Genomic DNA, 54,926 nt, shown 5'->3' with positions numbered 1-54,926 from the left:
CAACAGGTCCTCGAGCGGCAGCGCGGCGTGGTAGCCGTCCTGCGCGCGCAGCACGACGAGCGTGGCTGAAGCGTCGAGGCCGCGTGCCGCGAGCAGCGCATGCAGGTCGCGAAAGCGCACGCCGGACCAGTGCAGGCCCTGCCGGCTCCAGGTCGTCACGCAATGGAAGTCGCTGCGCTGCTGCTGGCGCGGCAGGCGCGACCAGGCGGCATCGTCGAGCGCCAGCGGCTCGCGCAGCGCGCCGTCGACCACGATCTCGATGCGCCGCGCCTCGCGCGGGAAACGCCGGGCCATCCCGGTTGCGCCGAAGCGCGGAAAGTGATCCAGCGCGCGCTGGCCGGGGGGCAGGGTGGTGTGCATATCGCTAACTCATGAAGGGCGCGGCCGATGATCGTGCTCAGGCGTTCCACGCGAGCTGCGCGAGGCCGAGGCCGAGCACCAGGCACAGCGGGCAGTAGAACCAGGTGTCGAAGCGGGCGAAGCGTGTCGAGCGCACGCGTTTGAACCAGCCGGCGTAGCGGGAGGGCGCGAACGCGCGCACGAGGAACACGAGCGCCAGCAGCGCGATGGCGGCGCGGGTCAGTGCCGGCGGCAGCGGCCAGCGCGTGAGCCAACCCGCCTGCGCGGCGATCAGCAGCACGATCACCATCAGCAGCGCGCCGACGAGGTGGGCTCCGACGGGCCCGGGCGTGAACACCCGCGCGCCGTTCTCGTGCTGCGGCAGTGCGGCATCGAAGCCGATGCGGCCGCCGAAGCTCCAGTAGAAGTGAAAGCCCGCCGCAAAGGCGAGGATGGCGGCACACAGCGCTGCAGTCATGAGGCGTCCGTCGAAATATACGCATGCGAATGTTATTGGCCTGCACTGCGCCCCGTCAAGTCCCCGGCCCCTAGAATCGCCGGCCTCATGGGACGCAAGCCGACGCTCAGCCGCGACGACTGGATCGACGCCGCCGCCGACTGGATCGCCGAGCACGGCGTCGGTGCGCTGGCGGTCGAGCCGCTGGCGCGTGCGCTCGGCGTCACCAAGGGCGCGTTCTACTGGCACTTCGCCAGCCGTGACGCGCTGCTGACGGCGGTGCTCGAGCGCTGGGAGGCCGAGGGCACCGAGGCGGTGATCCGTCTCGTCGACGCGATGCCCGACAGCGCGCAGCACGCGGTGCAGCTGATCCGCCTGGTGACGCGCACGGTGACCGACGAGGGGCCGACGCCGACGCGCGCGGTGCGGCTGCAGTACGCGCTGTGGTGCGCCGCCGCCGATCCGCTGGTGGCGCCGGCGGTCGAGCGGGTGACGGCGGCGCGCGTGCGCTACCTCGCACAGGTGCTCGCGCAGGCCGGCCTCGCGCCACCGGTGGCGGCCGACCGCGCCAAGCTCGGCTACGCCAGCTACGTCGGCATGGTCGTGCTGCAGGCCACGCGCGGCCAGGGCGGTGGTGCCGGGCTGAATGCGCCGGCGCTGGTCGATGTCTACCTGACGATGCTGCTGACGCCGCCGCCGGCGTGACCTGCACCGCGGGTTGGGCGCGCTGAACGCGCCCGCGCAGCGAACGCGACGCTACCGAAACGCATGAAACCGTTCGCCTGCGGGGGGCGCTGCTAGAGTGCCCGCGCATCGAGCGCCGCCTGTGGCGCGAAGCGAAGGAAAGGGCGACGACATGCTGGTGATCGTGGCGATCGTCGTGGGCGCGCTGCTCGGCGGCGCGATGGGCAACGATGGCGGCGCCGTGCTCGGCGCGCTGATCGGCTGGCTCGGCCTGCGCTCGTGGCGGCAGCAGCGGCAGCTCGACGCCTTGCAGCGGTCGATCGCGGCGCCCGCGGCGGCCGCCGCACCCGCGACGCCTTCGAACTTCGGGCCTGACGACGCGCCGACCCCGGCCGAGCCGGCACCGCACGAGAGCGCACTGCCGGCGTTCGAGACCCCGGCGGCGCTGTCGGAGGCGGCCGCGCCGACGCTGGCGGTGGAAGCCGCCCCGGCGCTGTCGGCCGAGCCGATGCCCGTCGTGACCACGGCAGCCGTGGCCAGCGAGCCGCCACCGCCGCCCCAGCCGCCGCGCCCCGATCTCTTCGCCCCGCTGCGTGCCTGGTTCTTCGGCGGCAACACCATCGTCAAGGCCGGCGTCGCGATCCTCTTCCTCGGTCTCGCCTTCCTCGCCAAGTACGCGAGCGAGCACGTCGAGCTGCCGATCGAGTTCCGCCTGGCCGGCATCGGCGCCGCGGCGATCGCGCTGCTGGTGGTCGGCTGGCGGCTGCGCACGAGCCGTCCGGGTTACGCGCAGGCGCTGCAGGGCGGCGCGATCGCGGTGCTTTACCTGACGCTGTTCGTCGCCTTCAAGTTCTACGGCGTGCTGGCGGTCGGGCCGGTGTTCGCGCTGATGGTGGTGATCGCGGCGCTCGCCGCGGCGCTGGCGGTGCTGCAGGATGCGCGCGCGCTGGCGGTGATCGGCGCGCTGGGCGGCTTCGCGACCCCGCTGCTGGTGTCGACCGGCGGCGGCAACCAGGTGGCGCTCTTCAGCTACTACCTGGTGCTCGACCTCGGCATCGCCGCGGTCGCGTGGTTCCGCACCTGGCGCGTGCTGAACCTGATCGGCTTCGTCTTCACCTTCGCCGTCGGCAGCGCCTGGGGCCTGATGCGCTACACGCCCGAGGACTACGCCAGCAGCCAGGCCTTCCTGATCGCCTACTTCCTGCTCTTCGTGCTGGTGCTGCTGCTGCCGGCGCGGCGCGCGGTCGAGAGCACGGACAAGCCCGCGCGCTGGATCAACGGCAGCCTGCTGTTCGGCCTGCCGACGGTGGCCTTTGCGCTGCAGTACGGGCTGGTGCAGGACAGCCCCTATGGCGTCGCACTGTCGGCGCTGGTGCTGGCGGGGTTCTACGTCGCGCTGGCCGCGTGGATGCGCAAGCGGCCCGGGCTCGGGTTGACCTTCGAGGCGAGCCTGGCGATCGGTACCGTCTTCCTGACGCTGGTGATCCCGTTCGCGCTCGATGCGCGCAGCACCGCCGGCGCCTGGTCGCTCGAAGGCGCCGGCCTGGTCTGGCTCGGCCTGCGCCAGCGCCGCGGCCTGCCGCGTGCCTTCGGTTATGCGCTGCTGCTGCTGGCAGGCGTGTCGATGCTGATCGGCCACGAGCACCACGGCACGCCGGCGAGCCCGTGGAATGCAGTGCTGTTCAATGCGCTGATGGCCGCCACCGGCTCACTCGTGGCCGCGTACTTCGTGCGCAAGCACACCGAGCATGCGGCAGTGCGCGAGCGCTTTGCCGAGCCGCTGCTGATCGGCTGGGCGACGCTGTGGCTGCTGTCGGCAGCGCTGCTGGAGATCGAAGGATTCGTGCCCTGGCGCTGGTCGCTCGCCGCCTGGCTGCTGACGCTGGCCGGCATCGGCGCGGTGTACACGGCGATCGGCGCGCGCTGGCGCTGGCCCGGCATCGCAGGGCCGGTGCTCGGCTTCACGCCGCTGCTGCTGCTGGCCGCGGCCGTCAGCGCCGTGACGCAGGACAACCCGCTGAACGATGGCGGCTGGCTCGGCTGGCCGGCGGCGCTGCTGGTGCATGCGCTGTCGCTGAAGCTGGCCGCGCCGCTGTGGCCGGCCGGCGGGCGCAAGCTCGCGCATGCGCTCGGCGCGCTGCTGGTCGCGGCGCTGGCCGCGCTGCTCGGCCGCGCGCTGACCTCCGACTGGGGCGACGGCGGCAGCGCCTGGCCGTGGCTGGGCTGGTTGGTCGGCCCGGCACTGCTGTTGCTGCTGCTGCCGCGGCCGGGGCACTGGTGGCCGCTGCGCGAGGAGCCGGCCGCCTACCGCAGCGTCGCGGCCGGCGTGCTGAGCCTCGGGTTGCTGCTGTGGGTGGTGCTCGCCAACATCGGCTCGACCGGCTCGGCGCGGCCGCTGCCGCACGTGCCGCTGCTCAATCCGCTCGACATCGGCATCGCGCTCGCGCTGGCCGCCGTGGCGCTGTGGGCGCGCAGCGAGGGCGCCGAGGCGCTGCGGCGCACGCAGCCGGCGGCGATGCCGGCGCTGCTCGGTGCGGTCGGCTTCCTGTGGCTCAATGCGATGCTGGTGCGCGCCTTCCACCACGGCATCGGCGTGCCGTACCGCTTCGACGCGTGGAGCGAATCGCTGCCGGTGCAGACGGGCCTGACGCTGCTGTGGAGCAGCCTCGCGCTGGCGCTGATGTGGTGGAGCGCACGGCGGGCGCAGCGCGCGCCGTGGCTGGCCGGTGCGGTGCTGCTGGGTGCGGTGGTATTGAAGCTGATGCTGGTCGATCTGTCGGGCAGCGGCACGGTGACGCGCATCGTGTCGTTCATCGGCGTCGGCCTGCTGATGCTGGTGATCGGTTATGTTGCGCCCCTGCCGTCCGGACGCAAGGATCCGGCGCCGGCAACGGAGGGAACTCATGCGGCTTGACGGGCGACTCGGGGCGTGGATGCTGATCGGTGCGTTGGCGGTGGCCGCGCGGGCCGAGGAGCCCGGGCTGCGCTACAGCGCGCCGGTCACGGTCAGCCGGCCCGGCGCGTTCGTGCAGCTGCCGCTGCCGCCGGCGGTGTACGCGCACAGCCGCGGCGGCAGCCTGGTCGATCTGCGGGTGATCGATGCCGAGGGCGCACGCGTGCCGTTTGCGCTGCTGGCGCCGCGCGCCGAGCAGTCGACCGCCACCGAGGAGCAGCGCCCGGTGGCGCTGTACCTGTTGCCCAAGGTCGCAGCCGGCGAAGCGCTGCCGCCGACGCTGGACCTGCGCATCGAGGACGGCCGGCTGCAGGTGCGCTCGCGCGGCGGCGAGCTGCCGCGGCCGACCGGCGGCGCGCCGGCGGGCTGGTTGTTCGACCTCGGCGAGCGCACGCCGGACGCCGCGCTGCCACGCAACCTGCGCCTGCGCTGGTCGGGCCCGGCCGAGTTCAACGTCGCGTACGCGCTCGATGCCAGCGACGACCTGCGGCAATGGCGCCCGGCTGGCGGCGGCCAGCTGATGGCGCTGACGGCGTCGCCCGCCGCGTCGTCGCCCGGCGCCTCGCTGACGCAGCCGCTGGTGCCGTTGCCCGCTGAAGCGGCACGCTATGTCCGGCTGCGCTGGGCCGATCCACCGGTCGCGCCGGCGATCACCGGCGCCGACGCGCTGATCGAGCAACGCAGCAGCGTGGCGCTCGACCCGCCGACGCTGCTGCGCCTGGCGCCGAGCCCGGAGCCGCCGGCGCGGGCCTCCGACCCGGCGAGCCGGCGTGCGCTGCACGTCGACCTGGGCGGCGTGCTGCCGGTGCAGCAGGTCGACCTGGCGCTGCCGCCCGGCACGCAGGTGATTCCGCTGCGCGTGCAGCAGCGCCAGCGCGCCGACGAGCCGTGGCAAGCGCTGGCGGGCGGCGTCGTCTACCGCATCGAGCGCCCGGGCAGCACCGATGGCGCGAGCAGCGTATCGCCGCCGCTGAAGCTGCACACGCAGGCGCGTTACCTGCGCCTGGTGCCCGACGAGCGCGCGCCGGCGCTCGACGCCGCGCGCACCACGGTGCTGGTGCAGGTGCAGCTGGCATCGCTGGTGTTCCCGTCGCAGGGCACGCCGCCGTATCGCTTGCTGGCCGGCACCGTCGAGACCCCCCCGGCGGCGACCGGCAAGCGGCCGCCGCCATCGCCGACACCCGAGGCACTGCCGATCGGCACGCTGGTGCCGCAGCTCGAGCAGGAGCGCGCCCGCTTCGGCCGCGCGGAAGTGGGCACCTTCATCGAGGTGCCGGAAGCCGTGCAGCGCGCCGAGGCGCAGCAGGTGCGCGAACGCTGGCGGCCACGCTTGTTGTGGGCTGTGCTGCTGGCCGGTGTCGCGGCGCTGGGTTTCATGGTCTGGCGGCTGGCGAAGCGCTGAGCGCGCTGCGCGCGCGTACGCTCGCGCCCGCTGTCCGGATTCATCGCGTTTGGCTATCGCTGCCATAGCGACGGCGTCGCGTCCGGGCCCGCCCGGGGCTGCGTAGGTCGGTCCGCTGCTCGAAACGAACGAGCGCGACCCACACAACCTACGGAGCCGACCGATGCATTTCGAACTGACTTTCCTGCGGGCACCCGCGATCGCGGGTGCCGTTGCGCTGCTGCTCGGCGCCTGCGGCGGTGGCGGCGGCTACGACGAGCCGGCCACCCCGGCCGTGCCTGCCGAGACGCTCAACGCGACCCTCACCGCCGACCAGGAAGCACCCGCCACGGTGGCTTCGGGGGCCAAGGGCAGCGCCAGCCTGTCGCTCGACCGGGCGACGCGCACGTTGAGCGCCACGGTCAGCGTCGACGGTGCGACGCCGACACTGGCGCACATCCACGTCGGCGCGGCCGGCAAGGCCGGGGCGGTGGTGCTGCCGCTCGCGCTGTCGGCCAGCGGCGCCAGCCTGGCGGCGACGGTGCTGTCGACGGCGCAGCTGCAAAGCCTCGACGCCGGCGACCTGTACCTGAACGTGCACAGCGCCGCGCATCCGGGCGGCGAGATCCGCGGCCAGATCGGGCGCGAGGTCTACAGCGCGCGGCTGAGCGGCGCGCAGGAAACCGCGCCGGTGGCGACCACGGCGCACGGCAGCGGCCGGCTGGTGCTGAACCCGGTGACACGGGCGCTGAGCGGCGAGCTCGAAGTGCATGGCCTCGCGGCCACCGCCGCGCACATCCATGCCGGCGCGGTCGGCAGCAACGGCGCGGTGGCGATCGCGCTCGTCGATCACGGCGGCCACGGCCACTTCGAGGTGCCGGCCAACACCGTGCTGACGCCGGCGCAGGTCGATGCGCTGCGCGCCGGCGGGCTGTACTTCAATGTGCACAGCGCGGCCAACCCCGGCGGCGAGGTGCGCGGCCAGATCGGCCGCACGGTGGCGATCGCCGCCGCGTCCGGCGCGCAGGAAGTGCCCTCGAATGTCTCGGCGGCAAGCGGCCGCGGCATCGTCAGCTACGACCCGGCGACGCGGCGCATCGAAGGCACGCTCACTTTGAGCGGCATGACGGCGACCATCGCGCACATCCACATGGCAGCGGCCGGCGCCAACGGCCCGGTGATCGTCGGCCTGGCCGAGACCGCTGCCGGCAGCGGCGTCTGGGCGGTGCCGGCGAACACCGTGCTGACGGCGCCGCAGGCGCAGGCGCTGCTGTCCGGCGGCCTGTACTTCAATGCACACTCGGCGGCCTTCGCCGGCGGCGAGGTGCGCGGCCAGCTGCAGCCCTGAGCGCTCAGACGCCGAGGTACTGCGCCATCGCTGCGGGGTCGGCGGCCAGCGCCGCCGACTCACCGGCCATCACGATGCGGCCCTTCTCCATCACCAGCGCGCGGTCGGTGTGCGCCAGCACCGCCTTGACGTTGCGGTCGACCACCAGCGTGCTCAGGCCGGACGCGCGGACCAGCGCGATCACGCGCCAGATCTCGGCGACGATCAAGGGCGCCAGGCCCTCGGTCGCCTCGTCGAGGATCAAGAGCTTCGGATGCGTCATCAGCGCGCGGCCGATCGCCAGCATCTGCTGCTCGCCGCCGGAGAGCTGCTGGCCGCCGTGCGACAGGCGCTCGGCCAGCCGCGGAAAGGTCGCCAGCACCCGCTCCAGCGTCCATGGTGACACGCCGTCGGCCGCCGGCCGCGCGGCCATGATGAGGTTCTCGCGCACCGACAGGTTCGGGAAGATGCCGCGGCCCTCGGGCACGTAGCCGATGCCGCGCCGCGTGATGCGCTCGGGCGGCTGGCCGGTGATGTCCTCGCCGAACCACGCCACGCGCCCGCCGCGCGGCCGCACGTAGCCCAGCAGCGTGCGGATCAGCGTGGTCTTGCCCATGCCGTTGCGGCCGAGCAGGCCGAGCGCCGCGCCGGCCGGCAGCTCGAGCGTGACGCCGCGCAGGATGTGGCTGTCGCCGAGGTAGGTGTGCAGGTCCTGGACCGCCAGCATCGGTGCAGCCACGTCAATGTTCCCCGAGGTAGGCAACCTGCACTTCGCGGTTCGCGCGGATCGCCGCCGGCGCATCGCTCGCGATCACCTGGCCGTTGACCATCACCGTGATGCGGTCGGCGATGCGGAACACCGCGTCCATGTCGTGCTCGACCAGTGCGATCGCGTGGCCGGGCTTCAGGGCAGCCAGCAGCGTGAGCATGCGCTCGGTCTCCTCGGCGCCCATGCCGGCCAGCGGCTCGTCGAGCAGCAGCACGCGCGGCCGTGTTGCCAGGCACATCGCGATCTCGAGCTGGCGCTTGGCGCCGTGGCTCAACGCGGCGGCGCGCTGCCCGGCTTGCGCGCTCAGGCCGGCGGCGGCCAGCGCCTCGTGCGCCGCCTGGCCGCTGTCTTTGCACGCTATCGCCGGCTGCCACAGGGTCCACGGGCGCGCAAAGGCGGCCTGCGCGCACAGCCGCGTGTTCTCGAAGACGCTGAACTCGCCGAAGATGGTGGTGCGCTGGTAGCTGCGGCCGATGCCGGCGGCCGCGCGCTTCGGCTGCGGCCAGGCCGTGATGTCGTGATCGTCGAGCGTGATGCGCCCGGCCGAGGGCGGCAGCTCGCCGGTCAGCAGGTTGATCAGCGTCGACTTGCCGGCGCCATTGGTGCCGATCACCGCATGCACCTCGCCGAGGCGGAAGTCGAGTGACACGTCGTTGACCGCGGCGAGGCCGCCGAAGCGGCGCGTCAGGCCGGCACAGGCCAGCACCGTGCTCACGTGTGCCTCCGCTGCAGCAGGCCGATCAAGCCCTTCGGCAGCAGCGCGACGAAGGCGATCACCGTGAAGCCGAGCGTCAGCTGCCAGCGCTCGGCCAGCGGCCCGGCCAGCGCCGGCGTCGACAACAGCTCCTTCAGCAGCACGAAGGCGACCGCGCCCAGCACCGCGCCGCGCAGGTGGCCCAGGCCACCGAGGATGATCACCAGCAGCACCTCGCCGGAGACGTGCCAGGACAGCAGCTCGGGATTGACGACGCCGTCCTTGGTGGCGGCGAGGAAACCGGCGACACCCGCCAGCGCAGCGGCGATCACGAAGGCCGCGAGCTTGTACAGCGTGGTCGGGAAGCCGGCTGCCCGCATGCGCTGCTCGTTGACGCGGATGCCGGCCAGCGCATGGCCGAAGCGTGCGCGGCGGATCAACGCCAGCAGCGCGTAGGTGGCGATCAGCAGCGTGCAGGCCAGCCAGTACAGCGTCGGCTTGTGGTCGGTGTCCAGCAGCACGCGCTCGCCGAAGGCCAGCACCGGCCGCACGTTCAGGTAGATGCCGTCGGTGCCGCCGCCGAACTTGGTGTCGTGGAAGACGAAGTAGGCCATCTGCGCGAAGGCCAGCGTGACCATGATGAAGTAGACGCCCTTGGTGCGCAGGCTCAAGGCGCCGACGAAGACCGCGTACAGCGCCGCAGAAGCGGCGGCCGCCGGCAGCAGCAGCCCGATCGCGCCGGGGCCGTCGGGCGGCGACAGCATCACCGTCGCATACGCGCCGATGCCGTAGAAGGCCGCATGGCCCAGGCTGACCAGCCCGGTCGTGCCGACCAGCAGCTCCAGGCTCAGCGCAAAGATCGCCAGCGTGACGATGCGCAGCACCAGGTCCTGCAGGTACGAGCTCAGGAACGGCTGCGCGGCCAGCAGGACCAGCGCGGCGGCGGTCGGCATCAGCCAGGACGGGATGCGCGCCATCAGTAGCCCCGCTTCATCAGGCCCTCCGGGCGCCAGACCAGCACGATCGCCATCAGCACGTACACGCCGATGCCCGACAGCTCGGCGAAGAAGACCTTGCCGAAGGTGTCGACGAAGCCGACCAGCAGCGCCGCGACCAGCGCACCGGTGATCGAGCCGATGCCGCCGATCACGACGACGACGAAGCAGATGATCAGCACGTGCGAGCCCATGCCGGGATAGACGCTGGACATCGGCGCCGCGATCATGCCGGCCAGCGCGGCCAGCGCGACGCCGCCGGCGAAGACGATGCGGTACAGCCGCGTGATGTTGATGCCCAGCCCGCGCACCATGTCGCGGTTGCTGGCGCCGGCGCGGATCATCATGCCCAGCCGCGTGCGGTTGACGACGAAGTACAGCGCCGCGCCGATGACGATGCAGGCCGCCGACGCGAAGAGCCGGTAGACCGGGTAGGTCATCAGCTCGCCGAGCGCGATGCTGCCCGAGAGCCAGTCCGGCGCCTTGACGCCGTGCACGTCGTTGCCGACCAGCAGCGAGCGGGCTTCCTCGAACACCAGGATCAGCGCCCAGGTCATCAGCACCTGCTGCAGGTGCTCACGCTGGTAGAGGTAGCTGAAGAAGGCCCATTCGAGCAGGTAGCCGAACAGCGCCGCCAGCAGCGTGCCGCAGACCAGCATCGTGACGAAGTGCTGGCCGAAGAGGGGCGACAGCGAGAACGCCAGGTAGGCGCCCAGCATGTAGAAGCTGCCGTGCGCCAGGTTGATGACGCCCATGATGCCGAAGATCAGCGTCAGCCCCGAGGCGACGAGGAACAGCAGCAGCCCGTACTGGACGGCGTTGAGGCACTGGACGGCGAAGGTGGCGAGGTCCAAGGGCGAGCGGGCCTGGTTGCAGCGGCCGCGGATTATCGGCCGCGCACCCGGCTCGAAGGGCGCGGGTCAGCCCGAGGAGCTCAGGCCACGGCGTTCAAGCCCAGCGCCCACTTCAGCTTGTTCCATGCCCGAGCGTCGAGCACCGACTGCGCGGTCACCAGCGCAGCGTCGAAGTCGGCGGTCTTCAATTGCCGCTGCAGCTGCGCGAAGCGCCAGGCGCGCTCGATCGGCGTGATCGCCGGCACCAGCCAGCGCAGCAGCAGCGCGCGGTCGGTCGGCGTCGTCGCGTCGGCGATGCGCTGCTCGATCTCCAGCAGCTGTTCGTCGCGGTAGTGCGACCACAGCAGCGGATTCAGCTCGGTTTCCTCGGCCAGCATGTGGTCGAAGCTCTCGGCGACGAAGCGCACCAGGTGCTGGTACAGGCGCAGCGCGGCCGGCGTCGTCGGCAGGTTGGCCAGCGCCTGCGCCTCGGCGTGCAACCCGTCCATGGTCTCGATCTGCTCGACGTGCTCCTCGCCGATCGCCTGCGTCGCGCCGGGCTGGCAGGCCTCGATCGCCGCGTGCACGTACTGGTTCTCGTGCGCCAGGTGCAGCCGGGCCAGGCGCAGCAGCGCATCGACCTCGTTCAGCGCGGTGGTCAGCTCGTGGCGGTCGTTGACGTCGAGCCGGCCGACGCGCGCCAGCGTCTCGGTCATGAACAGCCGCAGCGCGCGGTGCGTGGCGGTGTAGAGGTCGTAGCGCGGCTGGCGGCGCGTGCCGGGCGGCAGGGTGGCGTTCGGGTCCATCGACTTTTTGTCCTTCTGGTGGCCGGACGGGAAGTCCGGCGCATGGAAGGCAGTGTCGGGAAACGGACGCCGCGCGGCATCGGCCGAAGGAGCCATCGCCCCCTGGCGCGCAGGGCCAGGGGGTCCGGCATCAGGACTTGCAGCCGCGGCCGGGATCGGCGAGCTGCTTGACCGCCACGCCGGTCACCACGTTGTAGTGGCCCTTGGCTTCACGGATGTAGAAGTCCTGCACCGGGTTGCGCGAGGTCGAGATTGCGAACTTGCCGCGCGGGCTGCCGACGATGGTCTTCTGCATCGCCAGCTGCAGCGCGTCGCGCTTGCTGAAGTCGCCCTTCACGGCGATCAGGCCGGCGTTGAGCATCTGCGCCGCGTCGTAGCCCTGCACGGCATAGACGTCGGCATTGGCCTTGTAGGCCAGCGCATAGGCCTTGCGGAAGGACTCGTTGCGCGGCGTCTCGATGTTGTCGGCGTAGTGCAGCGCGGTGATCAGCCCTTGCGCCGAAGCACCCTGCGCTTCGAGCGTGCCGTCGGTCAGGAAGCCCGAGCCGACCAGCGGGATCGTCTTCTTCAGGCCCGCGGCGTCGTAATCCTTGACGAACTTGACCGCGCCCCCGCCGGCGAAGAAGGCGAACACGACGTCGGGCTTCTGCGCGGCAATCTCGGTCAAGAGGGCCTGGAACTCGACGTTCGGGAACGGCAGCGACAGGTCCTTGATGACCTTGCCGCCGCCCTTCTCGAAGGCCTCGGTGAAGCCCTTGACGGTCTCGTTGCCGGCGGCGTAGTTCCAGGTGATCGTCATCGCCCGCTTGTAGCCCTTGCCGGCGGCGACCACGCCGGTGGCGTAACCCGGCTGCCAGTTCGAGAACGAGCTGCGGAAGATGTTCGGCGCGCACTGCGCACCGGTGATCGCATCGGCGCCGGCGTTCGGCACGATCAGGAGCGTATTGCTCTCCTTGGCCGCGCGCGCCATCGCCAGCGCGACGCCCGAGTGCACCGTGCCGACGATCACGTCGACCGCATCGCGCTTGATCAGCTTGTTGACGTTGTCGGTGGCCTTGGACGGATCGGATTCGTCGTCGACCTTGAAGAACTGGATCTCGCGCCCGCCGAGCTTGCCGCCCTGCTCGGCGACGTGCAGCCTGAAGCCGTTTTCGATCGCGTTGCCGAGTGCCGCGAAGGTGCCGGTGTAGGGCAGCATCAGGCCGACCTTCAGCGGCGGCTGCTGCGCGTGGGCGGTGAAGGCGGCGGCCGCTGCGATGGCGGCTGCGGTTGCGGATAGAACGAGCTTGAGCGTGCGATGCATGGCGTGTCTTCCGTTCGCTTTTGGGGGAACGGCGATGATGCCCGATCACACCATCGGCAAGCCCACGTAGTTCTCCGCCAGCGCCGTCATCGCCGCGCGCGAGCTGACCAGGTACTCGAGCTCGGCCTGCTGCATGCGCGCGCCGAAGGTCCCGCCATCGGGGAAGCGGTGCATCAGCGAGGTCAGCCACCACGAGAAGCGCTCGGCCTTCCAGACGCGGTGCAGCGCGCGGTCGGAGTAGCCATCGAGACCGCTGGCGCTGCCGCGGTAGTGCTCGTCGAAGGCCTGCCAGAGGAAGCCGACGTCGCTGGCGGCCAGGTTCAGGCCCTTGGCGCCGGTCGGCGGCACGATGTGCGCGGCGTCGCCGGCGAGAAACAGGCGCCCGAAGCGCATCGGCTCGGCGACGAAGCTGCGCAGCGGCGCGATGCTCTTTTCCAGCGACGCGCCGGTGGTCAGCTCGGCGGCGGTGGCCGCGGGCAGGCGGCGCTTGAGCTCATCCCAGAACGCGTCGTCGCTCCAGCGTTCGACGCGGTCGTCGAGCGCGCACTGCAGGTAGTAGCGGCTGCGCGAATGGCTGCGCTGGCTGCACAGCGCGAAGCCGCGCTCGTGGCTGACGTAGATCAGCTCGTGGTGCAGCGGCGGCACGTCGGCCAGCAGGCCGAGCCAGCCGAACGGGTAGACGCGTTCGTGCAGCGTGATCGCCGCGACCGGTACGCTGGCGCGGCAGACGCCGTGAAAGCCGTCGCAGCCGGCGATGAAGTCGGCCTCGATGCGCTGCTCGACGCCGTCGCGCCGGTAGCTCACGTGCGGCTGCGCGCCGTCGAAGCCGTGCACCTGCACGTCCTCGGCCTCGTAGATCGTCGGCAGGCCGGCCGCGGCGCGCGCCTCCATCAGATCGCGCGTGACCTCGGTCTGGCCATAGACCATGACCCGCTTGCCGGTCAGTGCGTGCAGGTCGATGCGGTGGCGTTCGCCGCCGAAGCACAGGTCGATGCCGTCGTGCGGCAGGCCTTCGCGGTGCGCCCGCGCCGCGACGCCGGCGGCATCGAGCAGGTCGACGGTGGTCTGCTCCAGCACGCCGGCGCGGATGCGGCCGAGCACGTAGTCGGCGCTGCGCTGCTCGATGATCACGTTGGCGATGCCCGACTTCGCGAGCAGTGCGCCGAGCAGCAGCCCGGCGGGGCCGGCGCCGACGATCGCGACCTGGGTTCTCATGGGTTTGTCTCCGTGCGTCTTGATGCACCTCAAGGGTAGGCCCGCCCGGCCCGCGCCTCAATGGACGGAAAACGCGAAGACTTGCACAATTCGAACGTCATGGTCGGCCCCAAGCTCACTTCGTTCGCTGCCCCCGAGGGGCGCTCAGCGCCCTTCGGGCGGCCGGGCGGGCGCTGATGACCCGCCCGAGCCCCGCGCCCAACCTGCCGACCTACGCGCTCTATGGCGAGCATGGCCGCACACAGGCCACCGACTGGCTGCATTGCGAGACGATCCGCGAGCGCAGCCAGCGCCACGCCTGGGAGATCAAGGCGCACCGGCACGAGTCGCTCTTTCAAATTCTGCACATCCATGGCGGCCGCGCCGAGGCGCTGCTCGAAGGCGCCACCGAACGCCTCGAGGGTCCCTGCGTACTGACGGTCGCCGCGCTCGCGCCGCATGGGTTCCGCTTCGACGAGGACATCGACGGCACGGTGATCACGGTGCTCGAGCGCCACCTGGCGCAGCTGCTGTCCGGCGCCGGCACGCTGGCCGCGCGCGTGATGCGCTCGCAGACGCTGGCCTGGCAGCGGCGCTCAGCGGGCGCGAAGGCGGTGGCGGGTGCTGTCGCCGCGGTGCGCGAGGAATTCTTCGGCACCGCGCCGTGGCGAGATCTCAAGCTCGACGCCGCGCTGCTGGCGCTGGCGGTCGAGCTCGGCCGCGCCTTGCCGATGGGCGATCAAACGGCGCCCGAGGCGGCTGGCGAACGCGCACTCAGCCACGTCAAGCGCTTTCGCGCGCTGGTCGAAGCGCAATTCCGCGAGCAGCCGACGCTCAGCGCGCTGGCGCGCCAGCTCGGCATCACCCCGACGCAGCTGAACCGCGCCTGCCACCAGGTGCTCGGCCACTCGGCGCTCGGCGTGCTGCACAGCCGGTTGATGCTCGAAGCGCAGCGCGACCTGGCCTATACGACGCTCGGCATCAAGCAGATCGCGCTCGGCCTCGGCTTCAACGATGCCGGCTACTTCACGCGTTTCTTCCAGCGCGAAGCGGGGCTGACGCCGACCGCGTGGCGCGCGCAGGCGCTGCGCTAGACCAGCCCCTAAACCAGCGCCACGCCGATCATCAGCATGCCGATCACGCCGATCGCCCAGACGGCGGTGCGCAGGAACTTCACGCCGGCCCAGTACAGCGGCGCGTAGGCCAGGCGGGCCCAGAAGAACAGCATCGCGCCGGTGGCGACGCGCGGATCGGCGCCCTTGCCGGCGGCCTGCGCGGCCAGCACCAGCAGGCCGAACAGCAGCAGGTTCTCCAGCATGTTCTTCGCCGCGCGGTCCATGCGGCCAGCGAGCGCGCTCGCCTCGCCCAGGTCGTCGCGGTTGCCGAAGGCCTTCAGCAGGCCGCGCGGCGTCCAGCCTTCGGAGCGCACCATGCTCGCGGCGATCAGCATCAGCCAGCACAGCGCGACGCTGAGCACCAGATAGGTGAGTGCAGCGCTCATCAGACGCGCTCCAGCAAGACAGCGATGCCTTGCCCGACGCCGATGCACATCGTGCACAGCGCATAACGCCCACCGCTGCGGTGCAGCTGGTTCACGGCCGTCGTCGCCAGCCGCGCGCCGCTGGCGCCCAGCGGGTGGCCGAGGGCGATCGCACCGCCGTTCGGATTGACGCGCGGGTCGTCGTCCGCAATTCCGAGCTGGCGCAGCACGGCGAGGCCTTGCGCGGCGAAGGCTTCGTTGAGCTCGATGACATCGAGCTGGGCGATCGAGACGCCGGTGCGCTCCAGCAACTTCTGCGTCGCCGGCGCCGGGCCGATGCCCATGATGCGCGGCGCGACACCGGCGGTGGCCATGCCGACGATGCGGGCGCGCGGCGTCAGCCCATGGCGCGAGGCGGCGGCACCGCTTGCCACCAGCAGCGCGCAGCTGCCGTCGTTGACGCCCGAGGCATTGCCGGCGGTCACGGTGCCGTCCGGGCGCACCACGCCCTTCAGCTTCGCCAGCGCCTCCAGCGAGGTCTCGCGCGGATGTTCGTCCTGCTTGACGACGAGGGCCTCGCCTTTCTTCTGCGGGATGGTCACCGGCACGATCTCGGCATCGAAGAAGCCGGCCTTCTGTGCCGCCACGGCCTTCAGCTGCGAGGCCAGCGCCATGCGGTCCTGCGCCTCGCGCTGGATGCCGAAGTCGGTGGCCACGTTCTCGGCCGTCTCGGGCATCGAGTCGACGCCGTAGCGTTCTTTCATCAGCTTGTTGACGAAGCGCCAGCCAATCGTCGTGTCGTAGACCGCGTTGTTGCGGCTGAACGCGCTGTCGGCTTTCGGCATCACGAACGGCGCGCGGCTCATGCTCTCGACGCCGCCGGCGATCATCAGCTGCGCCTCGCCGGCCTTGATCGCCCGCGCGGCGCTGCCCAGCGCGTCGAGGCCCGAGCCGCAGAGGCGGTTGATCGTGCCGCCCGGCACCGCCTGCGGCAGCCCGGCCAGCAGCGCGGCCATGCGCGCGACGTTGCGGTTGTCCTCGCCGGCCTGGTTGGCGCAGCCGTAGAGCACGTCGTCGAGCGCGGCCCAGTCGAGGTTCGGATGGCGGGCCATCAGCGCCTGGATCGGGATCGCCGCCAGGTCGTCGGTGCGCACCGTGGCGAGCGCGCCGCCGTAACGGCCGAAAGGCGTGCGCACGCCATCGCAGATGAAGGCTTGGGTCGTCATGACGTTGACTCCGGGGCCCGCGGCGGCGGGTGGTGATCGGTGAAGCAGTTCACGAATCGAACGATTCTAGGAGCCCGCTTCGCCGCGGGGCTGTCTCGCAGGCGCGCCTTGTTTCAAGTTTCCCCGCGCTGGTGCCGAAGTTGTTCCTGAGCGGGGAAAACCCGCAGCCGGGACCTTTGACCATGTCGTCGACCATCGATATCGACAATCTGCGCGTAGGCATGTTCATCCATCTGGATCTCGGATGGTGGGCGCACCCGTTCGCGCTGTCGAGCTTCATGCTGAGCTCGCAGGAGCAGATCGCGACGATCCGCGGCCTGGGGCTGAAGCGCCTGCGCTGGAGCCCGGAGAAGAGCCGCCAGCCCGAGGCGCCGACGACCCAGTTCACCACCTCGACGCTCGGCACCGGCACGCCGTCGGAGCTGCAGGCGGCCGAAGCGGTGGCCGATGCCGCGGCCAGCGCCGCCGCCGAGGCCGACGCCGCGCGCCGCCGCGCCGCACTGGCCGCGCAGCGTGAGGCCGACCGCCTCTGCGCCGCACAGTACGCCGAGGCCGGCCAGGCCTGGCGCATCGCCGCCGAGCAGGTGCTGGCGCTGCCGCAAGGCTCGCGCGAGACCACCGAGGCGCTGACGCGCGCGCTGCTGGACAAGATGATGATCGAGGGCGAGCTGTGCATCCGCGTGCTCGCCGAGGCGCCCGGCGACCGCAACGCCGCGCATGCACTGAACGTCGCGGTGATCTCGCTGCTGATGGGCCGGGTGTTCGGCTTCGGCGAGGCCGAGATGATGGACCTGGGCGTCGGCGCGCTGATGCACGACATCGGCAAGCTCGAGATTCCGGAACGCCTGCGCCTGCCCGATGGCCTGTTCACCGCCGCCGAGAACGCGCAGTACCGCGAGCACGTGGCGCACGGCATCACGCACGGCCAGCGCATGGGCCTGACGCCCGGCGCGATGACGGTGCTGGCGCAGCACCATGAGATGGCCGATGGCTCGGGCTTCCCGGGCAAGCTGAACACCGAGCGCATGAGCGCCGGCGCGCGCATCGTCGCGCTGGTCAACCGCTACGACAACCTGTGCAACCCGGCAGTGGCCTCGCATGCATTGACGCCGCACGAGGCGCTGTCGCTGATCTTCGCGCAGGCCAAGTCGAAGTTCGACGCGACGATGCTCAACGCCTTCATCCGCATGATGGGCGTCTACCCGCCGGGCTCGATGGTCCAGCTGACCGACGACCGCTACGCGACGGTGATCAGCGTCAACTCGTCGCGCCCGCTCAAACCGCGCGTGCTGGTCTGCGATGCGGCGGTGCCGGTCGACGAGGCGCTGCTGCTGAACCTCGAAGAGTCCACCGACTTAGGGATCCGGCGCAGCCTGAAGCCCTCGCAGCTGCCGATTGCGGTTCAGAACTACCTGTCGCCGCGCCAGCGCGTCGTCTACTTCTTCGAGCCGGCCCTGACCAACCCCACCGCCTTGCCCGCGCTGCGCGAGGAAATCGCTGCGTGACCGAAGGCTCTCCTGCCTGCGCCGCCTGGGCGCAATTGATCGACGCCCTGGGCGATGCCGCCTGGCTGGTCGACGGTGCCAGCGGCAACGTGCTGGCAGCCAATCGCGCGGCGGTCGAGCTGCTCGGGCTGGCGCGCGAGCGGCTCGTCGGCATCCCGGCCGCGCAGCTGATCGCGACGCCCGAAGACCTGGCCTTCTGGGATGGGGTGCGTGCGGGCGATGCCGGCCTGCTGCAATCGGACACCGTGCTCGTGCATGCCAGCGGGCGGCTGGTCAAGGTCAGCCGCCGCATCCAGGCCTTGACCGGCGATGAGCGCTGCCTGCTCGTCACGGTGCAGGACCGCACCGAGGCGCAGCGCCAGCAGGACGAGCGCGAGACGCTGCTCGCCGAGCTGCGCGCGACGCTCGAATCCACCGGCGACGGCATCCTGGTCACCGACCTGGCTGGCCGCATCACCGCCTTCAACCGCCGCTTCGCGCAGCTGTGGGGCGTGCCCGAGGAACTGCTGACGCAGCGCAACGACGACGCGGTCTACGACTGGATGCGGCGCAGCGTGTGCGACGGCGAAACGTATCAGCGCCGCCTCGCGGCGATCCAGGAAGCCACGCTGATGCAGGCGCACGAGCGCATCGAGCTGCTGTCCGGCCGCGTGCTCGAACGCGTGACGCAACCGCAGGCGAGCCAGGGGCGGCCGAGCGGCCGCGTCTGGGCCTTCCGCGACCGCACCGAGCTGGAGACCGCCAGCCAGCGCATCAACACGCTGTCGACGACCGACGTGCTGACGGGTCTGTTCAACCGGCGCCAGCTCGGCGAGACGCTGGCCGAATCGATGCGCCAGGCGCGCCGCGCCAACGGCACGCTGGCGCTGCTGATCCTCGACCTCGACCGCTTCAAGCAGATCAACGACAGCCTCGGCCACGAGATCGGCGACCACGTGCTGCTGGACACCGCCGAGCGGCTGAAGACCTGCCTGCGCCAGGGTGACTCGGTCGCCCGCATCGGCGGCGACCAGTTCGCGCTGGTGGTGCAGCGCGTCGACCACCGCGGCGCCGAGGCCGCCGCGCAGCGCGTGCTGGAGGCGATCTCGCGGCCCTGCGCCGTCGACGGCCTGCAGTTCACGATGACCTGCTCGGTCGGCGTCGCGCTGTTCCCGACCGATGGCGAGGACGGCGACGAGTTGGTGCGCCACGCCGAGACGGCGATGCAGCGCGCCAAGCAGGGCGGCCGTGCGGGCTTCCGCTTCCACCAGCCGCACCACGACGCCGACCTGCGCCAGCGCATGCGGCTCGACCACGCGATGCGCCAGGCGCTGGCCTCGAACCGCTTCCGGCTGAAGTACCAGCCGCAGCTGGACATGCGCACCGGCGCCGTGATCGGCGCCGAGGCGCTGATCCGCTGGCGCGACCCCGAGTTGGGCGAAGTGTCGCCGGGCGAATTCATCCCCGTCGCCGAGGACACCGGCTTCATCGTCGCGATCGGCGACTGGGTGCTGCAGCAGGCGGTGCGCCAGGCCGCGCGCTGGCGCGCCGAGGGGCTGCTGATGCCGGTGTCCATCAACGTCTCGGCGCTGCAGTTCCAGCAGGCCGATTTCATCGATCGCGTCGGCAACGTGCTGCGCGAGAACCGCCTGCCCGGCTCGCTGCTCGAGCTGGAGCTGACCGAATCGATCCTGGTGCACGATGCCGACGAGGCGCTGGCGCGCCTGTCCCAGCTGTCTCAGCTGGGCGTGCGGCTGGCGATCGACGACTTCGGCACCGGCTACTCGAGCCTCGCCTACCTGAAGCGCTTTCCGATCGAGCGGCTGAAGATCGACCGCAGCTTCATCCAGGGCGTGCCGCAGGACGACAGCGATGCCGGCATCGTGCGCGCGATCGTGCAGATGTCGGCCGCGCTCGGCATGAAGGTCATCGCCGAGGGCGTGGAGACCGAGCCGCAGCGCAACTTCCTCGTCGAGGCGGGCTGCGACCAGTTCCAGGGCTTCCTGTACGCGCCGGCGCTCGATGCGCTGAGCTTCGACGAGCGGGTGCGCGGGCGGCCGCGGACCACCAAGGGGCACTTGAGCCTGGTTGCCCGCTGAGCCGGCCGGGCGCGCCGCTTGCCGGGCGCGCAATTTGCTCGCTTCTTGCGAGGCCCGGCGAATTTTTCTAGAGTCGACCGGACCGTCACGGCTGCCGTTCGACATGCCCGCACTCGAAGCCATCCTCCGCGACAAGTTCGACAACCTCGGCGCCCCGGCGGCGCTGGTGCTGCCCGGCGGGCAACGCATCGGCAGTGCCGACGCGCGGGTGACGATCCGGCTCAACGACATGCGCTCGCTGGCGCACGTCGCGGCCGGCCAGGTCGGCAAGCTCGCCGAAGACTACGTCGAGGGCCGCGCCGACTTCGACGGCAGCATGCGCGACCTGATGAGCGCGATTGCCGCGCTGGTCGGCGGCGACCCGACGCGCGGTGTCGAGCACGGGCCGTGGCGCTGGTGGCGCGGGCTGATGCGGCGCGGCAAGTCGCTTGCCCGCCACACCGCCGAGGCCGATGCCCGCCAGGTGGAGTTCCACTACGACGTCTCGGACGATTTCTACGCGCTTTGGCTCGACCCGCGCCGCGTCTATTCGTGCGCCTACTACAGCGAGCCGACGATGACGCTGGCGCGCGCGCAGGAGGCCAAGCTCGATCACATCTGCCGCAAGCTGATGCTGCGCGAGGGCGAGCGCTTCCTCGACGTCGGCGCCGGCTGGGGCGGCCTGCTGCTGTGGGCGGCCCAGCACTACGGCGTGCGCGCCACCGGCATCACGCTGTCGCGCAACCAGCATGCCCATGTCGAGAAGCTGATCGCCGAGCGCCGCCTGACCGGCCGCGTGCACATCGAGCTGCTCGACTACCGTTCGCTGCCCGAGGACGAGCCCTGGGACAAGATCGCCTCGGTGGGCATGTTCGAGCACGTCGGCCGCCCGCTGCTGCCGACCTACTTCGAGAAGCTGCAGCGGCTGCTAAGGCCCGGCGGCCTGCTGATGAACCACGGCATCACCGCCGGCGGCACGACGAACCACCAGCTCGGCGCCGGCATGGGCAATTTCATCGAGCGCTACATCTTCCCCGGCGGCGAGTTGCTGCACCTGTCGCACGTGCTGCGCGAGCTGTCCGAGGCCGGCCTGGAGGCGCTGGACGTCGAGAACCTGCGGCCGCACTACGCGCGCACGCTGTGGGCCTGGTCCGACGGGCTCGAAGCGCAGCTGTCCCATGCGCGCGAGATCACCAGCGAGCGGGTGGTGCGGGCCTACCGGCTCTACCTCGCCGGCTGCGCGATGGCTTTCGAGCAAGGCTGGATCTCGCTGCACCAGGTGCTCGCCTCGCGGCCGAGCGGGGCGGTCGCCGACGGACCGATGCGCGGCGCACAATCGGCCTATCCCTTCCAACGCGGTCACGTCTACCGGCCATGATCTACAAGTTCAAGAGCAAAGCCGCCGGCGACGTCATCATGCTGGAGCCGAACGGCGATGCGCTGCTGCGCGCGATCGGCCGCGAGCCGGCGCCCAAGGGCATCATCGAGCCGCCCGTGATGGCCGAGGCCATCGCCGCGATCGAGCGCACGATCGCCGCCGACGAAGCCGCGCGCATCGAAGCCGAAGCCGAAGCCGCCGCCAAGGGCGAGACGCTGCCGCCGCGCGAAGGCGTCACGCCGCGCCAGCGGCTGTGGCCGATGGTCGAGATGCTGCGGCGAGCGCGCGCGGCGAAAGAGCCGATCACCTGGGGAGTCTGAACCCCGTGTCGAGGAACGAGCGATGAAACTGTGGAGCGACAGCTGGCCGAACGGCGAGGCCATTCCCGAACGCTGCGCGGCCGGCAAGCCAGGCCCCGGCGGGCCGACCTTCTCCGACAACCTGAACCCGCACCTGGCGTGGAGCGAGCTGCCCGCGGGCACGAAGTCACTGGTGCTGGTGTGCCACGACTTCGACGTACCGAGCAAGGGCGACGACGTCAACAAGAGCGATCGCGAAGTGCCGGCCGACCTGCCGCGGGTGGACTTCTTCCACTGGCTGCTGGTCGACCTGCCGACCTCGGTGGCGTCGATCGCCGAAGGTGAGTTCAGCCGCGGTTTCAGCGCGCGCGGCAAGCCCGGCCCGGCGGCGGCGCACGGCGCGCGCCAGGGCCTCAACGACTTCACCGGCTGGTTCGCCGGCGATGCGCAGATGGCCGGCTCCTATTTCGGTTATGACGGGCCGTTTCCGCCGTTCAACGATTCGTTGGTGCACCACTACGTCTTCACGCTCTACGCGGTCGATGTCGACCGGCTGGCGGTCGATGGCGCCTTCACCGGTGCCGAGCTGCGCGAGGCACTGGCCGGCCACGTGCTCGACACGGCGACCCATTCCGGCACCTACACGCTGAATCCGCGACTGCGCGGCGCCGGCCGTTGAGCCCGCACGGCCGCCCGAAGGGCGAACGCTCCCCTCGGGGGACGGCGCGCAGCGCCAAGGGGCTGCAGTGAGCCCGCACGGCCGCCCGAAGGGCGAACGCTCCCCTCGGGGGACGGCGCGCAGCGCCAAGGGGTTGCAGTGAGCGCCGCGACACGCATCGTCGCGATCCGCCATGGCGAGACGGCGTGGAACGCCGAGTCGCGGCTGCAGGGCCAGCTCGACATTCCGCTGAACGCCCGTGGCCGGCGCCAGGTCGCGCTGCTGGCCGATGCGCTGCGCGATGAAGGCTTGAGTACGGTGGTCTCGAGCGACCTGGGCCGCGCCGCGGACACCGCGCGTGCGCTGGCCGGGCCGCTCGGCCTGGCCGTCGAGACCGATGCGACGCTGCGCGAGCGCGGCTTCGGCGTGCTCGAGGGCCACACCTACGACGAGATCGGCGAGCGCTGGCCCGAGATGGCGCAGCGCTGGCGCGCGCGTGATCCGCAGTTCGGCCCGCCCGGCGGCGAACGGCTGGCCGACTTCTTCGAGCGCAGCGTCGCCGCCGCGCTGCGCGTGGCCGAGCGCCATGCCGGCCAGACCATCGCGCTGGTCACCCACGGCGGCGTGCTCGACTGCCTGTACCGCGCCGCCACGCGCATCGAGCTGCAGGCGCCGCGCACCTGGCAGCTCGGCAATGCGGCGATCAACCGGCTGCTGCACTCGGCGCAGGGCTTCGTGCTGGTCGGCTGGAACGACCACCAGCACCTCGAGGTGCTGGTGCGGGACGACGCGTCGGTCTGACGCGGATCGGACGGGTCAGCGGATGTCGCGCCAGGCGTTCTTGCGCTGGCCGAAGACCTTCACGATGGGCGGCCTCCGGTCATCGAGCTCGGGTTTGCGCGTCCAGATGATCAACTCGCCTTCCTTGAGCTGCACGATCTCCGACGCCGTCACGTTGTTGGTCGTCGACAGCACCTCGGACTTGCCCGAAACCGCGCGCACATGGATGCGGTAGCTGGATGCGCTCTGCGCGCAGTTCGAACCGCCCGCCGCGTTGGCGTTGACGAAGACGTAGCCGAGCGCGTACTTCGGATCGACGTTGACCTGCTCGCCCGCCGGGATGTCGAGGTACCAGCCGCGCTGGGTCGCCCAGTCGATGGTGCCGCTGATCACCTTGGTGCCGAGGTTGTGCGTGAGTCCGGCCATGCTGTTGCGGGCATTGGACAACGAGGCGTTGGTGTCCCTGACGGCATAGATGGTCTGTACGTTGCTGCTGCCGAAGTCGGTGATATCGAGCAGGCGCCCGGTGCCGACGACGATCACCGGCTTGCCGTTGATCTCGGTCAGCACCGGCGTGGTGGTGACCGGCTGGGTATTGCCTGCGCCGTCCTTGAAGGTCGCCACCAGTGTGGTCGTGCCCAGCTTGAGGTCGAACTTCCACAGGTTGCCGAGCAGGTCGCCGCCGTAGACATAACGCGCGGTGCCGGTGTCCTCGCGGTAGGCCGCGATCTGCCTCAGGCCGGCCTCGGCAGCCGTCGTCCCGACCGGGGTGACGAACTCGCGGATCACCGCGCCCGTGCTGGCATTGAGCATCCACATCCGGCCCTTGCCGTCGCCGATCGTCGAGCCGTTGTCGTAGCCCGAGGTGACCAGCGCGACGTAACCGTCGTCGGCGGTCTTGACGATCAGCGGCCGACCGACGGTGTAGCCGACGTAGGGCTGGTACGCCGTCTGCGTCGGCGACGGGAAAGTCCACTTGACCTGTGCCGCGGCCTGCGCCTCGGTCAGCCCCTTCGGATTCGTGACGTCGAGCGCGTAGTAGCTGCGCCCCGCGGCGCCCATGCCGCCGACCAGCAGCCTGCCGCCGGCATCGGTGTACTTGTCGACGTTCGGCGTGCCGTCGAGCTTGGTCTTGAACGCGTACGCGCGCTCCACGGTCAGGCCGATCGACGACAGCGCGCCATAAGGAACGAAGGCCCATTCCTCGGCGCCGGTGGTGGTGTTGAACGCATGCAGCATGCCTTCGCCGGAGGCGACATAGGCCACGCCGCTGTCGATCACCTGCTCGGCGTTGATCACCGCGCCCATCAGGCTCAGCCGCGTGCGGTAGGTCGAGCCTTCGCCGGTGCGCTTGCCGCGCAGGTAGTCGACGACGCCGGCGTTGGTGAAGGCGACGCTGTCGGGATTCACCGTCGCGCCGATGTTGGCTTCGGTGAACGCCCGGCCGCCGTTCACAGTGCCGTCGGCGGTGAAGACGATCCGAGTCGCCCAGTTGCGCGCGTTCAGCACCGACGCGGCGGACCAGGTCGGTGCCGTGGCGATGTTGCCGGTGGTCATGCTGACGGCGCTGGCCGTCAGGTCGCCGGTCCAGCCGGCAGGGTTGTAGCTGGCCTCGTAGGCCTGGCCATCGCCGGCCAGCAGGTTGAAGGTGCTGACGGCCACCGCGGTCTGCGCGCCGGTTTGGCTCTGGATCTCGGACAGCGCCGTCTGGATGCCGATCGTCGCCGACTGCACGTCGGTCGCCAGGTACATCTGGCCGCGGCCGTTGATCGTCGCGTGCCAGAGGTCGTCGATCATCTTCGCGCTGTCGATGACCGGCGTGGGCCAGCTCGGCGGCGTCGTGAAGGGGGTGCTGTTGGCCGGCCAGATCTCGCCCGTCATGCCGAGCGTGATCGCGTAGGTGTTGAGGTGCAGGTTGGGGTTCGAGTCGGGGTTGGTGACGGTCTGGTTGCCCAGCGGCACCTTGCCGGCGGGGAGCGCGCCGCCCCCGCTGGCACGCAGCGGTCGGATGAAGTAGGCCAGCCCCTGGTGCGCGAGCCAGCCGGATGGCGTCGTGTGGTACGGTTTCGGCGCACCGGTGGAGCCGTAGTCCGTGGCCGTCGCCGCCGGGAGGCCCGTCATCGACGGTGCGCCATCGTTCGCGAAGCCGTCGGTGACGATGAAGGCCGCGTTGCGCTGGCAGGCGTACTGGATGATGTTGGTGTCGGTGTCGAACTTGTCGTAGATGTACTTGTAGGTGCCGCGCGTGGGTGTGCTGCCGGCGACCTTCGCGCCATAGAAGATGCCGGCGACCTTGCGTGCGTTGCTCGCCGCGCTGCTGTTGTCGGCGTCGTACATCGTCGGTGTCGCCTGGTTGTTGAACGCGACGACCCCCATGCGCAGCCCTGTGATGTCCTCGAGCACGGCGCCCGCCGCACCGGCCATCAGCATCTTGCGCTTGCGGTAGTACTGGAACCAGTTGGCGAAGTTCTGCATCTCGTCGGTATAGCTGCGGCCGGACGGGAAGCTGTTGCCGGACTTGATCTCGTAGCGCTTGAGTTTCTGGCCGTCGTAGGCGGTGGTGCAGCTGATGTCGTCCACCGTGCCGCAGTCCTCCTTGCGCCAGAACGTCGCCGGGTAGTAGCTGATCGAGCCGTAGCAAGTGCTGCTGCCGGTGTAGGTGCTGTCGGCGCTTCCGCAGGCGTTGGCGACGGCGTAGGGGGTGGAGGTGGAGAGCCTCGTTGCACCCGCTGGGATCTTCATGTTGTAGGTGAAGGCGAAGCGCCACTCGTCGTCAGTCGAGCTGATGTCGGCCGTCAGGTTCATCGTCGTCGAACCGAGCACGGGATGCGACTTCGCGGCGGTCGGCGTGGCGTTGCTGAAGGTCAGCCCGCTGCTGATGTAAGCCGGCGACCAGGGCTTGTAGGTCTTGGTCGTGTCGTAGTAGATCGGGTTGTACTCGCTAGACCGTGCCCACGCGAACTGCGCGGTCGGCGGGATCGCGTGGCCGGCATTGCTGCCGTTGGCCTGCGAGTAGATCTTGATGCCGTTGTCGGTGGTGGGTGTGGTCGTCGGCGAGACGCCGTTCGGGAACAGGTAGGCGAAGGCCTTGCTGCTGGTGTTGTGCAGCGCCGTGCCGTTGAAAGGGCCCGGCGAGCTGTTCTTGCTCCAGTACCAGCCCTGGTAAGTCTTCAGCAGGACTTCGGCATCCATCGAGCCGGAGTCGTCCATCGCGAAGATCACGTTCGGCTTCGCCAGCACCGAGGCCTTCAGCGGCTGCTCGGCGAGGTTCGTGGCATGCGAGGTGGCCTGGAACAGCAGGCCGCCGAGCGCCAGGACGGCGGTGGCGAATTTGAGGGCGGATGTCATCGAGAGGTCTCCCGTTCAGGAGGTTCAGCGCCGGGCGAAGATGCCGTCAGTTGACGGTGGTGAGCGACTGGGTCCAGGTCTGCGTGCCGCGTGCGTCGGTCACGCGCACCGTGATGCGGTACTGGTGCGGCCCCTTGGCCTTGTAGTCCTTCGGGTTGTAGGTCTTGTCCTGCGGGTCGCCGCTCGTCGCATCCGGCGGCTGAACCATCACCAGGCACTCGCGCGCCGAGTCGTTCACCACGTTGACGTTGCACAGGCGATCGACGGCGTAGGTGACGGTGAAGCGGCCGACACCGCCGGCCACCACCGGCGTGCCGCCGTCGAAGTTGATCGTCGACGGTACGTTGGTCGCGGTTGTCGGCTGCATCGTGGCCCAGTACCAGCCGCCGGTATCCGCGGTCTTGTCGACCAGCGCCACCAACTGGGCATAGGCGGCCGCGCGTCCGACCTCGGCGGCATGCAGCGAGGCTTCCTTGGTCGCCACGTTGCCGCTGACCAGCGCGCCGGCCTCGGTGATGCGCGCAAAGGCGAGTGCGCCCAGCAGCATTGCGGACATCAGCAGCAGCACCATCAGCATCGTGACGCCGCGCTGGGAAGAGAAGGTCGAATGCTTCATTGCAGTACCGTGACCGGCCAGTTGATGGTGGCCGTGCCCGAGATCAGGTTGCGCAGCGGGGCGATGACAATGGCGCTGCGGTACCGGTAGCACTGCCAGTCGGCGACGTCGGGCTCGATCTCGACCGAATCGGCGCCGTCGAACAGCCGCGGCTTGGCGGTCGAGGTCAGGCACTCGCCATTGCTGCCCTCGGGCTTCTCGCGCTGCGGGCTGCGCATCACGACCCCGATGCGCACGGCACGCACGCGATCGATGTTGGCGTTGTCGATGGTGTTCCAGCTGCCTTCGGTGACGTGGACCCAGTCGTCCAGCGAGGGCGAGCCGACGTTGGACACGCCGTACTGCACGCGAAAGCCGATCACATTGCGCAATAGAGTCGCCGTCTGGCCCGTCAGCCGTCGCGTCAGCTGCAGGTCGGTGCCGTTGAGCGCATAGCGATTCCACTGCAGGTTGCCCAGCAGGACCACGGGCGACTGCTCCCTGAACGCCGGCGTGCTGGCGAACACGCCCTGGTTGTGCGTGCCGGCGTTGCCGAAGGTCACGAGCTGTCGCGGCGCGGTTGCCGTCGGCATCACGTTCGCGGTTGCCGTGCGCACCAGGCACGGATTGGCAGCGGTGACGTCGACCACCTTGCGGGCCAGCAGCACCACCGGGTCCTGGGCCACGGTCAGCGGCAGCATCGAGTTCAGCGTCGCGGTCGAGCCGTCGGACTCCGTGTTCAGCTCGGACCAGGCGCCGGCGGCGACGTTGCTCGCGTAGATGACGTCGAGCACGTCGTTGTTGCCGACGCGCGTGGCCTGCATCGGCGCGAAGGCCGTGCCGTTGGACACGAGGGTGTTGCCGACGCTCATGTTGAGGGTCGCGCAGCGGTAGCGGCCGTCGACGAAGAAGCCCATGCCGCCGATCGCGACATCGTCCTTGATCGCCGCGAGGGCTGAGGCGGCATTGGCGCTGCCGCCGCCGACGGCGACGCCCTGCCGCTGCGTCGCGGTGAAGAACTGGGCGCTGCGGGTCGCGGTGAGGCTGACGAGCAGACCGACGATCAGGCCGACCATCACCTCGATGATCGACAGCCCGCGCGCGGCGCGCCGCTGCCGGAATGAAGCTTCAGCGGATGTCACTGCTCACCTCGTGCATGCGCGTCTCCGCGCTTTCCTTGTAGTACCAGGTCAGCCGCACCGTGATGCGGCTGGTGGCTGCGTTGATCGTGCTGGTGGCGCTCGTCGCGTGCGGCAACGTGGCCAGCGCGCGCGCGGCCCAGGCATCGGTGCTCGCCCGGGCGGTGGCATTGCCGCAGCCGCCGGCAGCCGGCAGCGTGTAGCAATTGGCGTTGCCGTTGTCGACGAGCATCGCGATCAGCAGCTCGTCGGTGAGCAGCGAGGCCGTCTGGCGCTGCGTTGCCTCGTTGGCATTGCCGGCCATCCGCGTTTCCATGCGCACCAGCGCCAGCATGCCGAAGCCGAGCAGCGACAGCGCGACGAGACCGTCGAACAGGCCGAAGCCGCGTTGTGATCGGAGCGCGCGCTTCATGGGCAGCTCAGCTTGTTGCCGCACAGGCGCATGCCTCCGCCGCCGTCGATGCGCAGGCCGGGGCAGCGCATGTCCTGGGTGCAGGTGGTGTTGGTGTGGCTCAGGTCGACGGCCAATTCGGTGCCCAAGGGTTGCGGCATGCCATTGCCGGCGAAGTCGATCGTGCCGTTGTCGGCGACCAGCGAGTGCGTCAGGGTGTGGGTGCGCAGCACCGCGCCGCCGGCGACCACCGTGACCTGGGCACCACCGGGAGTGATCGTCAGCCGCACCGGCGTATTGCGCTTGAGCGCCTCGCTCTGCGCGTACAGCGCATGCGCCAGCAGCGAGTGCGCACCTTCGCGCATCCGCGAGTTGACGATGAAGTCACCGAAGTGCGGTCCGGCCACGCTGAGCAGCAAGGCGCCGATCACCAGCGCGACCATCACCTCGATCAGCGTCAGGCCGCGCGCCACGGCTGCCCGGCCGGGAAGATTCAGATGTCGCATGCCCCACCCTTCATCGTCCAGCAGGTCGCGTTGGAGCCCTTCGGGTGTGCGCTGGTGACGCGCGCGCCGATCTGATTGATCGAGTAGGTGTAGCCGGCCATCTTGCCGTGGCCCGTCATCGTGGCCGTGTAGGCTTGGCCGGTGGCGTCGGCCAGCACGCAGGTCGCGTTGAACTCGGGCACCGACGCGATGACCGCGGTGCAGCCGGTGGCCGCGGTGCCGTAGCGGCCGCTGTCCTGGTAGGCCAGCTCCATCTTGGTCGTGTAGCCGCTCAGCACGTCGAGCGCGGCGGGAACGCGCGAGCGCATCACGTAGGCCGTGTACGACGGCATGGCGATCGACGTGATGATCGCGAGGATCGCGATCGTGATCATGATCTCGATCAGCGTGAAGCCACGAAGGCGTTGAGTGGGCATCTTGCGTTTCACCGATGACCGCCATCGACCCAAGGCGGCATTGGGGCGGACATGCGTCCGTCGAGACCCATGTTCCGCTTTCTGACCTCTGGCATCGGCTGCAAAACTCACGGGCTTGAGGGCCCGCTGGCAAACAGATGTTTCCTCGCCGACGGACGGCTGCTGGCGTGCGCCGAACGGCATGGCGCGTCGCTGGCACGGGGCCGCTGGGCGCCAGTGTCCCTGTGCCGGCGGGTGGGCAAAGGAGACAATAGAACGATGAAAGACGCCCAGATCATCGTCCTGGCCACGCCGGTGTTCCTGGCGCTGATTGCCCTGGAATGGGCGGTCGGCATGGCGCGCCGGCGCAATACCTACCGCCTGCACGACGCCATGGCCAGCATCGGACTGGGCATGCTCAGCCAGGTTGTCGGCCTGTTCACCAAGCTCTTGATGATCGGGCTGTACACGCTGGCGTTCGAGCGGCTGGCCATCACGAAGCTGCCGGTGGACTCGATCTGGGTCTGGCTCGTCGGGCTGCTGCTCTACGACTTCCTCTATTACTGGAAGCACCGGCTCGGGCATACCGTCGCGCTGCTGTGGGCCGCGCATGTCGTGCACCACCAGAGCGAGGACTACAACCTGTCGACCGCGCTGCGCCAGACCTCGACCGACTGGGTCGCCGGCTGGGTGTTCTACCTGCCGATGGCGCTGCTGGGCTTCCCGCCGCTGGTCTTCGGCGTCGTCGCGCTGGTCGACCTGCTGTATCAATACTGGGTGCACACGCAGCAGATCGGCCGGCTGGGCTGGTTCGACCGCGTCTTCTGCTCGCCGTCCAACCATCGCGTGCACCACGCGGTCAACGATCCTTACGTGGACAAGAACTACGGCGGCATCCTGATCCTCTGGGACCGCCTGTTCGGCACTTTCGAGGACGAGCGTGATGACGAGCCCTGCGTCTACGGCACGCGCTCGCCGCTGCGCAGCTACAACCCGCTGTGGGCCAACCTCGAGGTCTACGCCGCGCTGGCGCTGGAGAGCTGGCGCGCGCAGCGCTGGGCCGACAAGCTCAAGCTGTGGTTCATGCCGCCGGGCTGGCGGCCGGCGGACCTGGAGCGCCGCTATCCGAAGGGGCCCTTCGACCTGCGCGCCGTGCAGCGCTTCGATCCGCCGGCCTCGGCGCTGGCCAAGGGCGTGTCGACGCTGCTGTTCGTCGCGCTGCTCGCCGCGACCGTGCTGCTGCTGTGGAACGCGCACACGCTGGCGCTGTCGACGCAGCTGCTGGCCTTTGCCGGCATCCTCGGCGGGATGAGCTTCGTCGGCTGGCTCGGCAGCGCCGCGGCCGGCGCGCCGGCCCGCACGCAGCAGCCGGCTTAGATCAGAACAGCTCGCCGCTGCCGTTGCCGCCGCTGCGCGGTGGCGGCGTCAAGCCGAGGTGGCGGTAGGCCGCCAGGGTCGCGATGCGCCCACGCGGCGTGCGCTGCAGGAAGCCCTGCATGATCAGGTAGGGCTCGATGACATCCTCGATCGTGCCCGACTCCTCGCCGATCGCCGCGGCCACGTTGTCCAGCCCGACCGGTCCGCCGTCGAAGCGGTGCACCACCGCTTCGAGCAGCTTGCGGTCCATCAGGTCGAAGCCCTCCGCGTCGACATCGAGCATCTTCAGCGCCTTGTCGGCGATGGGGCGGGTGATCACGCCTTCGCCCTTGACGTCGGCATAGTCGCGCACGCGGCGCAGCAGCCGGTTGGCGATGCGCGGCGTGCCGCGCGAGCGGCGCGCGATCTCGAACGCGCCCTCGGCCTGGATCGGCACGTTCAGCAGGCCCGCCGAGCGCTTGACGATGGTGCCGAGCTCGGCCGGCGTGTAGAACTCCAGCCGCGCGACGATGCCGAAGCGGTCGCGCAGCGGGTTGGTCAGCATGCCGGCGCGGGTGGTCGCGCCGACCAGTGTGAAGGGCTGCAGGTCGAGCTTGATCGAGCGCGCGGCCGGCCCCTCGCCGATCATGATGTCGATCTGGTAGTCCTCGAGCGCCGGGTACAGGATTTCTTCGACGACCGGCGACAGCCGGTGGATCTCGTCGATGAACAGCACGTCGTTGCGCTCGAGGTTGGTCAGCATCGCCGCCAGGTCCTTCGGCTTCTCGAGCACCGGCCCCGAGGTCTGGCGCAAGCCCACGCCGAGCTCGGCGGCGATGATGTGCGACAGCGTCGTCTTGCCCAGGCCCGGCGGGCCGAACAGCAGCACGTGGTCCATCGCTTCGCTGCGCTTCTTGGCCGCGCCGATGAAGATCTCGAGCTGTTCGCGCGCCTTGGCCTGGCCGATGTAGTCCTGCAGCAGCTTCGGGCGCAGCGCGCGTTCGAGCGCTTCTTCCTGCGGCGACTGGCGCACGGCGCCGACGACGCGCGGCAACGGGGGGGCGGCTTCGAAGTGATCGGTCTGTATGCCCATACAGCAGATTGTCGCCGTAAAGCGCTGCCGCCGGCTACTTCGACAAGGCCTTCAACGCCAGCTTGATGCCCTCGGACACGCCGACGTCCGCGGGCAAGGCCTTCAGCGCCGCGGCCGCTTCGCGCTCGTTGTAGCCGAGGGCGATCAGCGCCTGCACGATATCGGCCTGCGCATCGCTGGCCACCACGCCGCCCGGCGCGGCGAGCTCGGGGCCGAGCTTGCCCTTGAGCTCCAGCAGCAGCCGCTCGGCGGTCTTCTTGCCGATGCCGGGCACCTTGACCAGCCGGCCGGCCTGCTGCTGCGTCACTGCCTGGCTCAGCTCGGTGACCGACAGGCCCGACAGGATCGACAGCGCGGTGCGCGGGCCGACCCCGGAAATGCGGATCAGCTGCCGGAAGGTGCTGCGCTCTTCGTGCGTCAGGAAGCCGTACAGCAGCTGCGCGTCCTCGCGCACGACGAAGTGCGTCAGCAGCGTGGTGCGTTCACCGAGCGCGGGCAGGTTGAAGAAGCTCGACATCGGCACGTCGACTTCGTAGCCGACGCCGTTGACATCGATGAGCACTTGCGGCGGGGCCTTTTCCGCCAGGAGGCCAGTGAGCCGACCGATCATGGCCGGCGATTATGGGCGGTGGTCACTGGGGTACCTTCGGGCTGCGCCCTCCGGTATTCGCCCTTCGGGCGGCCGTGCGCGCTCATGGCCCCCTACGGCCCTGCGGGCCGGTCCCCCCCAGGGGGAGCGTCGCCTTGGGCGGCCCGGCGGCGACTAGCGGCGGAAGAGGCCCAGCCGCTGCGCTTCCAGCGCGGCTTCGGCACGCGAGCTGACGTTGAGCTTGCGGTAGATCTGCTTGACGTAGTCGGCGATCGTGTGGCGCGACAGGCCGAGCTGCACGCCGATCTCGGGCAGCGTGAAGCCCTTGGCGACGCGCAGCAGCACTTCGCTCTCGCGCTCGGTCAGCGAGACCTCGGGCATGGCCGAGACCACCGGTCGGGCCTGCGACGCGAAGTACTTGATGACCTTGCGCGCGATCGACGGCGACAGCGGCGGCTCACCCTGGCTGATGCGCTGCAGCTGTTCGGTGATCAGCTCGCGCGACTGCTCCTTCAGGATGTAGCCGTAGGCGCCGGCCTGCAATGCGGGGAACAGGTGCTCGTCGTCGTCGTGGATCGTCACGACCACCGACTGCGCATCGGGCTGCGCATCACGCAGCGCGGCGACGACGTCTGTGCCCGAGCCATCGGGCAGGCCGAGGTCGATCAGCGCCAGGTCGAATTTCATCGCCGCCACATGCGCCTGCGCGTCGTGCACGCGCGAGCATTCGGTGATCTGCGCGTTCGGGAACACCTGCATCACCAGGCTGCGCAGCCATGCGCGAATCTCGTGCAGGTCCTCGAGCAGCAGGATGTTGTTCATTGCGGGTGGGGGTCGGCGCCGGGATGGGCCGCGCGATCGTAGCAGTCACTTACGTCGCGGTGACATGCCGATCCAGCGGCAGCGTGAGACGTATCACGGTTCCATATCCGGGGCCCGATTCGACCAGGCACTGCCCCTGCAGTTGCTTGGCGCGGCCCTTCATGCTGGCCATGCCGTGGCCCTTGTCGAGCCGGCCGTCGAGCTCCAGCGGGATGCCGTTGCCGTTGTCCTGGATCACCAGCTGGAAGTCGCCCTCGGCGATCGCGCAGCGCACCGCGCAGTGCGAGGCGCCGCTGTGCTTGATGATGTTGCTGACCGCCTCGCGCAGGATGCGCGTCGTCTGCACATAGGCGCGCGCGGACAGCGTGCCCGGCACGTCGTCGTCCGACGGCGCGCTCCATTCGCCCTCGACGCCCGATTGCGTGAGCCGCGACACGACCTCGGCGCGCCAGTCGCCCAGCGCATCGGCCAGCTTGACCGGCTTGCCGGTGAGCCCGCGCACCGACAGCCGCATCTCCTCGAGCGCCTCGCGCGCCAGCGTCGAGATGCGCTCGTTGTCGCTGGTGTGCACGATGGTCAACAGCTTCGCGCCCAGGTCGTCGTGCAGGTCGGCGGCGATGCGCTTGCGCTCGCGGTCGGTGACCTGCTCCACCTTCAGCTCGGCCAGCTGCGCGAAATTGCGCTCGATCTGCGCGGTCGCCTCGCGGATGCGCACTTCGAGCTCGGCGCGGCCCTGCTCGGCCGACTCGAGCGCGCGGCCGTACTGCTGCACCAGCCGCAGCCCCATCGCCATGAAGATCAGCGACGGCACGAGTTGCGCGACATAGCCGATGCGCACGTCGAGCCGCGTCTGCTGCGCCATGAATTCGGTCGCCAGCGCGACGCCGACGACACCGAGCAGCGGCCCCATCAGCCACAGCTGGCGGTGGCGCCGGCGATGGGTGTCGAGCAGATAGAACGCGGCGGCCACGCCGATCTCCAGCGACAGCACGGCGAACCACACCGTGGCCACCGGGTACAGCCGCTGCGGTCCGGCCGCGATCAGGCTGGCCACCATCAGCAGGCTTTGCAGCGGCAGCCCGAAGTCGAGCCAGCGCATGCGCCGCGCGGCATAGCGCATCAGGAACTGCACCGCCGCCAGCGTCGTCAGGCTCATCAGCGCGGCCAGCAGCAGCTCGCTGGTCGCGTGGGGCCAGGGCAGGTCGGTCAGCCACAGCCGCGACAGCGCGAGCGCCCAGCCGACCATCAGCGCGCCGAAGTAGGCCAGGTAACTCTGGCGCCGGTTCAGCCAGCCCATCACGAACAACCCGAAGCCCATCAGCACCAGCGTGCCGCTGACCACCTCCGGCAGACGGATCGCGAAGGCGGTGCGCCAGCGATGGCGCGACGCCAGCGCATCGTGCGGCCCCAGCTCGACCATGGACACGCCGCCCGCGCGCTGGCGCGAGCCGACCTCTTCGAGCGCGAAGCCGCGCACGCGCAGCTCGAGCACATTGCCCTGTGCCTGCAGCAAGGCCGCCGGCAGGGGCACCAGCTGCGGCCGCAGGCAGTTGCGCGAGACCGGTTCGGTCATCCGGCCGCCCCGGTAGGCCAACTGGCCGTTGATGTGCACTTCGAGCACGCTGCAGGCGCGTTCGACGTACAGCGCGTAGAGCGCACCGCTGCCGACGGCGCTGTCGGCATCGAAAGCCAGCCGATAGGCGGCCAGGCCGCTGTAGCCGGGGCGGCTGACCGCCCAGTCGTCCGGCAATGCGATCGAACGCGCGGCGCTCCAGTCGGGCGTCTTGGCGGGCGTGAGCTCGAGCGTCTGCGCGTGACGGAAGACGAGCGTGTGGGCCCGTGCCGGCAGCCACGCGCCGAGCATGCCGATCGCCAGCACCCAGCCGAGCAGGCGGGCCGCTGCGCGGGCCCGGGTGCTCGGAGGCGGCGACGACATGGCGCGCGATTCTGCCGGAAGGGGGGCCCCCGCCGGGTGTGTCGGTGGGCTGCGGAGAGCGGACAATCCGGGCAGTTCTGCATGGGCCCCGCGTGATTCTTCGCCATCACTTCGAACCGATCGACAACATCCGCCTCGCGCATCTGTGCGGCGCGCTCGACGAGCACCTGCGCACGATCGAGATCGCGCTGGACGTGCGCATCACCCGCCGCGAGGCCGCCTTCGCCGTCGAAGGCGAACGCGGCGCCGCCGAGCGTGCGTTGACGCTGCTGCAGTCGCTGTACCAGCGTGCGGCGCGGCCGATACCTGCCGAGGCGCTGCAGCTGGCGCTGGTCGAGGCGCGCGTCGGCCCGCTGGGTGAAGCGGGCGAAGGCGGGTCGGGACGCGACATCGTGCTGCACACGCGGCGCCCCGACCTGCGCGGCCGCACGCCGAACCAGGTGCGCTACCTGCACAACATCCTCGAGCACGACATCAGCTTCGGCATCGGCCCGGCCGGCACCGGCAAGACCTACCTGGCGGTGGCTTGCGCCGTCGATGCGCTCGAACGCAGCGCGGTGCAGCGCATCGTGCTGACGCGCCCGGCGGTCGAGGCCGGCGAGCGGCTCGGTTTCCTGCCCGGCGACCTGGCGCAGAAGGTCGACCCCTACCTGCGCCCGCTGTACGACGCGCTGTACGACCTGATGGGCTTCGATCGCGTGACCACCGCGTTCGAGAAGGGCACGCTGGAGATCGCGCCGCTGGCCTTCATGCGCGGGCGCACGCTGAACCATGCCTTCGTGATCCTCGACGAGGCGCAGAACACGACGCCCGAGCAGATGAAGATGTTCCTGACGCGCATCGGCTTCGGCTCGCGCGCGGTGGTCACCGGCGACGTCAGCCAGGTCGACCTGCCGCGCGGCAGCGCCAGCGGGCTGATCGACGCCGAGCGCGTGCTCGACGGCGTGCGCGGCATCGCCTTCAGCCGCTTCACCGCGGCCGACGTCGTGCGCCATCCGCTGGTGGCGCGCATCGTCGAGGCCTACGACGCGGCGAAACAGGCCTCATGAAGGCGGGCCGAGCCGCTGCGGCGGCGCCCGGGCTGACGCTGTCGCTGCAGTTTGCCGATGCCCGCCATCGCGCGCTGCTGCCGCGCCACAAGGTCGCGCGCTGGCTGCGCGCGGCGCTCGAAGCGCCGGCCGAGCTGACGGTGCGCGTCGTCGACGCCGACGAGGGCCGTGCGCTGAACCGCGAGTACCGCGGCAAGGACTACGCGACCAACGTGCTGACCTTCGACTACGCGCGCGAGCCGGTGGTGGTGGCCGACCTGGTGCTCGCCGCGCCGGTGGTCGAGCAGGAGGCGCACGAGCTCGGCATCGACATCGCCGCGCATTACGCGCACCTGCTGGTGCACGGTGCGCTGCACGCCCAGGGCTACGACCATGAGCACGACGACGACGCTGGGGTGATGGAAGCGCGCGAGACCGAGCTGCTGGGTGCGCTCGGCCTGCACGATCCTTACGCCAGCAGGCGTTGAACAGTTCCGGCCGGCCGCGGCCGATCAGCCCTCGCGCAGCTTGCGCGCCGCGTCGAGCGCGAAGTAGCTCAGCACCCCATCCGCGCCGGCGCGCTTGAAGGCCAGCAGCGACTCCATCATCACCGCGTCGTGGTCGAGCCAGCCGTTGGCGGCGGCGGCCTTGACCATCGCGTACTCGCCGCTGACCTGGTAGGCGAAGGTCGGCACGCGGAACTCGTCCTTCACGCGGCGCACGATGTCCAGGTACGGCATCCCCGGCTTGACCATCACCATGTCGGCGCCTTCGGCGAGGTCCAGCGCCACCTCGCGCAGCGCTTCGTCGCTGTTGCCGGGGTCCATCTGGTAGACCTTCTTGTCGCTCTTGCCGAGGTTGCCCTTGGAGCCGACCGCGTCGCGGAACGGCCCATAGAACGCCGAGGCGTACTTGGCGCTGTAGGCCATGATGCGGGTATGGATCCGGCCGGCCTCCTCGAGCGCCGCACGGATCGCGCCGATCCGGCCATCCATCATGTCGCTCGGCGCGACGATGTCGACGCCGGCCTCGGCCTGCACCAGCGCCTGAGCGCGCAACACCGCCACCGTCTCGTCGTTCAGGATGTAGCCGGTGTCGTCGAGCAGGCCGTCCTGGCCGTGCGAGGTGAATGGGTCGAGCGCGACGTCGGTCAGCAGGCCGAGCGTCGGGAAGCGATCCTTCAGCGCGCGCACCGCGCGCGGCACCAGGCCTTCCGGGTTCGTGGCCTCGCGGCCGTCGGGCGTCTTCAGCGCCGGGTCGATGACCGGGAACAGCGCCATGACCGGCACGCCGAGCGCGACGCACTGCTCGGCCAGCGGCAGCAGCCGGTCGACCGACAGCCGCTGCACGCCGGGCATGCTGGCGACGTCCTGGACCTGATCGCGTCCGTCGAGCACGAAAACCGGGTAGATCAGGTCCGATGCATGCAGCCGGTGCTCGCGCACCAGCTCGCGGGTGAAGGCATCGCGGCGCAGCCGGCGTGGGCGGCTGCTGGGGAAGGGCGGTGGTGTCCGCATCGCGTCGAGACTCCTGGAGTGCGGCCCGGCGACCCCCGAAACAAGCGGTCACATAACTGTCACGAAGCGTCGGAAAAGCGAACAAATCCTCGTTTGCCCTAGCGCCCGCCCGCTTGAAAACCGGACCGATATGCTAATATTGACAGCGAATGATAGCCGCAAGGTGGTCATTCCCTGCTTTTCCTCCCTGAGCAGGTGCCTTACCGTGATGACAGCGTTAAGGCTTGCGACCCCGGCCTGTGGCCGGGGTTCTTTTTTTCCGGTCGCCGCGCGGCCCGGGATAATGCCCCAGATGAGCAGCGCCGTCCTCTGGGTCAAGGCCTTCCACATCGTCTTCGTCGCCAGCTGGTTCGCAGGCTTGTTCTACCTGCCGCGGCTGTTCGTCAACCTGGCCCAGGTGCCGTCCGACAGCCATGCCGAGCGCGAGCGCCTGCTGCTGATGGCGCGCAAGCTCTACCGCTTCTCGAACCTGCTGATGATCGTCGCGCTGGTGCTCGGCGTCGTGCTGTGGCTGGGTTACGGCATCGGGCGCGGCGGCGGCCAGTACTGGCTGCACGCCAAGCTGCTGCTGGTGGTCGGCGTCATCGGCTACCACCATGTGTGCCGTTCGCTGCTGCGCGGTTTCGAGCAGTCGGCCAACCGCCGCAGCGAACGCTGGTACCGGGTGTTCAACGAGACCAGCGTGTTGCTGTTCGCGGCGATCGTGGTGCTGGTCGTCGTCAAACCCTTCTGATGCCGGGATCGGTACGCGCCGCCGCTCGGCCGCTGGCCGGCCTGTGGCTGGCACTGGTCGTCTACGCGACCCTGTTTCCGTTCGAGGGCTGGAACTGGCCGCCGGGGGCCAGCCTGCGCGACCTGCTGACGCTGCGCTGGCCGCGCTGGTGGGGCGGCTTCGATGTGGTCGCGAACCTGCTCGGCTACCTGCCGCTCGGGCTGCTGCTGGCGCTGGCGGCTTTGCGCGAAGGGCACGGCCGCGTGGCCTCGCTGCTGCGCGCGACAGCCGGCGGCCTGCTCCTGTCTTACGTGCTCGAGGTCACGCAGCAACTGCTGCCGCAGCGCGTGCCGTCGCTGATGGACTGGGTGCTCAACAGCGCCGGCAGCGCGCTCGGGGCGCTGCTCGCACTGGGGCTGTCGGCCACCGGGCTGCCGGCGCGCTGGCACGAGTTCCACAACCGGTGGCTCGGCCGCGGCGGCACCGGCGCGGCGGTGCTGCTGCTGCTGTGGCCGGTGGCGCTGCTGTTTCCGGCGCCGATGCCGCTGGGCCTCGGCCAGATCGGCGGCTTGCTGCAGGAGTGGGCGCTGGTGGCCGTCGCCGACGTGCCGTGGGCCGAAGCGGCGCTCGCGTGGCTGCAGACGCCGTCGCCCGCGCGCCCACTGTCGCGTTTCGCCGAGGGCCTGGCGACGGCGCTCGGCCTGCTGGCGCCGTGCCTGCTGGCCTATGCCGCGTCGCCGTCGCCGTGGCGCCGCGCCGGGCTGGCGCTGGGTGCGCCGCTGGTGGCGATCGCTGCCACGACGCTGTCGACCGCGCTGAACTTCGGACCCGAACATGCGCTGGCCTGGCACACGCCGGGCGCGCTGACGGCGCTGGGCGTCGGCGCGGCGCTGGCGCTGTCGCTGGCCTGGATCGGCCCGCGGCTGGCCGCCGGTTTCGCGCTCGTCGCGCTGACCGGGGGGGTGATGCTGGTGCACCAGGCGCCGACCGATCCGTACTTCGGGCAGAGCCTGCAAGGCTGGGAGCAGGGTCGCTTCATCCGCTTCCACGGGCTCGCGCGTTGGGTCGGCTTGTTGTGGCCGTATGCGGCGATGGCCTGGCTGCTGGCGCGGCTGAGGACCGCGGACTGATGCTGTCGCGGAGTCCTGGTTAACCCGCGCTCTCTACAATTCACAGTGATGAGCTACTACCAGCACCACTTGTTCTTCTGCCTGAACAAGCGCGACAACGGTGAGGCCTGCTGCGCCGACCACGATGCGCAGGCGGCGTTCGACCACTGCAAGGCCCGGGTCAAGGCCGAAGGGTTGACCGGCCCGGGCGGCGTGCGCATCAACAAGGCCGGCTGCCTCGACCGCTGCGCCGGCGGGCCGGTGGCCGTCGTCTATCCGGAAGCGGTCTGGTACACCTACGTCGACAAGCACGACATCGACGAAATCGTCGAATCGCATCTGAAGCGCGGTCAGATCGTCGAGCGCCTGCTGCTGCCGCCGAACGTCGGCCGCTGAGTCGATGACAGCCCTGGCATGAACCGCGAGACCCGGCGCCTGCAGATCGAGGGCCCCAGCGGCGTCATCGAAGCCGCGGCCGACGAGCCGGCCGGCGCCTTGCGTGGCGTGGCCGTGCTGTGCCACCCGCATCCGCAGCATGGCGGCACGATGGACAACAAGGTCGTGCAGACGCTGGCACGCGCCTTCGTGCAGCTCGGTTATCGCGCCGTGCGTTTCAACTTCCGCGGCGTCGGCGGCTCCGCGGGCGTCTGGGATGAAGGCAGCGGCGAGATCGACGATGCGCTGGCGGTGATCGCCAGCCAACGCGAAGATCCGAACGCAGGCGGCCTGCCGCTGGCGCTCGGCGGCTTCTCGTTCGGCGGCTACGTCGCCGCGCAGGCGACCGCCCGCCTGGCCGACAGCGCGCCGGTCGAGCGCCTGGTGCTCATCGGTCCGGCTACGAGCCGTTTCGAGGTTCCCGCCGTCCCGCGCGACACTGTGGTCATCCACGGCGAAGCCGACGACGTGGTGCCGCTCGCCGCGACGCTCGATTGGGCCCGGCCGCAGGTGCTGCCGGTGATCGTGCTGCCGGGTGTCGGCCATTTCTTCCACGGGCAGCTGACGCTGCTGAAAAGCCAGGTCGTGCAGGCCTGGCACCAACCGAACTCCTGATGAAACGACTGTTTGCTTTGATGCTGGCCTGCGCCGGCATGGTCTCCGCTTGGGCCCAGCTGCCGCCGCCGCCCGAAGTCGCCGCCCGCAACTACCTGCTGCTCGACGTCGGCAGCGACCAGGTGCTCGCCGAGCGCCAGGCCGATGCGCAGGTCGACCCCGCCTCGCTGACCAAGCTGATGACCGCCTGGTTGGTGTTCGACGCGCTGAAGGCCAAGAAGCTGACGCTCGAGCAGACGCTGCCGGTCTCGGTGCGCGCCTGGTCCGAGCGCAAGGGCGGCGGCTCGCTGATGTTCATCGACCCGAAGATGACGCCCAAGGTCGACGAGCTGCTGCGCGGGATGATCGCCGTGTCGGGCAACGACGCCGCGGTGGCGCTGGCCGAAGGCGTTGGCGGCTCGCTCGACGGCTTCGTCGCGATGATGAACCGCCAGGCCCAGGCCTGGGGCCTGAAGAACACGCAGTTCAAGAACGTCACCGGGCTGACCGAGCCGGGCCACCACAGCAGCGCGCGCGACATCGGCCTGATCGCCGCGCACGTGGTGCGCGACTTCCCCGAGTACTACGCGAGCTATTACTCGCAGCGCCAGTACACCTTCAACAACATCAAGCAGGACAACCGCAACATGCTGCTCGGCCGCGATCCGTCGGTCGATGGCATGAAGACGGGTTACACCGAAACGGCAGGTTATTGCCTCGTGGCCAGTGCGCAGCGCGAATTCCCGAACGGCAAGCGGCGGCTGCTGTCGGTGGTGCTCGGCGCCGGCTCGCGCGAAGGGCGGGCGAGCGAAAGCCAGAAGCTGCTGAACTGGGGCTACACCGCCTGGGACGGCGTGCGCCTGTTCGAGACCGGCAAGGCGGCGGCCAGCGTGCCGGTCTGGAAGGGCAAGACGCCGACTGCGCAGCTCGGCGCCGCCGGCGGCATGTCGGTCGCCGTGCCGCGTGGCGAGGGCGACAAGCTCAAGACCAGCATCGAGCGCACCGATCCGCTGGTCGCGCCGCTGGCCAAGGGCCAGCGCGTCGGCACGCTGCGCGTCACCACGCAGGCCGGCGCGGCAGTCGCCGCCGTGCCGCTGGTGGTGCTGGAGCCGGTGGAGCAGGCCGGCCTGCTCGGCCGCGCGTGGGACTCGATCCGCCTGTGGATCAAGTAGCCGTCCGCTGATGCGATCCGATGACCCAACACGGTATTGCGGCGCCGCCTGCTTGGGCTAAGCTGCATCCATCGCGCTCCTGAAAGGCCTGCGATGTCCAGTCTGCCCGACACGCTTTGCCACCTGAACGGCCGCACGCTGCCCTTGTGCGACGCGCGGATTTCGGTGATGGACCGCGGCTTCCTGTTCGGCGACGGCATCTACGAAGCCTTGCCCGTCTACGGCCGGCGCCTGTTTCGCTTCGATGACCACATGGCGCGGCTGGAACGCAGCCTAGCCAAGCTGCGCATCGACAACCCGCATCGCCGTGAAGGCTGGCTGGCGCTGGTGCGCGAGCTGGTGGCGGCGCATCCGGCCGACGACCAGATGGTCTACCTGCAGGTCACGCGTGGCGTCGGGCCGCGGGACCACGTGATGCTCGAGGGGCTCGAACCGACCGTCTTCGCGATGAGCAATCCGCTCAAGCAGCCGACGGCCGAGCAGCGCCATCACGGCGTCGCCTGCGTCAGCGCGCGCGACTTCCGCTGGGAGCGCTGCGACATCAAGAGCACCTCGCTGCTCGGCAACGTGATGGCGCGGCAGATGTCCGCCGACCACGGCGCGATCGAGACCGTGCTGCTGCGTGACGGCTGGTTGACCGAGGCGTCGAGCAGCAATGTCTGGGTGGTGCACGAGGGCGCGCTGCTGGGCCCGCCAAAGAGCGAACACCTGCTCGAAGGCGTGCGCGTTGCGCTGCTGTCCGAGCTGTGCGAGGAATGCGGCATCGCCTTCAATCTGCGCCCGCTGGCCGAGGCCGACGTGTTTGCCGCCGACGAGCTGCTGCTCAGCTCGGCCAGCAAGGAAGTGCTGCCGGTGACGCGGCTGGACGGCGAGCTCGTCGGCCACGGCGCGCTGCGCGGCAAGCCGGGTCCCGTCTACGCCCGCCTCTACGAGGCCTACCAGCGCGCCAAGCGCGAGCAGTCGATCTGAAGAACGGCACCGCAATGCCCGAGATCCCGCCCGAAGAGTCATTGATCACCTACCCCAGCGCCTTCCCGATCAAGGTGATGGGGGAGCAGGTCGACGGCTTCGTCGAGGCCATGATCGCGATTGCGCGGCAGTTCGATCCGGCGTTCGATGCGTCCACGATCGAGCGCCGCCCGAGCAGCACGGGCCGCTACCTCGGGCTGACGATCACGATCACTGCGACCAGCCGGCCGCAGCTCGACGAGCTGTACCGCACCTTGTCGACGCACCCGATGGTCAAGGTCGTGCTGTAACGGCTGCTTGCGCCTGGGGTGAATCCGACCGGGGACCGAGCGCCGTAGGCCCGGCGAGGATCCCCCGTGATGCTCGCCACTCAGATCATCCGCGCCGAATTCCCCGCTCGTTTCAAGGGGATTCATCCACTGGCGGGCGCCCCGCGTATGCCCAACGTCGTGCCAATGCCGCGCCGTGGCGGCCTGGCGTCAACACGACGGAGAGTCCCGGATGAGCCTTGCCCGCCTCACGACGATCCTGCCGGCCGCTGTGCCGGCGCAGGGGCGCCGGTCATGATCAGCGCCCTGACGCTGTCGGAAGAACTTTGGTCGTCGGAGCTCGAGCCGCCGCTGGTGGGGCCCGATGGCGACGCCGGCGACGATCACGACGAGCCTGCATCGAGCCCGACGGCGGCGGCGGTGCAGACACGTTCAGCGCCCGCCGCCGCCGATGACGAGGCGATGCAGGCCTGCATGCGCCGCATCGTCGATCGCGACGAACGCGCGCTGGCGGCGCTCTACGACGCGACCAGTGCCCGCGTGCATGGGCTGGTGCTGCGCATCACTCGCCGTGCGGCGCTGGCCGACGAGGTCGTCGAGGACACGTACTGGCAGGCGTGGCGGCAGGCGCCGCGCTTCGAGCCCGCGCGCGGCCGCGTCTTGACCTGGCTGCTTGCGATCGCGCGTTCGCGCGCGATCGACGCGTTGCGCCGGGACGAGCGCTTCCAGCATGCCGAGCTGCCGGAGGACGGCGATCTCGATGCCGGCGACGACGCGCCGCCACCGGTGATCGACCTGCTCGATGCGACCCGCAGCGAGCGGCGCGTGCACGAGGCCGTCGCTGCGCTCGAGCCACGCGCCCGCCAGCTCGTGGCGCTGGCCTTCTTCCGTGGCCTGACACACGAGGAGATCGCGGCGCAGACGGCGCTGCCGCTCGGTACCGTCAAGTCCCTGATCCGGCGGGCGCTGCTGCAGCTGCGCAAACTGCTCGACGAGGGCGCCGGCCCGCGCGCTGAAAATTCATGAGCACCGATCAATTGCCCCCGCCGCGCCCAGCGCCCGATCCACTCGATGACGAGTGCCTGGATCTGCTGGCCGAGCCCTTCGCGTCCGCCTGGCAGGTCGGCGCCGCGCGCCCGCCGATCCTGCGTGAACGGGTGCTGGAGCGCGTCACGCGCAGCGCCCGCGCCAGCAGCGCTTTCGTCACCGTGCGGTGCTTGCACGCCGTGCCGCTGCGGCTGGCTGCAGGCGTCGAAGCGCGCACGCTGTACGACGCCCGCGGCGGCGTGGCGCGGCCGGGTGAGCCGGCGCGGGTGCGCATCGTCGAGCTGGCGGCCGGCGCGCGCTGGCTGCCGGATCTGTTGCCGGGCATGGTTTGCGAATGGCTGGTGATGGACGGTGCCGTGCGCTTCGGAGATTTGTTGCTGCGGGCGCGCGATTTCCACCGCTTGCCCGCGGACGCCGGGTTGCCGGAGCTGCACGGCATCGACCGCGCGCGGCTCTATCTGCGCGAGGCACCCGTCGTCGATACGGCGGGCGCCGCGGCGCTCACCGTGCACGATGACCCGGCCCGCTGGGACGACTTCGCGCCCGGCATCAAGCGCCGCGTGCTGTGGAGCCGCGGGGGTGAGGCTGCGCTGCTGTACCACGCGCTGCCCGACGCCCAGGTGCCGCGCCATGGGCATGGCCACGACGAGGAATGCCTGATGCTCGACGGCGAGGTCTTTCTCGACGACGTGTTGCTGCGCGCCGGCGACTACCAGCTGGCGCCGGCCGGCACGCAGCATGGGGGCGTCAGCACCGACACCGGCGGGCTGCTCTTCGCGCACGGCGATCTCGACCTGGACATCCGCGCTGAGTGATCGGCGTCAGCGTCGCCGCTACAGTGCGGCGATGTCCGCGTCGATCCTCCCCCGCATCGTCGTGCTCGGCCGCCGGCCCTACGGCGACATCGAGCAGGCAATGCGCGGCTTCACCGAAACGCGCGGCCCCGACACCGAAGATGAAATCTGGCTCGTCGAACACGAGCCGGTCTACACGCAGGGCCTCGCCGGGCGCGCCGAGCACCTGCTCGATGCCGGCGGCATTCCGGTGGTCGCGACGCAGCGCGGCGGCCAGGTCACGTACCACGGGCCCGGACAGGTCGTGGCCTATCCGCTGATCGACCTGCGGCGCCACGGCATCTACGTCAAGGAGTTCGTCTACCGGCTCGAACACTGCGTGCTGAAGGTGCTGGAGGCGCACGGCATCACCGGCCATCGCGTCGCCGGCGCGCCGGGCATCTACGTGCGCCTCGACGATCCGCGCGGCCATTCGGCGCTGGCCGGGCCGCGGCCGGCCGACGAGCCGTTCCGGGGCCTGGGCAAGGTCGCCGCGCTCGGTATCAAGGTCAGCCGGCATTGCACCTACCACGGCGTCGCGCTCAATGTCGCCATGGACCTGCAGCCTTTCCTCGGAATCAATCCGTGTGGTTACGCAGGGCTTCAAACGGTCGACATGGCTACACTCGGGGTTTCTACTGACTGGGACACGGTGGCGCGGCAGCTGGGGGATCGCCTGGCAGCGCAGTTCAGCCGCTGACCCCTCATCTGCGAGCAGCGATGGCCACCGAAAACGTCGTTTCCCAGGCCGCCACCGGCGCCACGTATGACGCCACTGCAAAGCAGAAGGCCCAGGCCAAGACGGCGCGCATCCCGATCAAGATCGTGCCGGCCGAGACGCTGAAGAAGCCCGACTGGATCCGCGTCAAGGCCGGCTCGCCGACGACGCGCTTCTACGAGATCAAGCAGATCCTGCGCGAGCACAAGCTGCACACCGTCTGCGAAGAGGCTTCGTGCCCCAACATCGGCGAGTGCTTCGGCCACGGCACGGCGACCTTCATGATCATGGGCGACAAGTGCACGCGGCGCTGCCCGTTCTGCGATGTCGGCCATGGCCGGCCCGATCCGCTGGACGTCGACGAGCCCGAGAACCTGGCCAAGACGATCGCTGCGCTGAAGCTGAAGTACGTGGTGATCACCAGCGTCGACCGCGACGACCTGCGCGATGGCGGCGCGGCGCACTTCGTCGACTGCATCCGGCGCGTGCGCGCGCTGTCGCCGGCCACGCGCATCGAGATCCTGACGCCCGACTTCCGCGGCCGCGACGACCGCGCGCTGGAGATCCTGAAGGCCGCGCCGCCCGACGTGATGAACCACAACCTGGAGACGGCGCCGCGCCTGTACAAGGAAGCGCGCCCCGGCAGCGACTACGCCTTCAGCCTGAATCTGCTGAAGAAGTTCAAGGCGCTGCATCCGGAGGTGCCGACCAAGAGCGGCCTGATGGTCGGCCTGGGCGAGACCGACGACGAGATCCTCGCGGTGATGCGCGACATGCGTGCGCACGACATCGACATGCTGACGATCGGCCAGTACCTGGCGCCGTCGGGCCACCACCTGCCCGTGCGGCGCTACGTGCACCCGGACACTTTCAAGATGTTCGAAGCCGAGGCGCAGAAGATGGGTTTCACGCACGCCGCCGTCGGCGCGATGGTGCGCTCCAGCTACCACGCCGACCAGCAGGCGGCCGGCGCCGGCGTCGCGGTCTAGCTCAGGTCTCGGCGAGCAGCTGCTCGACCAGCGTGTGCAGCGCCGCGAAGTCCGGCGCGCCGACATAGCGCTTGACGATCTCGCCGCGCTTGTTGATCAGCACCGAGGTCGGCGTCAGCCGCACGTCGCCGAAGCGCTGCGCGATCTCGCCGGTGTTGTCGATCGCCACGCCGAAAGGCAGCTTGCGGCTCTCGGCAAAGTTGGCGACGTAGGCCGGCGGGTCGTACTCCATCGCCACCGCCAGCGTCTCGTAGCCGCGGGCGCGGTACTTTTGGTGCGTCGCCGCGATCTGCGGCATCTCCTGCACGCAGGTCGAGCAGCTCGTCGCCCAGAAATTCACCAGCACGACCTTGCCCTTCAGCTGCGCGGTGCTGTGGCGGCTGCCGTCGAGCAGCGTGTAGTCCACCTGGGGGGCTGCTTGCCGGGTGAGATCGCCGCCGAAGGCGATCCAGCCGCCGACGGCGAGGGCGCCGACAGTGGCGGCGAGGGCGAGGTGGCGGCGCGTCAGCTTCATGGTCCCGGGCTCGAACGAGGCGGCGGCAGTTTACGCCGCGCTGCGCGGGCGCACCGCCCGCGGGGCTATCAGCGCCGCCGCGTCAGCTCGATCACCAACGCCGCCGGCAGCGCCTGCGCCAGGCCGTCCAGCCCGACCCGCGCGACCGCTTCGTCGCCCGGGCGCAGCGGCTCGAAGCCGTGGCCTTGCGGCGTGATCTCGATGAACGGGGGTGCCCCGACTTCGGAGTGCAGTCGGCGCCGCAGTCGTTCCAGCGGCGCGCCCGAAAGCGTCGAGGCGTAGACGACGGCTTGCGGCAGGCCATCGGCGCAGTAGTCGCAGGCGGCGTCGACCGAGGCCACGTAGTCGACCAGCAGATCGAGGCCCTGCACGGCGAGCCGCACCTGGTTGCGCATGTCGCGGTCGGGTGCCAGCACCAGCAGCTGGCAGCCGGCCAGCAGGCGGGCGTCCGAGGCGCTGGGTTCGGCGTGGCCGGCCAGCGCGACCAGGCGTTCGAACTGCAGGCTCAGGGTCGTGCTGGCGTGGTCTTCCTCGAGCGTCAGCCGGGCGCTCAGCGCGGCGGCGGCGAAGTGCATCAACTGCCACGACAAGGGTTCGGCGGTGCCCGGCGCGCGCGGCTTGCGCGTGAAGCGGCACAGCAGGTTCGCCTGGGCCGACGACGGGCGGGCATCGAGCCGCAGCTCGATCGGCGTCAGTGCGCTGTCGTCGCACCATTCGAGCAGCGCCCGCAGCAGCGCTCCCGTCAACCCGGTGTCCGTGACCACGGCGGCCGGTCCCAGCGTGGCCCGGACTTCGCGGGCACCCGGCGCGGCGTCGCGGCGATGCTCATCGAGCAATTCGTCCAGCATCGCGCACAGGTCGGTCGGCTCGGGCACTTGTCGCACGCCGCCGGAGGCCAGCCGCGCGATCTGCTGGCCGAGGATGCCGATGCGGCGAGCACGGGCCACCTCGTCGTGCAGGGCCTGCAGCTGCCGGGCATCCAGCGTCTCGCCGGCGGCGAGTGCGCGCACGCGTTCGAGCGCCCGTGTCAGCGGTTCGGCCACTTCGGCCGCGAGCTGGCCGAGCACGTCATGCAGCATGCTGCCCGCCGTTGGTGCTTCCTGGATCTTCATCGCCGCTCCATTACCCGCACAATGCCCGTCTCGAGGGTGGCGCATGCTCGGACCACGTCCGCGCCGTGTCCACCCCGCGCGTCCGGGGGGACTGGCAGCCGCTCGTGACATTTTTCACGTGCAGTGTCGGCTGCCGCTGAACGGCGGCTCTCAAGCGATGAAGCGATGGTTCAGGCGCCTGGCGCCGCTGGGGTTCGCGCTGGCGATCAGCGCCTGCGGACCGGCGATCGACTGGCGCGAGATGCGTCCCGAGGGCGTCCAGCTGACGATGGCCATGCCCTGCCGGCCGGCGACCCACGAGCGCGCGCTGACCCTGGCAGGCCAGCCGGCCACGATGCGGCTCTACGTTTGCCAGGTCCAGGACATGACCTTTGCGCTCGGCCATGCCGACCTCGCGGACCCCCTGCGCATCGGTCCGGCGCTGCAGGCGCTGGGCGACTCTGCGCGGCGCAACGTCGACGGGCGTGCGGAGCGCGAACAGCCGGCAGCGGTGCCCGGCATGACGCCGCACCCGCTGGCCCGCCACTGGCGCCTGGCCGGGCGGATGCCGGATGGCCGCGCGGTGTCATCATCGGTCACCGTCTTCGCATTCGGCACGCGTGTCTACCAGGCCACCGTGGTCGGTCAAACGCTCGATGAAGGCCTGTTGCGCCAATTCGAGCAGGCGTTGGCGGTGCGGCCATGATCGTTGAATCGCCGATCGCCGGTGGGCCAGGGCGCCGCCTGATGGTCCAGATGTTCCTGGCTTTCGCGTTCGCGTACTTCTTCTCGGCGCTGTTGCGCGCGGTGACGGCGACGCTCGCGCCGACCTTCAGCAACGAGCTCGGGCTCGGCGCCGGCGCGCTCGGCCTGCTGGCGGGGGCCTACTTCCTCGGATTCGCTGCGATGCAATTGCCGCTCGGCAGCGCGCTCGACCGGTTCGGCCCGAAACGCGTGCTGATGGTGTTGCTGGCGGTCGCGGCGGTCGGCTGCGCCTGCTTCGGCGCGGCGCGTGACCTGCCGCAGTTGCTCGTCGCGCGGCTGCTGATCGGCGTCGGCGTCTCGGCCTGCCTGATGGCGCCGCTGACGTGCTATCGCCGCCGCTTCGGCCCGACGGCGCAGCTGCGGACCAACTCCTGGATGCTGATGACCGGCTCGCTCGGCATGCTGTTTTCGACGCTTCCTGTGCAGTGGCTGCTGCCGGTGCTTGGTTGGCGCGGCCTGTTCCTCGCAGTGGCGGTGCTGCTGCTGGTGTCGATCGCGGCGATCGCCTTCCTGGTGCCGCGCGACGATGCGGCGCATGAATCGTCCGCGGCGGCCGCGCCCAACGGGGGCTATCGCGAGGTGTTGCGCCATCCGGTCTTCGTGCGCATGGCGCCGCTGGGCTTCTTCGCCTATGGTGGCATGGTGGCGATGCAATCGCTGTGGATCGGACCGTGGCTGACGCAGGTGGCCGGCCACAGTCCCGGTGGAGCCGCGCGCGGCCTGTTCATCGTCAACCTCAGCATGCTGGTCGCCTTCTTGTGCTGGGGCTTGCTGATGCCGCGGCTCGTGCGCAGCGGCTGGGACGCCGATCGCATCATCGCCCGCGCCTGGCCGCTGGGCGTCGCCTGCCTCGGCGCGATCCTGTGGTTCGGCCCGGCCGCAGGTGCCGGGGCCTGGGCCGCGTGGTGCGTGCTGACCAGCGTCGTTTCCTTGAGCCAACCGGCGGTCGCGCAAGCCTTCCCGTCCTCGCTCGCCGGGCGCGCGCTGTCCGCATTCAACCTGGTGATCTTCGCCGGCGTCTTCGCCGTGCAATGGGGCATCGGCCTGGCGCTGGACGCATTGCGGGCCCTCGGCTGGGCACCGTTGTCGGCCTACCGCGCGAGCCTCGGGCTGTTTCTCGCCGGCTGCCTGCTGGCGTTCCTGTGGGCGCATTGGCACCGGGGCGCGGCCGCGGTGCTGCAGCCGACGGCCGGGCGCACATAATCGCCCCGCTCCAGGTGCCCTCGATGCCTCGCTTGTTCGTGATCGCCCATGCCCCGCTGGCCAGCGCCTTGCGCTCGGTCGCGGCGCACATCTTTCCGGACCAGGCGGCGGCCATGGCGATCTGCGATGTCTCGGGCGAACAGTCCGCCGAGGAGGTGGAGCAGGCGGCGCTCGAGCAGCTCGGCCCCTCCGGCGAGACGGAGTGGCTGATCCTCACCGACGTCTTCGGGGCCACGCCCTGCAACGTCGCTCGACGCCTCGGCGAGCGGCCCGGCACGCGCGTGCTGGTCGGCGTCAACGTGCCGATGATGTGGCGCGCGCTGGGCCATGTGCAGGAGCCGCTCGAGAAGCTGACCGCACTGGCGGCCGCCGGTGCTTCACAAGGGGTGATGCAATTGGCCAGTGCACGCCCGCAGAATCAGGCGCTCAAACCCGCGAGTCATGATCCGGACGACCATCACGATCAGCAATAAGCTCGGGCTGCACGCCCGCGCATCGGCCAAACTCACCAAGCTCGCCGGCAGCTTTCAGTGCGACGTCCACATGGCACGCAACGGGCGCCGCATCAACGCCAAGAGCATCATGGGCGTGATGATGCTGGCCGCCGGCCTGGGCACCGAGATCGAAATAGAAACCGACGGCGCGGATGAGCAGGTCGCGATGACCGCGCTGCGTGCGCTGATCGACGACAAGTTCGGCGAAGGCCAGTGAGGCCTTGCGGGCGCCCGCGCGCTCAATGGCCTAGGAAGTGGCGCCGGTAACGTGCCGGCAGATCGGCCAGGCGCATCATCAACGGCAGGTCCGCGGTGTTGAAATCCGGATCCCAAGCGGGCGGACCGAGCACCTTGGCGCCGCAACGCAGATAGCCCTTGATCAGTGGCGGCGCCTCGACGCGCAGGTGCGTGTCCAGCTGCTCCACCGGAAGCGGCAGTCGCGGGCGCACCTGGTACTCCAGCGGGGCGAGGTGGGTTGCTCGCAGCTGCTGCCACAGGCTGGCGGCAACGTGGCCGCCATCGCGCATGCCCACGCTGGCACAACCGATCATCGTGTGCAGTGCATTGCGTTGCATGAACTCGCCCAGCGCCGCCCACAACGCCATGATGACGCCGCCCTGGCGCCACTCCGGGTCGACGCAGGAGCGGCCGAGTTCGACCATGCCCGATCGCAGCGCGCGCAAGCGCGTCAGGTCGAATTCGGTGTCGCTGTACAGGCCGCCGGCCCGTGTCGCCGCCCACGGCGTCAGGACGCGATAGGTGCCGATCACCCGGCCGGGGGTTCGGTCATCGCTGCGCGTGCGCACGAGCAGGTGTTCGCAGAAGCGATCGAACACGTCGGCGTCGTGGCCCTCGGGCGTGCCCGCGGGCGGCGCCGGTCGGGCGCCCATCTCTTCCACGAAGACCTGATGCCGCAGCCGCTGAGCAGCGCGCACCTCGTCGAGGTGGCGGGCCCAGACGACCTCCAGGTCTGCCTCGGAGCGGTGCAGACGCGGTGACTCGAAAGCGGTGATCGGCAGCGTCGGGCGCGGAAGTTCCATGGCGTGCGGCGTGGCGTGGTGTTGGCGTGATGCTGGGGACCTGCGGTGACCACCCGATGAACCACCCATGACGTTCCGGTGACGGCGCGCGCGAGTCTCTCCATTCGCGCTGCGCATGGTTCGAGGCCACTGCTAAAGTCTTCGCATGAGCATTCAGGTCTTCGGACTGCCGGTGTCGCGCGGGGTTGCCATCGGCCGCGCGGTCTTGGTCGCATCGAGCCGCGTCGACGTTGCGCACTACTTCGTCGAGCCTGAACGAGCCGAGGCCGAGATCGCCCGCTTGCGCCAGGCACGCGATGTCGTCGCCGCCGAGCTGACCACACTCAAGCGCGAGCTGCCTACTGACGCGCCCGGCGAGCTGGCGGCGCTGCTCGACGTGCACCTGATGCTGCTGCACGACGAAACGCTCGCCGACGCCACCAAGCACTGGATCGAGGAGCGCCACTACAACGCCGAGTGGGCGGTGTCTGCGCAGACCGAGGTGCTGGCACGGCAGTTCGACGAGATGGAGGACGAATACCTGCGCGAGCGCAAGGCCGACATCGAACAGGTGGCCGAGCGCCTGCTGGGTGTGCTGGCCAAGGCTCAACCGCTCCCGCTGGCCGCTGGCGCGCGCGATTTCGCCGGCGAGGATCCGCTGGTGCTGGTGGCCAACGACATCGCCCCGGCCGACATGCTGCAGTTCAAGGGCAGCGTCTTCACCGGGTTCGTCACCGATGTCGGCGGCCGTACCTCACACACCGCCATCGTTGCGCGCAGCCTCGACATTCCAGCGGTCGTCGGCGCTCGCGAGGCGAGTCGCCTCGTGCGGCAAGACGACTGGTTGATCATCGACGGCGACGCGGGCGTGGTGGTGGTCAACCCCTCGCCGATCGTGCTGGAGGAGTATCGGTTCCGGCAGCGTCAGAGCGCGCTCGAGCGAGCGCGCCTGGACCGGCTGCGGCACATGCCGTCGGTGACCCTCGACGGACAAGCGGTCGAACTGCTCGCCAACATCGAGTTGCCTGGCGATGCCGCGGCGGCGTTGGCAGCCGGCGCCGTCGGTGTCGGACTGTTCCGCAGCGAGTTCCTGTTCATGAACCGCAACGGCGAGCTGCCCAACGAGGACGAGCAGTTCGAGGCCTACCGCAGCGCGGTCGAAGGCATGCACGGCATGCCGGTGACCATCCGAACGGTCGACATCGGTGCTGACAAGCCGCTCGATCGGCTCACGGTGCACGAGCTGCGCCACGAACACGCGCTCAATCCGGCGCTCGGATTGCGCGCGATCCGCTGGAGCTTGTCCGAGCCGGCAATGTTTCGCCAGCAGATCCGCGCCATTCTGCGCGCCAGCGCCTACGGCAAGGTCAGGATGCTGATTCCGATGGTGGCGCACCTCGCCGAGGCGCGACACACGCAGGAGGCTGTCGCACGGGCGAAGCAGCAACTGACCGAAGCCGGCGTGCCGTTCAACGACATCGAGGTCGGCGCGATGGTCGAGATACCGGCGGCGGCAGTCTCCCTGCCGCAACTGCTGCGCTACTTCGACTTCGTATCGGTCGGCACCAACGACCTGATCCAGTACACCTTGGCGATCGACCGGGCCGACGAGTCGGTCGCGCACCTCTACGATCCTTGGCACCCCGCCGTGCTCCGTCTGATTGCTGACGTGATCGCCACCGCCAATGCCGCCGGCAAGCATGTCAGCGTGTGCGGAGAGATGGCCGGTGACGTGGCGTTTGCGGAGCTCCTGCTGGCGATGGGCCTGCGTAGCTACTCGATGCACCCTGCGCAGCTGTCGTCGATCAAGCAGCGAATCTTGCGTGCGGACAGTACGCGCTTGGCGGTTGCGCTGCGAGCAACCCTCGCCAGCGACGACCCGGCCGCCGAATGGCGCCGTGTCCTGGGTGGAACGACCATCATCTGATTCGGGGAGCTAGCGGACGCCGGCCGCGCGGCCAGTGTCACGAACCCCGCGTCGATCCCTCCTCTCCTTGGTATATACTGCGCGGCTTCGCTGTCTGACCGACACGGCGGATCGACGGGAGCCCAAGCGCTCGGCGAATCCCCCGCAAATCAGTCGGGATTGCGAAGACAAAGAAGCCTGTGCCATAATCGCAGGCTTCGCTCGAAGCGAAAACAGTTTGCCGATTCGATCGGTGCGCTGAAAGAAACTTCGAGAGGGTGTTGACAGGGTTTCATAAATCAAGTCATAATCCCATCTCTCTGCTGAACGCGATTCAGCAGCTCGCCAAACCGGCGAAGCTCTTTAAAAATCAACAGCCGATAAGCGTGGGCGTTTGAAGGCGAGTGCCAAGAGGCTAGCGGGTAAAGCCGCGAATCTCGAGGTCTCATGACCTTAAACGCTCACTGAATTGAATTTTCATGCAAGTGAAGTTCACTTCAATTCTTTGAGCAAATTTCAAGATCGAACTGAAGAGTTTGATCCTGGCTCAGATTGAACGCTGGCGGCATGCCTTACACATGCAAGTCGAACGGTAACGCGGGGCAACCTGGCGACGAGTGGCGAACGGGTGAGTAATGCATCGGAACGTGCCCAGTAGTGGGGGATAGCCCGGCGAAAGCCGGATTAATACCGCATACGACCTAAGGGTGAAAGCGGGGGATCGCAAGACCTCGCGCTATTGGAGCGGCCGATGTCAGATTAGGTAGTTGGTGGGGTAAAAGCCTACCAAGCCGACGATCTGTAGCTGGTCTGAGAGGACGACCAGCCACACTGGGACTGAGACACGGCCCAGACTCCTACGGGAGGCAGCAGTGGGGAATTTTGGACAATGGGGGCAACCCTGATCCAGCCATGCCGCGTGCGGGAAGAAGGCCTTCGGGTTGTAAACCGCTTTTGTCAGGGAAGAAATCCTCTGAGTTAATACCTCGGGGGGATGACGGTACCTGAAGAATAAGCACCGGCTAACTACGTGCCAGCAGCCGCGGTAATACGTAGGGTGCAAGCGTTAATCGGAATTACTGGGCGTAAAGCGTGCGCAGGCGGTTGTGCAAGACAGGTGTGAAATCCCCGGGCTTAACCTGGGAACTGCACTTGTGACTGCACAGCTGGAGTGCGGCAGAGGGGGATGGAATTCCGCGTGTAGCAGTGAAATGCGTAGATATGCGGAGGAACACCGATGGCGAAGGCAATCCC

55 protein-coding genes and 1 rRNA gene (2 of these 56 cut by a window edge) are annotated in these 54,926 nt (G+C 69.9%); 31 read left to right on the top strand and 25 right to left on the bottom strand.

What is annotated here, in order from left to right; genetic code table 11:
• Window positions 1-360, bottom strand: partial view of a molybdopterin-dependent oxidoreductase gene (locus tag HLB44_RS04155; RefSeq protein ID WP_173120849.1) — the 5' portion only. Its footprint begins 321 nt before the window's first position; only the first 360 of its 681 coding nucleotides appear in the window; it begins with the start codon at window positions 358-360; the stop codon falls past the left edge of the window.
• 37 nt (window positions 361-397) lie between these two features.
• Window positions 398-817, bottom strand: coding sequence for a DUF3995 domain-containing protein (locus tag HLB44_RS04150; RefSeq protein WP_173120847.1), 420 nt, complete (start codon window positions 815-817; stop codon window positions 398-400).
• A gap of 87 nt (window positions 818-904) precedes the next feature.
• On the opposite strand from HLB44_RS04150, the gene HLB44_RS04145 reads away from it, so the two are divergent.
• The 4 genes from HLB44_RS04145 to HLB44_RS04130 all read left to right on the top strand — a co-directional run bounded on the left by HLB44_RS04145 (window position 905) and on the right by HLB44_RS04130 (window position 7,162).
• Window positions 905-1,501 carry a TetR/AcrR family transcriptional regulator gene (locus HLB44_RS04145; RefSeq protein WP_173120845.1) on the top strand — a complete coding sequence of 199 codons (597 nt, stop codon included), beginning with the start codon at window positions 905-907 and terminating at the stop codon, window positions 1,499-1,501.
• 151 nt (window positions 1,502-1,652) lie between these two features.
• Window positions 1,653-4,394: a DUF2339 domain-containing protein gene (locus HLB44_RS04140; RefSeq protein ID WP_173120843.1), complete on the top strand. Its 2,742-nt coding sequence runs from the start codon at window positions 1,653-1,655 to the stop codon at window positions 4,392-4,394.
• Window positions 4,384-5,835 (top strand): DUF3999 family protein, encoded by a 1,452-nt coding sequence (locus tag HLB44_RS04135; protein WP_173120841.1) that lies wholly within the window; start codon window positions 4,384-4,386, stop codon window positions 5,833-5,835. Before HLB44_RS04140 ends, HLB44_RS04135 begins: the two co-directional genes overlap by 11 nt.
• A gap of 163 nt (window positions 5,836-5,998) precedes the next feature.
• Entirely contained in the window at window positions 5,999-7,162 is a 1,164-nt protein-coding gene (locus HLB44_RS04130) for a CHRD domain-containing protein (protein WP_173120839.1), read from the top strand.
• A gap of 4 nt (window positions 7,163-7,166) precedes the next feature.
• Here HLB44_RS04130 and HLB44_RS04125 read toward each other — a convergent pair whose 3' ends face one another.
• The 7 genes from HLB44_RS04125 to pobA all read right to left on the bottom strand — a co-directional run bounded on the left by HLB44_RS04125 (window position 7,167) and on the right by pobA (window position 13,756).
• A complete protein-coding gene (locus HLB44_RS04125) occupies window positions 7,167-7,868 on the bottom strand; it encodes an ABC transporter ATP-binding protein (RefSeq protein ID WP_173121331.1) in 702 nt (233 codons plus the stop codon).
• A gap of 13 nt (window positions 7,869-7,881) precedes the next feature.
• Window positions 7,882-8,625, bottom strand: a complete 744-nt coding sequence (locus tag HLB44_RS04120) for an ATP-binding cassette domain-containing protein (RefSeq protein ID WP_173120837.1) — start codon at window positions 8,623-8,625, stop codon at window positions 7,882-7,884.
• The gene (locus tag HLB44_RS04115) at window positions 8,622-9,581 is read right to left on the bottom strand and encodes a branched-chain amino acid ABC transporter permease (RefSeq protein WP_173120835.1); all 960 of its coding nucleotides are present in this window, start codon (window positions 9,579-9,581) and stop codon (window positions 8,622-8,624) included. Before HLB44_RS04115 ends, HLB44_RS04120 begins: the two co-directional genes overlap by 4 nt.
• The gene (locus HLB44_RS04110) at window positions 9,581-10,453 is read right to left on the bottom strand and encodes a branched-chain amino acid ABC transporter permease (RefSeq protein ID WP_173120833.1); all 873 of its coding nucleotides are present in this window, start codon (window positions 10,451-10,453) and stop codon (window positions 9,581-9,583) included. The genes HLB44_RS04115 and HLB44_RS04110 overlap by 1 nt, the downstream gene beginning before the upstream one ends.
• Before the next feature lie 80 nt (window positions 10,454-10,533).
• Window positions 10,534-11,238, bottom strand: coding sequence for a hemerythrin domain-containing protein (locus HLB44_RS04105; protein ID WP_173120831.1), 705 nt, complete (start codon window positions 11,236-11,238; stop codon window positions 10,534-10,536).
• A 130-nt stretch (window positions 11,239-11,368) separates the two neighbouring features.
• On the bottom strand, window positions 11,369-12,541 hold the full coding sequence (locus HLB44_RS04100) for an ABC transporter substrate-binding protein (protein ID WP_173120829.1): 1,173 nt from the start codon (window positions 12,539-12,541) through the stop codon (window positions 11,369-11,371).
• Window positions 12,542-12,586: 45 nt separating this feature from the next.
• Window positions 12,587-13,756, bottom strand: coding sequence for a 4-hydroxybenzoate 3-monooxygenase (gene pobA / locus HLB44_RS04095; protein ID WP_173120827.1), 1,170 nt, complete (start codon window positions 13,754-13,756; stop codon window positions 12,587-12,589).
• A 176-nt stretch (window positions 13,757-13,932) separates the two neighbouring features.
• On the opposite strand from pobA, the gene HLB44_RS04090 reads away from it, so the two are divergent.
• Entirely contained in the window at window positions 13,933-14,829 is an 897-nt protein-coding gene (locus HLB44_RS04090; RefSeq protein WP_173120825.1) for a helix-turn-helix domain-containing protein, read from the top strand.
• Window positions 14,830-14,837: 8 nt separating this feature from the next.
• On the opposite strand, the gene HLB44_RS04085 is transcribed toward HLB44_RS04090, so the two are convergent.
• On the bottom strand, window positions 14,838-15,236 hold the full coding sequence (locus HLB44_RS04085) for an MAPEG family protein (protein ID WP_173120823.1): 399 nt from the start codon (window positions 15,234-15,236) through the stop codon (window positions 14,838-14,840).
• Window positions 15,236-16,441 (bottom strand): 3-oxoadipyl-CoA thiolase, encoded by a 1,206-nt coding sequence (pcaF, locus tag HLB44_RS04080; RefSeq protein ID WP_173120821.1) that lies wholly within the window; start codon window positions 16,439-16,441, stop codon window positions 15,236-15,238. The genes HLB44_RS04085 and pcaF overlap by 1 nt, the downstream gene beginning before the upstream one ends.
• Window positions 16,442-16,623: 182 nt before the next feature.
• Between pcaF and HLB44_RS04075 the strand changes: the two genes are divergently transcribed.
• The 6 genes from HLB44_RS04075 (at window position 16,624) to HLB44_RS04050 (ending at window position 23,139) form a co-directional block, all read left to right on the top strand.
• A complete protein-coding gene (locus HLB44_RS04075; protein WP_173120819.1) occupies window positions 16,624-17,946 on the top strand; it encodes a cyclic di-GMP phosphodiesterase in 1,323 nt (440 codons plus the stop codon).
• Complete coding sequence (locus HLB44_RS04070) at window positions 17,943-20,024, top strand: EAL domain-containing protein (RefSeq protein ID WP_173120817.1); 2,082 nt, start codon at window positions 17,943-17,945, stop codon at window positions 20,022-20,024. The genes HLB44_RS04075 and HLB44_RS04070 overlap by 4 nt, the downstream gene beginning before the upstream one ends.
• 103 nt (window positions 20,025-20,127) lie before the next feature.
• Window positions 20,128-21,381, top strand: a complete 1,254-nt coding sequence (locus HLB44_RS04065) for an SAM-dependent methyltransferase (RefSeq protein WP_173120814.1) — start codon at window positions 20,128-20,130, stop codon at window positions 21,379-21,381.
• Window positions 21,378-21,701, top strand: a complete 324-nt coding sequence (locus HLB44_RS04060; RefSeq protein WP_173120812.1) for a DUF1840 domain-containing protein — start codon at window positions 21,378-21,380, stop codon at window positions 21,699-21,701. The genes HLB44_RS04065 and HLB44_RS04060 overlap by 4 nt, the downstream gene beginning before the upstream one ends.
• 22 nt (window positions 21,702-21,723) lie before the next feature.
• Window positions 21,724-22,359: a YbhB/YbcL family Raf kinase inhibitor-like protein gene (locus HLB44_RS04055; protein WP_173120810.1), complete on the top strand. Its 636-nt coding sequence runs from the start codon at window positions 21,724-21,726 to the stop codon at window positions 22,357-22,359.
• A 138-nt stretch (window positions 22,360-22,497) separates the two neighbouring features.
• A complete protein-coding gene (locus HLB44_RS04050) occupies window positions 22,498-23,139 on the top strand; it encodes a histidine phosphatase family protein (RefSeq protein WP_173120808.1) in 642 nt (213 codons plus the stop codon).
• 15 nt (window positions 23,140-23,154) lie between these two features.
• Here the strand turns inward: HLB44_RS04050 and HLB44_RS37740 are convergent, their stop codons facing one another.
• Genes HLB44_RS37740 through HLB44_RS04020 form a run of 6 tightly spaced genes read right to left on the bottom strand, consistent with a single transcriptional unit; the run spans window position 23,155 to window position 29,513 of the window.
• The gene (locus HLB44_RS37740) at window positions 23,155-26,466 is read right to left on the bottom strand and encodes a pilus assembly protein (protein WP_173120806.1); all 3,312 of its coding nucleotides are present in this window, start codon (window positions 26,464-26,466) and stop codon (window positions 23,155-23,157) included.
• A gap of 46 nt (window positions 26,467-26,512) precedes the next feature.
• Entirely contained in the window at window positions 26,513-27,082 is a 570-nt protein-coding gene (locus HLB44_RS04040; protein ID WP_173120804.1) for a pilus assembly PilX family protein, read from the bottom strand.
• Window positions 27,079-28,203 (bottom strand): PilW family protein, encoded by a 1,125-nt coding sequence (locus HLB44_RS38110; RefSeq protein ID WP_173120802.1) that lies wholly within the window; start codon window positions 28,201-28,203, stop codon window positions 27,079-27,081. The genes HLB44_RS04040 and HLB44_RS38110 overlap by 4 nt, the downstream gene beginning before the upstream one ends.
• Window positions 28,190-28,612, bottom strand: a complete 423-nt coding sequence (locus HLB44_RS04030) for a type IV pilus modification PilV family protein (RefSeq protein ID WP_173120800.1) — start codon at window positions 28,610-28,612, stop codon at window positions 28,190-28,192. Before HLB44_RS04030 ends, HLB44_RS38110 begins: the two co-directional genes overlap by 14 nt.
• On the bottom strand, window positions 28,609-29,097 hold the full coding sequence (locus HLB44_RS04025; protein WP_173120798.1) for a GspH/FimT family pseudopilin: 489 nt from the start codon (window positions 29,095-29,097) through the stop codon (window positions 28,609-28,611). The genes HLB44_RS04030 and HLB44_RS04025 overlap by 4 nt, the downstream gene beginning before the upstream one ends.
• A complete protein-coding gene (locus HLB44_RS04020; RefSeq protein ID WP_173120796.1) occupies window positions 29,085-29,513 on the bottom strand; it encodes a type IV pilin protein in 429 nt (142 codons plus the stop codon). Before HLB44_RS04020 ends, HLB44_RS04025 begins: the two co-directional genes overlap by 13 nt.
• A gap of 258 nt (window positions 29,514-29,771) precedes the next feature.
• Here HLB44_RS04020 and HLB44_RS04015 point away from each other — a divergent pair, with 258 nt between their 5' ends.
• Entirely contained in the window at window positions 29,772-30,869 is a 1,098-nt protein-coding gene (locus tag HLB44_RS04015; protein ID WP_173120794.1) for a sterol desaturase family protein, read from the top strand.
• Window position 30,870: 1 nt separating this feature from the next.
• Here the strand turns inward: HLB44_RS04015 and ruvB are convergent, their stop codons facing one another.
• The 4 genes from ruvB to HLB44_RS03995 all read right to left on the bottom strand — a co-directional run bounded on the left by ruvB (window position 30,871) and on the right by HLB44_RS03995 (window position 35,288).
• On the bottom strand, window positions 30,871-31,941 hold the full coding sequence (gene ruvB / locus HLB44_RS04010; RefSeq protein WP_173120792.1) for a Holliday junction branch migration DNA helicase RuvB: 1,071 nt from the start codon (window positions 31,939-31,941) through the stop codon (window positions 30,871-30,873).
• Between the two features lie 34 nt (window positions 31,942-31,975).
• Window positions 31,976-32,551 carry a Holliday junction branch migration protein RuvA gene (ruvA, locus tag HLB44_RS04005; protein ID WP_173120790.1) on the bottom strand — a complete coding sequence of 192 codons (576 nt, stop codon included), beginning with the start codon at window positions 32,549-32,551 and terminating at the stop codon, window positions 31,976-31,978.
• 153 nt (window positions 32,552-32,704) lie between these two features.
• Complete coding sequence (locus tag HLB44_RS04000; protein WP_173120788.1) at window positions 32,705-33,352, bottom strand: response regulator; 648 nt, start codon at window positions 33,350-33,352, stop codon at window positions 32,705-32,707.
• 49 nt (window positions 33,353-33,401) lie between these two features.
• Window positions 33,402-35,288, bottom strand: a complete 1,887-nt coding sequence (locus tag HLB44_RS03995; protein ID WP_173120786.1) for a sensor histidine kinase — start codon at window positions 35,286-35,288, stop codon at window positions 33,402-33,404.
• Window positions 35,289-35,380: 92 nt separating this feature from the next.
• Between HLB44_RS03995 and HLB44_RS03990 the strand changes: the two genes are divergently transcribed.
• Both HLB44_RS03990 and ybeY read left to right on the top strand, forming a co-directional pair.
• Entirely contained in the window at window positions 35,381-36,337 is a 957-nt protein-coding gene (locus HLB44_RS03990) for a PhoH family protein (RefSeq protein ID WP_173120784.1), read from the top strand.
• The gene (gene ybeY / locus HLB44_RS03985; RefSeq protein WP_173120782.1) at window positions 36,334-36,804 is read left to right on the top strand and encodes an rRNA maturation RNase YbeY; all 471 of its coding nucleotides are present in this window, start codon (window positions 36,334-36,336) and stop codon (window positions 36,802-36,804) included. Before HLB44_RS03990 ends, ybeY begins: the two co-directional genes overlap by 4 nt.
• A gap of 24 nt (window positions 36,805-36,828) precedes the next feature.
• Here the strand turns inward: ybeY and hemB are convergent, their stop codons facing one another.
• The gene (hemB, locus tag HLB44_RS03980; protein WP_173120780.1) at window positions 36,829-37,833 is read right to left on the bottom strand and encodes a porphobilinogen synthase; all 1,005 of its coding nucleotides are present in this window, start codon (window positions 37,831-37,833) and stop codon (window positions 36,829-36,831) included.
• A 292-nt stretch (window positions 37,834-38,125) separates the two neighbouring features.
• On the opposite strand from hemB, the gene HLB44_RS03975 reads away from it, so the two are divergent.
• The 11 genes from HLB44_RS03975 (at window position 38,126) to lipA (ending at window position 46,680) form a co-directional block, all read left to right on the top strand.
• The gene (locus tag HLB44_RS03975) at window positions 38,126-38,566 is read left to right on the top strand and encodes a CopD family protein (protein ID WP_173120778.1); all 441 of its coding nucleotides are present in this window, start codon (window positions 38,126-38,128) and stop codon (window positions 38,564-38,566) included.
• Window positions 38,566-39,675, top strand: coding sequence for a VanZ family protein (locus HLB44_RS03970; RefSeq protein ID WP_173120776.1), 1,110 nt, complete (start codon window positions 38,566-38,568; stop codon window positions 39,673-39,675). Before HLB44_RS03975 ends, HLB44_RS03970 begins: the two co-directional genes overlap by 1 nt.
• Window positions 39,676-39,723: 48 nt before the next feature.
• Window positions 39,724-40,050, top strand: a complete 327-nt coding sequence (locus HLB44_RS03965; RefSeq protein WP_173120774.1) for a (2Fe-2S) ferredoxin domain-containing protein — start codon at window positions 39,724-39,726, stop codon at window positions 40,048-40,050.
• Window positions 40,051-40,068: 18 nt separating this feature from the next.
• A complete protein-coding gene (locus tag HLB44_RS03960) occupies window positions 40,069-40,704 on the top strand; it encodes an alpha/beta hydrolase (protein WP_173120772.1) in 636 nt (211 codons plus the stop codon).
• The gene (locus tag HLB44_RS03955; RefSeq protein WP_173120770.1) at window positions 40,704-41,855 is read left to right on the top strand and encodes a D-alanyl-D-alanine carboxypeptidase family protein; all 1,152 of its coding nucleotides are present in this window, start codon (window positions 40,704-40,706) and stop codon (window positions 41,853-41,855) included. The genes HLB44_RS03960 and HLB44_RS03955 overlap by 1 nt, the downstream gene beginning before the upstream one ends.
• Before the next feature lie 93 nt (window positions 41,856-41,948).
• Window positions 41,949-42,824, top strand: a complete 876-nt coding sequence (locus tag HLB44_RS03950; protein ID WP_173120768.1) for a D-amino acid aminotransferase — start codon at window positions 41,949-41,951, stop codon at window positions 42,822-42,824.
• Between the two features lie 14 nt (window positions 42,825-42,838).
• Window positions 42,839-43,114, top strand: coding sequence for a YbeD family protein (locus HLB44_RS03945; RefSeq protein WP_173120766.1), 276 nt, complete (start codon window positions 42,839-42,841; stop codon window positions 43,112-43,114).
• 273 nt (window positions 43,115-43,387) lie between these two features.
• Window positions 43,388-44,119: a sigma-70 family RNA polymerase sigma factor gene (locus tag HLB44_RS03940; protein ID WP_173120764.1), complete on the top strand. Its 732-nt coding sequence runs from the start codon at window positions 43,388-43,390 to the stop codon at window positions 44,117-44,119.
• Window positions 44,116-44,955, top strand: coding sequence for a cupin domain-containing protein (locus HLB44_RS03935; RefSeq protein ID WP_173120762.1), 840 nt, complete (start codon window positions 44,116-44,118; stop codon window positions 44,953-44,955). The genes HLB44_RS03940 and HLB44_RS03935 overlap by 4 nt, the downstream gene beginning before the upstream one ends.
• Window positions 44,956-44,986: 31 nt before the next feature.
• Window positions 44,987-45,673 (top strand): lipoyl(octanoyl) transferase LipB, encoded by a 687-nt coding sequence (gene lipB / locus HLB44_RS03930; RefSeq protein WP_173120760.1) that lies wholly within the window; start codon window positions 44,987-44,989, stop codon window positions 45,671-45,673.
• Between the two features lie 20 nt (window positions 45,674-45,693).
• Window positions 45,694-46,680, top strand: a complete 987-nt coding sequence (gene lipA, locus HLB44_RS03925; protein ID WP_173120758.1) for a lipoyl synthase — start codon at window positions 45,694-45,696, stop codon at window positions 46,678-46,680.
• 1 nt (window position 46,681) lies between these two features.
• Here the strand turns inward: lipA and HLB44_RS03920 are convergent, their stop codons facing one another.
• Window positions 46,682-47,194, bottom strand: a complete 513-nt coding sequence (locus HLB44_RS03920; RefSeq protein ID WP_173120756.1) for a TlpA family protein disulfide reductase — start codon at window positions 47,192-47,194, stop codon at window positions 46,682-46,684.
• Between the two features lie 68 nt (window positions 47,195-47,262).
• Complete coding sequence (locus HLB44_RS03915; protein WP_173120754.1) at window positions 47,263-48,306, bottom strand: ATP-binding protein; 1,044 nt, start codon at window positions 48,304-48,306, stop codon at window positions 47,263-47,265.
• Between the two features lie 157 nt (window positions 48,307-48,463).
• On the opposite strand from HLB44_RS03915, the gene HLB44_RS03910 reads away from it, so the two are divergent.
• From HLB44_RS03910 to HLB44_RS03895, 4 genes are read left to right on the top strand one after another with little or no spacing between them, the layout of a single operon-like run.
• Window positions 48,464-48,991 (top strand): hypothetical protein, encoded by a 528-nt coding sequence (locus HLB44_RS03910; protein WP_173120752.1) that lies wholly within the window; start codon window positions 48,464-48,466, stop codon window positions 48,989-48,991.
• Entirely contained in the window at window positions 48,988-50,253 is a 1,266-nt protein-coding gene (locus tag HLB44_RS03905; protein WP_246312028.1) for an MFS transporter, read from the top strand. The genes HLB44_RS03910 and HLB44_RS03905 overlap by 4 nt, the downstream gene beginning before the upstream one ends.
• A 23-nt stretch (window positions 50,254-50,276) precedes the next feature.
• The gene (locus HLB44_RS03900) at window positions 50,277-50,726 is read left to right on the top strand and encodes a PTS sugar transporter subunit IIA (protein WP_173120750.1); all 450 of its coding nucleotides are present in this window, start codon (window positions 50,277-50,279) and stop codon (window positions 50,724-50,726) included.
• Window positions 50,695-50,964: an HPr family phosphocarrier protein gene (locus tag HLB44_RS03895; protein WP_173120748.1), complete on the top strand. Its 270-nt coding sequence runs from the start codon at window positions 50,695-50,697 to the stop codon at window positions 50,962-50,964. Before HLB44_RS03900 ends, HLB44_RS03895 begins: the two co-directional genes overlap by 32 nt.
• Window positions 50,965-50,986: 22 nt before the next feature.
• On the opposite strand, the gene HLB44_RS03890 is transcribed toward HLB44_RS03895, so the two are convergent.
• The gene (locus HLB44_RS03890; protein WP_173120746.1) at window positions 50,987-51,787 is read right to left on the bottom strand and encodes a GNAT family N-acetyltransferase; all 801 of its coding nucleotides are present in this window, start codon (window positions 51,785-51,787) and stop codon (window positions 50,987-50,989) included.
• A 145-nt stretch (window positions 51,788-51,932) separates the two neighbouring features.
• Here HLB44_RS03890 and ptsP point away from each other — a divergent pair, with 145 nt between their 5' ends.
• The gene (gene ptsP, locus HLB44_RS03885; RefSeq protein ID WP_173120744.1) at window positions 51,933-53,693 is read left to right on the top strand and encodes a phosphoenolpyruvate--protein phosphotransferase; all 1,761 of its coding nucleotides are present in this window, start codon (window positions 51,933-51,935) and stop codon (window positions 53,691-53,693) included.
• A 503-nt stretch (window positions 53,694-54,196) separates the two neighbouring features.
• Window positions 54,197-54,926: ribosomal RNA gene (locus tag HLB44_RS03880) — 16S ribosomal RNA — on the top strand (it continues 799 nt past the right edge of the window).

Source organism: Pseudaquabacterium terrae, assembly GCF_013266755.1.
Lineage (GTDB): Bacteria > Pseudomonadota > Gammaproteobacteria > Burkholderiales > Burkholderiaceae_C > Pseudaquabacterium > Pseudaquabacterium terrae.
The sequence above is the reverse complement of the archived record's forward strand: the minus strand, read 5'-3'. Positions and strand labels throughout refer to the sequence as shown.

Bases quoted from the DNA above. Each gene is read 5' to 3' on its own strand.
- HLB44_RS04150 (WP_173120847.1), bottom strand. From the start codon at position 817: ATGACTGCAGCGCTGTGTGCCGCCATCCTCGCCTTTGCGGCGGGCTTT.
- HLB44_RS04060 (WP_173120812.1), top strand. From the start codon at position 21,378: ATGATCTACAAGTTCAAGAGCAAAGCCGCCGGCGACGTCATCATGCTG.
- HLB44_RS04140 (WP_173120843.1), top strand. From the start codon at position 1,653: ATGCTGGTGATCGTGGCGATCGTCGTGGGCGCGCTGCTCGGCGGCGCG.
- ptsP (WP_173120744.1), top strand. From the start codon at position 51,933: ATGAGCATTCAGGTCTTCGGACTGCCGGTGTCGCGCGGGGTTGCCATC.
- HLB44_RS04055 (WP_173120810.1), top strand. From the start codon at position 21,724: ATGAAACTGTGGAGCGACAGCTGGCCGAACGGCGAGGCCATTCCCGAA.
- HLB44_RS04075 (WP_173120819.1), top strand. From the start codon at position 16,624: ATGTCGTCGACCATCGATATCGACAATCTGCGCGTAGGCATGTTCATC.
- HLB44_RS04105 (WP_173120831.1), bottom strand. From the start codon at position 11,238: ATGGACCCGAACGCCACCCTGCCGCCCGGCACGCGCCGCCAGCCGCGC.
- HLB44_RS03970 (WP_173120776.1), top strand. From the start codon at position 38,566: ATGCCGGGATCGGTACGCGCCGCCGCTCGGCCGCTGGCCGGCCTGTGG.
- HLB44_RS04100 (WP_173120829.1), bottom strand. From the start codon at position 12,541: ATGCATCGCACGCTCAAGCTCGTTCTATCCGCAACCGCAGCCGCCATC.
- lipB (WP_173120760.1), top strand. From the start codon at position 44,987: ATGTCCGCGTCGATCCTCCCCCGCATCGTCGTGCTCGGCCGCCGGCCC.
- HLB44_RS04040 (WP_173120804.1), bottom strand. From the start codon at position 27,082: ATGAAGCATTCGACCTTCTCTTCCCAGCGCGGCGTCACGATGCTGATG.
- HLB44_RS04030 (WP_173120800.1), bottom strand. From the start codon at position 28,612: ATGAAGCGCGCGCTCCGATCACAACGCGGCTTCGGCCTGTTCGACGGT.
- HLB44_RS03960 (WP_173120772.1), top strand. From the start codon at position 40,069: ATGAACCGCGAGACCCGGCGCCTGCAGATCGAGGGCCCCAGCGGCGTC.
- HLB44_RS03935 (WP_173120762.1), top strand. From the start codon at position 44,116: ATGAGCACCGATCAATTGCCCCCGCCGCGCCCAGCGCCCGATCCACTC.
- HLB44_RS03940 (WP_173120764.1), top strand. From the start codon at position 43,388: ATGATCAGCGCCCTGACGCTGTCGGAAGAACTTTGGTCGTCGGAGCTC.
- ruvA (WP_173120790.1), bottom strand. From the start codon at position 32,551: ATGATCGGTCGGCTCACTGGCCTCCTGGCGGAAAAGGCCCCGCCGCAA.
- HLB44_RS03890 (WP_173120746.1), bottom strand. From the start codon at position 51,787: ATGGAACTTCCGCGCCCGACGCTGCCGATCACCGCTTTCGAGTCACCG.
- HLB44_RS04085 (WP_173120823.1), bottom strand. From the start codon at position 15,236: ATGAGCGCTGCACTCACCTATCTGGTGCTCAGCGTCGCGCTGTGCTGG.
- hemB (WP_173120780.1), bottom strand. From the start codon at position 37,833: ATGCGGACACCACCGCCCTTCCCCAGCAGCCGCCCACGCCGGCTGCGC.
- HLB44_RS03895 (WP_173120748.1), top strand. From the start codon at position 50,695: ATGATCCGGACGACCATCACGATCAGCAATAAGCTCGGGCTGCACGCC.
- HLB44_RS03975 (WP_173120778.1), top strand. From the start codon at position 38,126: ATGAGCAGCGCCGTCCTCTGGGTCAAGGCCTTCCACATCGTCTTCGTC.
- HLB44_RS03995 (WP_173120786.1), bottom strand. From the start codon at position 35,288: ATGTCGTCGCCGCCTCCGAGCACCCGGGCCCGCGCAGCGGCCCGCCTG.
- HLB44_RS04145 (WP_173120845.1), top strand. From the start codon at position 905: ATGGGACGCAAGCCGACGCTCAGCCGCGACGACTGGATCGACGCCGCC.
- HLB44_RS03915 (WP_173120754.1), bottom strand. From the start codon at position 48,306: ATGAAGATCCAGGAAGCACCAACGGCGGGCAGCATGCTGCATGACGTG.
- HLB44_RS03965 (WP_173120774.1), top strand. From the start codon at position 39,724: ATGAGCTACTACCAGCACCACTTGTTCTTCTGCCTGAACAAGCGCGAC.
- pcaF (WP_173120821.1), bottom strand. From the start codon at position 16,441: ATGACGACCCAAGCCTTCATCTGCGATGGCGTGCGCACGCCTTTCGGC.
- HLB44_RS04065 (WP_173120814.1), top strand. From the start codon at position 20,128: ATGCCCGCACTCGAAGCCATCCTCCGCGACAAGTTCGACAACCTCGGC.
- HLB44_RS03920 (WP_173120756.1), bottom strand. From the start codon at position 47,194: ATGAAGCTGACGCGCCGCCACCTCGCCCTCGCCGCCACTGTCGGCGCC.
- HLB44_RS03910 (WP_173120752.1), top strand. From the start codon at position 48,464: ATGAAGCGATGGTTCAGGCGCCTGGCGCCGCTGGGGTTCGCGCTGGCG.
- HLB44_RS04135 (WP_173120841.1), top strand. From the start codon at position 4,384: ATGCGGCTTGACGGGCGACTCGGGGCGTGGATGCTGATCGGTGCGTTG.
- HLB44_RS03955 (WP_173120770.1), top strand. From the start codon at position 40,704: ATGAAACGACTGTTTGCTTTGATGCTGGCCTGCGCCGGCATGGTCTCC.
- HLB44_RS37740 (WP_173120806.1), bottom strand. From the start codon at position 26,466: ATGACATCCGCCCTCAAATTCGCCACCGCCGTCCTGGCGCTCGGCGGC.
- HLB44_RS03905 (WP_246312028.1), top strand. From the start codon at position 48,988: ATGATCGTTGAATCGCCGATCGCCGGTGGGCCAGGGCGCCGCCTGATG.
- HLB44_RS04130 (WP_173120839.1), top strand. From the start codon at position 5,999: ATGCATTTCGAACTGACTTTCCTGCGGGCACCCGCGATCGCGGGTGCC.
- HLB44_RS03945 (WP_173120766.1), top strand. From the start codon at position 42,839: ATGCCCGAGATCCCGCCCGAAGAGTCATTGATCACCTACCCCAGCGCC.
- pobA (WP_173120827.1), bottom strand. From the start codon at position 13,756: ATGAGAACCCAGGTCGCGATCGTCGGCGCCGGCCCCGCCGGGCTGCTG.
- HLB44_RS04090 (WP_173120825.1), top strand. From the start codon at position 13,933: ATGACCCGCCCGAGCCCCGCGCCCAACCTGCCGACCTACGCGCTCTAT.
- HLB44_RS04020 (WP_173120796.1), bottom strand. From the start codon at position 29,513: ATGCCCACTCAACGCCTTCGTGGCTTCACGCTGATCGAGATCATGATC.
- HLB44_RS03900 (WP_173120750.1), top strand. From the start codon at position 50,277: ATGCCTCGCTTGTTCGTGATCGCCCATGCCCCGCTGGCCAGCGCCTTG.
- lipA (WP_173120758.1), top strand. From the start codon at position 45,694: ATGGCCACCGAAAACGTCGTTTCCCAGGCCGCCACCGGCGCCACGTAT.
- HLB44_RS04115 (WP_173120835.1), bottom strand. From the start codon at position 9,581: ATGGCGCGCATCCCGTCCTGGCTGATGCCGACCGCCGCCGCGCTGGTC.
- ybeY (WP_173120782.1), top strand. From the start codon at position 36,334: ATGAAGGCGGGCCGAGCCGCTGCGGCGGCGCCCGGGCTGACGCTGTCG.
- HLB44_RS04000 (WP_173120788.1), bottom strand. From the start codon at position 33,352: ATGAACAACATCCTGCTGCTCGAGGACCTGCACGAGATTCGCGCATGG.
- HLB44_RS04015 (WP_173120794.1), top strand. From the start codon at position 29,772: ATGAAAGACGCCCAGATCATCGTCCTGGCCACGCCGGTGTTCCTGGCG.
- HLB44_RS04125 (WP_173121331.1), bottom strand. From the start codon at position 7,868: ATGCTGGCGGTCCAGGACCTGCACACCTACCTCGGCGACAGCCACATC.
- ruvB (WP_173120792.1), bottom strand. From the start codon at position 31,941: ATGGGCATACAGACCGATCACTTCGAAGCCGCCCCCCCGTTGCCGCGC.
- HLB44_RS04025 (WP_173120798.1), bottom strand. From the start codon at position 29,097: ATGCGACATCTGAATCTTCCCGGCCGGGCAGCCGTGGCGCGCGGCCTG.
- HLB44_RS03950 (WP_173120768.1), top strand. From the start codon at position 41,949: ATGTCCAGTCTGCCCGACACGCTTTGCCACCTGAACGGCCGCACGCTG.